Genomic DNA, 57,434 nt, shown 5'->3' on the forward strand with positions numbered 1-57,434 from the left:
CCGACCGAACGCTCAAAGCGCCCGCTGGTGGAGAGGCTCCCGAGCTCCTTCAGGAGGCCCGGGACGCGGTCGACGTCGCCGGTGCTGCCCCGCTGGTCGATAGTCATGACGTACATGACCCCAGCCTAGGGAGGTGATTCTAAATAATCAATCATTTTAAACTGATTATTCTAAATCAGCCGAAATAAGCTTATATATGAAAATCAGCTGAAGCCGGCTGGAGCGGCCTGCGTGACGGCCGCTACCCGAAGAGGTTGACCGGCTTGACGATGTCCGCGTAGATCAGCAGCGCCCCCATGCCCATCAAGAGCACCGCCACCACGTASGTCACCGGGAGCAGCTTGGCGATGTCGAAGGCGCCGGGATCCGGGCGGCCAAACAGCTTGGCGATCTGGCGGCGGGCCCCCTCGTACAGCGCGCCCGCCACGTGTCCGCCGTCGAGCGGCAGCAGCGGAATGAGGTTGAAGACGGCCAGGGCGAAGTTCAGTCCGGCCAGCAARCCGATCAGGGCGGCGAAGCGGGACTGCAGCGGGACCTGCTCCATGGCGGCGACCTCGCCGGCCACGCGGCCCACGCCCACCACGCTGATGGGGCCGTTGGGATCCCGGGGTTCCTCGCTGAAGGCCGCCTTGGCCACCCCGGCCACGCGGGCGGGCARGTTGACCACAACGCCGGCSACCTGCGCGATGTTCTCCCCCGCCATCGGCAGCACGGACGACGCCGGCTGCTGTACCAGCGCCGTCTGGGCRCCGATGCCCAGGAAGCCGACGTCCTGGTACTGGAGGCTTCCGTCGGCGGCCTTGGCCTGCCGGCCGTCGGCGCCGATCACCGGCCGGGACGAGAGYACGGGCGTGACCGTGGTGTTGACCGKGGCGCCGCCGCGCTCCACGGTGATGCTGACCTGCCTGCCCGCCGAGGCGCGGATCCAGCCGGTGAGTTCGTCCCAGCTGGTSACGGCCTTGCCGTCGAAGGAGGTGACGGTGTCATTCGGTTTCAGCCCCGCGGCCGCGGCGGGSGTGAGCTTGCAGTCCGCCGAGTCCGGGTCCACGGTCTCGCCGGCCTTGACCTGGCACTTGGAGACATCGGCGATGGTGGTGGTCTGGCTGGCGGTCCCGAACCCCATCAAGAGCACGGCGGTCAACACGACACCGATCAGCAGGTTCATCACGGGCCCGCCGAGCATGATGATGACCTTCTTCCAGACCGGCAGCCTGTAGAAGACMCGGTTTTCGTCGCCGGGGCCGATTTCCTCGTGGGCCAGGGARCGGGCATCGGTTGCCAGCGACTGGAACATGCCGGTGCTGGACGGGCGGACRGTGCCGTCYTCCTTGTTCGGCGGRTACATCCCGATCATGGACACGTAGCCRCCCAACGGGATGGCCTTGAGGCCGTATTCGGTCTCGCCSCGCTTCCTGGACCAGACAGTGGGTCCGAAACCGATCATGTACTTSGTGACGCGGACTTTGAACAGCTTGGCCGGCAACAGGTGGCCGACTTCGTGCARGGCAATGGACACGGCGATGCCGATCGCCACGAAGACGACACCGAGGATAAAGAGGAGGACGGGGCTCATGTGCGTGATCTGCTGCTTCCTAGACGCTTCTGACGGCTAAACGTTCGTGGGTGCGGGCACGTGCCCATCTTTCAGCATCCAATACGGACTCCACCGTCAGCCCGGAGGATCCTGTGTGTTCGCTGAGCACGGCGTCGATCGTGTCCACAATGTCGGTGAAGCGGATCTGACCCGCGTGGAAGGCCATCACCGCCTCCTCGTTGGCGGCGTTGAACACCGCCGGGAAGGTGCTGCCCTGCCGGGCGGCGGCCTTGGCGAGGGCGACGGCGGGGAAGGCGACACCGTCCAGCGGCTCGAATGTCCAGCTGGTGGCTTTGCTCCAGTCGCACGCGCTCGCGGACCCGGGGACCCGGTCCGGCCAGCCGAGGCCCAGGGCAATGGGCAGGCGCATGTCCGGCGGCGAGGCCTGGGCGATCGTGGAGCCGTCGACGAACTGGACCATGGAGTGCACCACGGACTGMGGGTGGACCACRACGTCGATCTTCTCCAGGGGGATGTCGAAGAGCAGGTGCGCCTCGATYACCTCCAGGCCTTTGTTGACCAGGCTGGCGGAGTTGGTGGTGACCATTAGGCCCATGTCCCAGGTGGGGTGCGCGAGGGCATCCTGCGGCGAGACGTCATGCAGCTCCTCGCGGGWCTTGCCGCGGAACGGGCCGCCGGATGCCGTCAGGACCAGCCGGTCCACTTCGGCGGCGGAGCCGGAGCGCAGGCATTGGGCAATGGCCGAATGCTCAGAATCCACGGGGACGATCTGCCCCTCGCGCGCCGCGGCCTTGACCAGGGCGCCACCGACGATCAGGGATTCCTTGTTCGCCAGCGCCAGGGTGGCTCCGGATTTGAGGGCAGCCAGCGTGGGGGCCAGGCCGATGGAGCCGGTGATTCCGTTGAGGACGACGTCGGCGCTGATTTCCGCGATCCGTGTGGAGGCGTCCGGGCCGGTGATGATCTCGGGACGGTAGCCCGTCACGGAAGCCGCGCGGGCGGCGTCGTCGATCATKTCCCGAAGGGCGGTGGCCTCCCCGGAGGCGGCGCCGACGGCCCAGGCGCGGGTGTGCACGGCCTGCCGGGCCAGGAGYTCGAGGTTGCCGCCGCCGGCGCTGAGCGCCACGACCTCAAACAGGTGCGGGGCGCCGTCGACGACGTCAATCGCCTGTGTGCCGATGGAACCGGTGGACCCGAGGAGGACGATTTTGCGCGGCTGCATGGTTCAAGTATCCCGCACGGCGACGGCGACTTAGTTGAGGCGTAACGTGGAAAACGTGGAGTGGACCGCGTGGTTCGACGCGCCAGAGTACGAGTTCGCCCGGCAGGTGCTGCAGCGCGGCACTGCCACCCTCTACTTCGTGGCCTTCCTCTCCTCGCTCAACCAGTTCCCTGCCCTCCTCGGCGAGCGCGGCCTGTTGCCCGTGCCGGACTACCTCGAGGGCTTCAACCGGCTGGGCCGGCCCAGCCTGTTCCGCTGGCGCTACTCGGACCGGCTGCTGCGGACGGTCTGCTGGGGTGGCATGGCGATTGCCGCCACGATCGTTGCCGGGCTCCCCCAGCTCGGCCCGCCGTGGGTTCCGCTGCTCGCGTTCCTGGCCCTGTGGCTGCTGTACATGTCGATTGTGAACGTGGGGCAGACTTTTTACAGCTTCGGCTGGGAGATCCTGCTCCTGGAGGCCGGGTTCACTGTGGGGTTCCTCGGCTCAGACCAGACTCCCCCGCCCCGGACCATCCTGATCCTGCTGGCCTGGCTGGTGTTCCGGCTGGAGTTCGGCGCGGGCCTGATCAAGATCCGGGGCGGTTCCGAGTGGCGGGACCTGACGGCCCTGTACTACCACCACGAAACCCAGCCGATGCCGGGGCCGCTGAGCCGTCAGGCCCATCTGCTGCCCAAGGCRTGGCACCGGCTGGAGGTYCTGGGCAACCACTTCGCCCAACTCGTGGTCCCGTTCTTCCTCTTTGCCCCGCAGCCGYTGGCCAGCGCCGCCGCCGGGATCATCATCTTTACGCAGTTGTGGCTGGTGGCGAGCGGCAATTTCGCCTGGCTGAACTGGATGGCGATCATCCTGGCCTTCGCGGCGGTCAGYGATCCCGTGGCGCACGCCGTGGTGCCGGCACTCCCGCTTGACTGGCACGCCGCGTCCGCAGGAGCGGGATCCGGTGCCGCGTCGGGTGTCGGAAGCCAGGCGCCGCTCCCGTGGCTCGTGGTGGTCACGGTCGCCACCGTGTTCCTGGTGGTGCTGAGCTACCGGCCGATCGAGAACCTCTTCTCCCACCATCARCTGATGAACGCCTCGTTCAACCGCTGGCAGCTGGTGAACACCTACGGCGCGTTCGGCACCGTCACGAAGCGGCGGATCGAGATYGTGGTGGCGGGGACCCTCGAGGAGGAACCAGGGGACGACGCCGASTGGCGGGAGTACGGCTTCAAGGGCAARCCGGGAGACMTCCGGCGSCTGCCGCGCCAGTTCGCCCCGTACCATCTGCGGCTGGACTGGCTGATGTGGTTCCTGCCGCTGCGGACCGTCCACGAAGAGTGGTTCTATGCGTTCCTGGCCAAGCTGCTGGAGGCGGACCGGCCCATGCTGCGCCTGCTGCGCTACGACCCGTTCGACGGCGAACGGCCCCGCTGGGTGCGTGCCAGCAGCTATCTCTACCGGTTCACCACCCGGGCCGACTTCCGTGCGACGGGCCAGCGCTGGAACCGGACCCTGCTGTACGTCGCCATCCCGCCGTCGAGGCTGCCGCCGGAGCGCTGAGGCGCGTTTGCCGCACATGGCCGGAATGGGGTTGCCATTCCGGCCATGTGCGGCGAACCAGTGACACACCCCGGCTTAGACGGACACCTCTTCCTTCGCCGGTGCGGCCTCCAGTGTTGCCTGGCGGCGGCGCAGCCACCACGAGGCGACGAAGATCAGCGCCATGGAGATGTACACCACAAGGGCGAACGGCGAGCCRAAAAGGGCCGTGGGGTCGTTCTGCGACAGCTGCAGCGAGCGCCGCAGCTGCACCTCGAACATCGGGCCCAGGATCATCGCCACCACCATAGGCGCCACGGGGTAGCCGTAGCGGCGCATGAAGTARCCCAGGATGCCCACCACCAGCAGGATGCCGACGTCGCTCGGGGAGAAGTTCACCGAGAACGCGCCCAGGGCGGCGAACACCAGGATGCCTGCGTAGAGGTAGGGCCGGGGGATCTGCAGGATTTTTACCCACAGGCCCACGAGCGGGAGGTTCAGCACCAGCAGCATGAGGTTGCCGACATACAGCGAGGCGATCAGGGTCCAGACCAGCGCCCCCTGGTTTTCGAACAGGAGCGGYCCSGGCTGGATCTGGTAGCGCTGGAACGCCGTGAGCATCATGGCCGCCGTCGCCGTCGTCGGGATGCCGAGGGTCAGCAGCGGCACCAGGACCCCGGCAGCCGCGGCGTTGTTCGCCGCCTCCGGTCCGGCGACGCCTTCGATCGCGCCCTTGCCGAACTGGGCCTTGTTGGCGCCCCTGGCCAGCTTCCGCTCGGCGGCGTAGGACAGGAACGTGGAGACGTCCGCGCCGCCTGCCGGGACGGTGCCGATCGGGAACCCGATGAAGGTTCCGCGCAGCCATGGCTTCCAGGACCGCTGCCAGTCCTCCTTGGACAGCCAGGCGTTCTTGCCCTTGCTGACCGGGATGAGCTCCACGGGCCCGTGCCGSAGCTTGGASGCSACGTACAGCGCCTCMCCSAGGGCGAASAGGCCCACGGCCACSAGSACCATGTCGATGCCGTCCACCAGGGTGGGGTTGTCGAACGTGAAGCGCTGCTGGGCGGTGCTGTCATCGATGCCGATCAGGCCGATGAACAGTCCGAGGGCAAGGGAGGCCAGGCCGCGCAGGACTGAGGCGCCCAACAGCGCACCGACGGTCAGGAAGGCCACCACCATGAGGGCGACGTAGTCCACCGGACCGAGGCCGACGGCGAAGTCGGCCACCACGGGCGCCAGGAAGGTCAGCAGGACCGTGGCGATGGTCCCGGCGATGAAGGAGCCGATCGCCGCCGTCGCCAGGGCCGCCGCTCCCCTGCCGGCCTTGGCCATCTTGTTTCCCTCCAGCGCCGTGACGATCGAGGAGGATTCGCCGGGCGTGTTCAGCAGGATGGAGGTGGTGGAACCGCCGTACATGCCGCCGTARTAGATTCCGGCGAACACGATCAGCGCGGCGGCAGGATCCAGGGCGTAGGTGATGGGCATGAGCAGCGCYACGGTCATGGCGGGACCAATGCCGGGGAGRACGCCGACGGCGGTGCCGACGAACACCCCRCCCAGGGCGTASAGCAGGTAGACCGGCTGCAGCGCSGTGGTGAATCCTTCGAGCAGGAGCATGAAGCTATCCATGRAGGAACGGCACCCCCTCGAGCAGCGGGCCCGGCGGCAGGGATACGCCCAGCAGCCCGCCGAAGACGTACTGCAGCACCAGCGCCAGGACCACGGAAATGATGATCGCCTTCCACAACGGTTTGGCGTCCAGGGACCAGGCGGCACCGCTGAAGAGCACGGCGGCGGCCACCGGCCAGCCGGCSGGTTCGATYAGGAARATGTGCAGCACCACGAAGCCCACGAGTTTGGCCAGGGCCACCCAGTCGGTCTTGGCTGTCACGTCGAGGTCTTCGCTATCCTCGGCCTGGCCGACTTTGCCGCGGAGGACCTGCAGGACCACCCCGGCGCCGCACAGCACCAGCATGCCGCACACGATGTAGGGGAAGGCGCGCGGGCCGATGCCGGTCTCCGACGGCGGGATCGGAATGGATCCCGCCGTCAGCAGCCCCGCGGCGCCCACGCTGACGAACACGAGGGCGAAGAGGATCTCGCCCGTCGGCCGTTTGGCGGGCGTTGTTGCTTGTACGGACATTGTTACTTGACCAGGCCGATCTGGGTCAGCGTGGTCTTGACCTTGGCGATGTCTTCGGTCAGGAAGGTCTTGAAGCCGTCGCCGGCCAGGAAGGCGTCGTCCCAGTTGTTCTTGGTCAGGGTGGACTTCCAGGCCTCGGACGCGTGCAGCTTGGTGACGACGTCGGTCAGCTTCGCGCGCTGSGCGTCGTCGATGGAGCCCGGGGCCACCACGCCGCGCCAGTTGGTCAGCACGACGTCGATCCCCTGGTCCTTGAGCGGCTTGACCCCGGGCAGCGCCGGCGCCTCCGCCTTGCCGGAGACGGCGAGCGCCCGGACCTTGCCGGCCTTGACCTGCTCGGCRTACTCGCCCACGCCGGAGATGCCGGCCTGGACCTTGTTGCCGAGCAGCGCCGCGATGGATTCGCCGCCGCCGGARTAGCCGATGTAGTTCAGCTTGTCCGCCTCCACGCCCTGGGACTTCAGGATCTGCCCGGCCAGRATGTGGTCCGCGCCGCCGGCCGAGCCGCCRGTGATGGCCACSCCCTTGCCGTTGGCTTTGATGTCCGCCACGAGGTCGGCGACGGACTGRTACTTCGACGACGCCGGCACTACGAGGACCAGCGGTTCTTCGGTGAGCCGCGCGATCGGGGTGGTGTCTTCGAGCCGGGTCTTGGCGCCATTGGTCTCGACTGCRCCGACCATGACRTAGCCCATCACCATGAGGGTGTTGACGTCCTTCTCGGTGGCAAGCTTGGCGAGCCCRTTGGTTCCGCCGCCGCCGCCRATGTTGGTGACCTGGGCGGARGAGACCAGCTTGTTGGTCTGCAGGTCCTGCTGGATGGCGCGTCCGGTCTGGTCCCARCCGCCGCCMGGGTTGGCCGGGACGATGATGCTGAGCTTCTTGATCGGGTCGGCGCCCGCGGCCGTGCCGGCAGCCGTGCCGGTTCCGCTTCCAGCGCAGGCGGACATGGCCAGGACGACTCCGGCGGCACCGGCGATGAGGGCGGCGCGGCGGGTGTAGGCGGACCGCGTGAAAGTGGGCCGCGTGAAAGTGGGCCGGGTGAAAGTGGACTGCGTGAGAGTGGACTGGCCAGACATGGTTTCTCCTTGGGCGAATGTGATGCACATCATTGGAATCACGTCACTGACCCTAGGAGCGCCCGGCGACGGGCAACAGAATTTGGCCTTAGAGGTAGTAGTGGTCATATTGGTCACRGCCGCGGCCGTCTTTTTGGCGGGCGGMCGCCGCTGCCGATGGGAAACTTGTGACATGTTTCACAGGATTCCCCTACGGTTCCAGCTGGTCGCATTGCAGCTGGGCATCGTGCTGGCTGTCCTCACGGTGGTGGGGGCTGTGACCATCCGGATGCAGGAGCAACAGCTCCGGGATGCGTACAAGGGCCGGCTGATCGGCGTCGCCGAAAGTGTCGCCCAGCTGCCCTCGGTCATCARCGCGTTCGGAACGCCCTCGCCGGCCCAGACCATCCAGCCSATCGCGGAAGTCATCCGGCAGGCCTCCAATGTCACGTACGTGGTGGTGACAGACCGGCACGGCGTCCGGCAGTCGCACCCCAACCCTGCGGAAATCGGCCGGCCGGTCTCCACCGATCCCTCCGTGCCCCTGTCCGGGGAGATCTACGTGGGCACCCAGACCGGAACCCTCGGCGAGTCCTGGCGGGTCAAGGTCCCCATCTTCGACSGGACCGGSACCGTGATCGGCTCSGCCTCCGTGGGGGTGCTGGAGAGCACGCTGGCCGCCGACCTCCATGACGACATGCCACAGCTGTTCGCCTGGCTGCTCGGGGCCGCGCTCTTGAGCTCACTGGGCGCGATGTACGTCTCGAAACTGGTMTGGCGGCGGATCTACAAGCTTGAGCCCGAGGACATCGCTGCCCTGCTGGAAACGCGCGACGCCATGCTCCAYGGCCTGGGCGAAGGGCTCGTGGCRGTGGACGCAGACGGCAGGATCGCGCTGGTCAATGACGARGCCCGGCGCCTCCTCGGACTGTCAGCGGATATCACCGGGACGCCCGCCGCGGCAAGCCTGGAGCCGGCGGTCCACCGCCTGCTCTCGGCCGGGTCCGCCACGGAGGAACTGGTGCTCTCGGGAGAGCGGATCCTGCTGGGCAAGGTCAATGCCGCCACTGTCGACGACCGCGAAGTCGGCAAGGTGCTGATCCTGCGGGACCGCACGGAACTGCACACCGTCCTGCGTGACCGCGACGGCGCCGTGGACGTAACCCAGGCCCTCCGCGCCCAGGCGCACGAGTTCGCCAACAAACTGCACGTTATTTCCGGACTGCTGGAGCTCGGGAAGCAGGACAAGGCCATYGAATACCTTGGCCGCAGCCACAACGACGCCGTCTTCGCGAACCGGCCGCTGGCGCCCGGAATCACSGACCACGGRGTCCAGGCCCTGCTGATAGCCAAGTCCACAGTCTGCGCCGAGCGCGGCATCGACATTGTGGTCAGCCCGGATTCGGTGTGCTCCGCCGATGACTCRGGCGACGTCATCACGGTCCTGGGCAACYTGRTCGACAACGCCGTGGACGCCGCGGGCTTCGACAGCACCGTGGCCATCCGGCTCGGCGAGAGCGCCGACGGCGAGCGGACCATCGTGGTGGAGGACGACGGGCCCGGCGTCCCCGTTGCGGAACGCGCTAAAGTGTTCGAGCCCGGTGTGACCAGCAAGGAGGCCGAGGGGATCAACAGCCGCGGGTTTGGGCTGGCCCTGGTCCAGCGGGTTGCCCTCCGGCGCGGAGGCCGGGCCGCGGTATCCTCATCGGCATTGGGCGGAGCCTGCTTCTTGGTGGTGCTCAGGACAAAAGAGGCGGAACTACAGAAGCAATGAGCGCCATACGCACCCTCATCATCGACGATGACGTAGCAGTGGCCGGGATCCATCACGGGTTCCTGCTGGCACGCGGCGGATTCGACGTCGTGGCCATGGCCCACACCGGGCAGCAGGGCATCGATCTGGCCGCMGAGCTGGCRCCGGAGCTGGTGCTGCTGGACATTCATTTGCCGGACATGTCCGGCCTGGAYGTCCTGCAGCGGCTGCGCGGGCACCGGCGGCCKGTGGATGTCCTGGTCATTACSGCGTCCCGGGAACTCGATACGGTCCGTGGCGCGATGGCCGGCGGGGTGCTGCACTACCTGGTCAAGCCCTTTTCCTCGCAGGCRTTGAACGAACGGCTGGACGAGTACGTCATGCTGCGGGACGARCTGGCCTCGGGCGCCGCCGGGCCGCTGGACCAGGCCAGCATCGACCGCCTGGTGGCTCCCTCCCGCCGGTCCGCGCCGGCAGAGCCGGCCCAGCCGCCGGGCCAGGCTGCGCTGCGGCTGCCCAAGGGRCTCTCCCGTCCCACCCTGGACGCGGTCATCGAGGCGCTGAAGGCCAGCCCCGAGGACGTATCCGCCGCCGGCCTGGCGCTGCAACTGGGCCTGTCCCGGGTCAGCGCCCGCCGCTACCTTGAGTACCTYGTGGTTCACGGCCATGCCCGGCTGACGCCCCGCTACGGAGCGGCGGGCCGGCCGGAGAACCGCTACCTCTGGCGCCGCTGAGATTGCGGAGCCAAGGATCCARGCGTTGGGCGCCGAGGGTCAGGAGCTGACGTGGCCCGCGCGGCGCAGCGTCGATGCGGCGTGCTTGAGGATGGGCCCGTCGATCATCTTGCCCTTGAACGCGAACACGCCCGTGCCTGCCGCGGAGGCGGCGTCAAGCAGCTCGGCGGCCGCCGAGACGTCGGCCTCGGTGGGCGCGTAGGCTTCGCGGACCACGGCCACCTGGTCCGGGTGGATGCAGGCTTTGGAMGAGAAYCCGGACGCCACGGCGTCACGGGATTCCAGGGCCAGCCCGGCMAGATCCGGGATGTTGACATAGACGGCGTCGATCGCGTCCTTGCCGAAGGCGCCGGCGGCCAGGAGCACAYTGGAACGGGCGTGCAGCGCGACTGCCCGGTAGCTGCCGTCCTCGAACCGGCTGGAGGTTCCGCCGAGCGAGGCGAGMAGGTCTTCCGCGCCCCACATCAGGGCCACCACGTTGGGTTCGGCGGCGATGGCTGCGGCGTTGAGGACKCCCGCGGCCGTCTCGCAGAGGGCAATCACGCTGTAGCCCTGGAGTTCCTTGAGTTGGGCGGCGCTCTCGGCCTTGGCCAGCATGATGTGCCGGTAGGGCGTGTGCTTGAGGCAGTGCAGGTCCTTCTCGAACTCGTCCGTGCCGGCGGGATTGACCCGGATGATGGTGCGGCTCGGGTCCAGTTCCGGGACGTCGCCGGTGGCGCCCAGCTGGGCGAGGATGGCGCCGCGGGCCCGCTGCTTGTCGGCGGGCGCGACGGCGTCCTCGAGGTCCACGATCACGGTATCGGAGCGCTCGGCGGCCTTCTGGTACCGCTCRGGGCGGTCGGCGGGGCAGAACAGCAGGGCAGGACCCATCAGGAAACTCATGTTTCTATTGTCCCCTTTTGCGCGGCTTCCAGCTCGGCAGCCGCGTGSGCCTCGCGTGTCCACATCAGGCAGCTGCGGGCAGCCAGCGCCACCACCTCGCCATGCTGGTTGCGTCCGGTGTGCTGCATGGTCACGATTCCCTGCCCGGGGCGGGACGCGGACAGCCTTTTCCCGGTGACCAGTGTCTCCGTGTACAGCGTGTCCCCGTGGTACAGCGGGCGCGGAAAGGACACGTCCGTCAGKCCCAGCTGGGCGATGATGGTSCCCTGGGTCAGCTGMGGCACCGACTGGCCCACCACGGTGGCGAGGGTGAACATCGAATTCATCAGCCGCTGGCCGAAYGGCTGCCCSGCGCTCCAGGCCGCGTCCAGGTGCAGGGCCTGGGTGTTCATGGTCATGGTGGTGAACAGGACRTTGTCCGTCTCCGTSACSGTCCGGCCSGGCCGGTGSGCGTARACCACGCCCTCCTGRAGCTCRTCGAARTAGAGGCCGCGCTGTTCAATCACCCGGGGGGTGCCGGCAKCGGGGCTTGGGGAGGGCCGGTCGGCGTCGCTCATACAGTCAGTTCCTGGTCTTCCTCRAARAGTTCGGCTCCGGTGGCGGCCACGACGTCCTCAACGGTGACGTCGGGAGCCAGTTCCCGCAGCACCAGCCGGGACTGCCCGGCCTCGGTCACGACGTCGATCACGGCGAGGTCGGTGATGATCCGGTCCACACAGCCCTTGCCGGTCAGCGGCAGCGTGCACGATTCAACGATTTTCGGCTTGCCGTTGCGGTCCACGTGGTCCATCATCACGATCACCTTCTTGGCCCCGAACACGAGGTCCATSGCGCCGCCCATGCCCTTGACCATCTTGCCCGGGATCATCCAGTTGGCGAGGTCSCCRTTKGCGGCCACTTCCATGGCGCCSAGCACSGCSACATCGACGTGCCCGCCCCGGATCATRCCGAAGGAGGCTGCGGAATCGAAGAACGCCGCACCCTTGTTGACCGTGACGGTTTCCTTGCCGGCATTGATCAGGTCCGGATCGATCTCATCCTCRGCCGGGTASGGCCCSACGCCCAGGATGCCGTTCTCCGAGTGCAGCACSACCTCGACGCCGGCCGGAATGTAGTTGGGGATCAGCGTCGGCATCCCGATGCCAAGRTTGACRTACTGGCCGTTGTGCAGCTCCTGCGCCACCCGCGCGGCGAGTTCGTTGCGGTTCCAGCCCTTCGTTTCAGTACCGGGGGCGTGTTCGACGGCGGAGCGCCGGTATTCGTGGCGCACGGCCTCGGGACGGGGCGGCGCRCCCTGGGCGTTGTTTGTTTCCACGGCTATGCTCCTGCCTGGTTTGGTGTGCCGGGGGCAGCCGAAACTGCGACCGTCCGCTTCTCGATGCGTTTCTCCCCCTGCGGGGCCAGRACCACGCGCTGGACGAAGATCCCCGGAACGTGSACGTGCTCCGGGTCCAGCTCCCCCGGCTGCACRAGTTCCTCGACCTCGGCGATYGTGATCTTCCCGGCCATGGCGCACAGCGGGTTGAAATTCATCGCGGTGGCGTGGAAGACGAGGTTGCCGTGGCGGTCCCCCTTCCAGGCGTGCACCAGGCCGAAGTCGGGCGTCAGCGACTCTTCCAGCACGTAGTCGGCGCCGTTAAAGCTGCGGACCTCCTTCGGGGCGGAGGCRATCGCGACGTTACCCTCGGCGTCGTACTTCTGCGGCAGCCCGCCGTCGGAGACCTGGGTSCCGACGCCGGCCGGCGTGTAGAAGGCGGGAATGCCGGCACCGCCGGCGCGCAGCTTTTCGGCCAGGGTGCCCTGCGGGGTGAGGACCACCTCGAGCTCACCGGCMAGGTACTGCCGGGCGAACTCCTTGTTCTCCCCGACGTAGGAGCTGATGGTGCGCCGGATCCGGCCGTCCTTGAGCAGGATCCCGAGTCCCCAGTCGTCCACGCCGCAGTTGTTGCTCACGGTTTCCAGATCCGTGGCGCCGCGCTGGTGCAGCGCCTCGATGAGGGTCACGGGGATGCCGCAGAGCCCGAACCCTCCCACGGCGAGGGAGGCGCCGTCGTGGATGTCCGCGACAGCCTCGGCTGCGCTGGCGACTACTTTGTTGATCATCAGGATCCTTCCGGCCGGCTACAGTCCCAGTTCGCGGGCGATCAGCATCAGCTGGACCTCCGTGGTGCCTTCGCCGATTTCGAGGATCTTGGAGTCGCGGTAGTGGCGTGCCACGGTGAATTCGTTGATGAAGCCATAGCCGCCGAACACCTGGGTGGCGTCCCGCGCGTTGTCCATGGCTGCCTCGCCTGCGACCATCTTAGCGATGGCCGCCTGCGTCTTGAACGGCTTGCCGGCAAGCATCCGGGCGGCCGCGTCGTAGTAGGCCAGGCGGGCCGTGTGGGCGCGGGCTTCCATCCGGGCAATCTTGAACGCGATGGCCTGGTACTTGCCGATGTTCTGCCCGAAYGCGCTGCGTTCCTTGGCGTACTTCACCGACTGGTCCACGCAGCCCTGGGCCGCGCCGACGGCCAGCGCCGCGATMGCGATCCGGCCCTCGTCCAGGATGGACAGGAAGTTGGCGTAGCCGCGGCCCTGGGTGCCGAGCAGGTTGGCTTCGGGGACGTGGACGTTGTCCAGCGTGAGCGGGTGGGTGTCCGAGGCGTTCCAGCCGACCTTGTTGTAGGCCTTCTCCGCCGTGAACCCCGGGGTGTTGGTGGGCACCAGGATGGTGGAGATCTCCTTCTTGATGCTGCCGTCCGGACGTTCTTCCTGGCCGGTGACGGCSGTGACGGTGACGAGCTTGGTGATGTCCGTGCCGGAGTTGGTGATGAACGCCTTGTTGCCGTTGATGACCCATTCACCGCCGCCSAGTTTGGCCGTGGTCTTGGTGCCGCCGGCGTCCGAGCCGGCCTCGGGCTCGGTCAGGCCGAAGCCGGCGAGGGCCTTGCCGGAGGCGAGCAGGGGCAGCCATTCCTCTTTTTGGGCGTCGTTGCCGAAGCGGTGGATCGGCATGGCGCCGAGGGAGACGCCGGCCTCCAGGGTGATGGCGACGGACTGGTCCACGCGGCCGAGCTGTTCCAGCGCGAGGGCCAGGGCGAAGTAGTCCCCGCCCATGCCGCCGAACTCTTCCGGGAAGGGCAGGCCGAAGAGGCCCATGTCCGCCATCTGGGAGACGACCTCGTAGGGGAAGCTGTGTTCCTCGTCGTGCTTGGCGGAAACGGGGGCCACTACTTCGTCGGCGAATTCGCGGACGGTGTTGCTGAGGTCCTGGTAGTCCTCGCTGAGCTCAAAATCCGGCATGGGGGGTGACTCCTTTGTCTGATGTAAATCCGCGGTCTGGTGATGGTGTCTGGTGATGGTKTGTGCTGCTGTTTTTCTGCAAAAGCTGCTCCGTGGCCGCCCGGTCAGAAAGTTTGTTAGTCGGCCGCGCCCATTGCGATCACGGCTTCCTCGATCGTGTCCTCGGCGGCGTTCTCCGCCGGGGACGGAGCATGGACCGCGGGGTGGACGGTGGCGAGCACCTGGTCTGCCTTCACGAGGTCCCCGGGACCGACGCTGATGTGGACTGTTCCCTCGAGCGGCGCCACGAGCTGGTGCTCCATCTTCATCGCCTCCACGGAGAGCAGYACCTGGCCGGCTTCCACCGTGTCGCCGTCGCTGACGGAGACGGACACCACCGTCCCTGGCATCGGCGAGCGCACGGCCGGGTCGGCGGCGCCTTCCTCGCGTTCGATCGCGGCCAGYACCCGGGCGAGCCGGGACTCGCGGGTGAGCACCTCCAGGCGGCAGGACCAGCCCTCGTTGCCGAGGAAGAGCTCGTGTGGGTCGCCGGAGGCCGGGCCGCTCTGGTCCGGTGTTCCCGGGCCCTCAGGCGTCGACACCAGCGCGTATTCCCGTGCTTCGCCATCGAGGGTCAGCTCGGCGTGGTTGCGCTTGGGGAAACGAAGCGATGCCGTGCGTTCCGGCCCGCCGTCGACACTCACCKCCGCGGTGCCCTGCCCGACGGCGCCGGACACCGTCACCGTGGCGACGCCGCCGCCKGGCGTGCCCAGGCTGATCCGCCGCGGGGCAGGCACACCGATCCGCCAGCCGTCGCGCCGGCTCCACGGGCCTCCCCCGGGGTTCCGTGCATCGYGTTCCTCCATCGCAGCGGCGAATACSGCGGCGGCAGCTGCCTCGAAGTCGCCCACGCGGCGGAAAGAGAACTCCGGCATCTTGCGCTCGATCAGGCCGGTGTCGAGCCGGCCGGCGCGGACGTCGGCGTCGYTGATCAGCAGCCGCAGGTACTCGATGTTGGTGTCGATGCCCAGCGCCGTGTACCCGGCGAGCGCCCGGTCCAGGGTGTCCAGGGCTTCGGTGCGGTYCCGGCCCCACGCGATGACCTTGGAAATCATGGGGTCGTAGCTGGAGGAGATTTGGAGGCCCTCGACAAGGGACGAGTCGACCCGGACCTGGCCATCGGCGTGATCGGGCATTTCGTCCAGCAGGACCACCCGCCCCGTGGAGGGCAGGAAATTCTTCTCCGGYACCTCGGCGTAGACGCGGGCCTCCACCGAGTGTCCGGTGAGCACGACGTCGTCCTGGGCCACCGTGAGTTCCTCGCCTGCGGCGATCCGGACCTGCCATTCGACGAGGTCGACGCCGGTGACCATCTCGGTGACGGGGTGTTCSACCTGSAGSCGGGTGTTCATTTCCATGAAGAAGAATTCGTCYGGGGCGTTGTCCGAGACCAGGAACTCSACSGTGCCGGCGCCGGAGTACTTGACGCTGCGGGCCGCGTTGCAGGCGGCCTCGCCGATCCGGGCCCGGATGTCCGCCCCGTCGGGCAGGGATTCCAGCAGCGGGGAGGGAGCTTCCTCGATGACCTTCTGGTGSCGGCGCTGCAGSGAGCACTCGCGCTCCCCCAGGTGGATGACGTTGCCGTGRTTGTCGGCGAGGACCTGGACCTCGATGTGSCGCGGGGTGAGCACGAGCCGTTCCAGGAACAGGGTGTCGTCGCCGAAGGCACTCGCSGCGACCCGGCGGGCCGTGGCCAGGGTGGCTGCCAGGTCCTCGGGGCGTTCCACGATGTGCATACCCTTGCCGCCGCCGCCGGCTGAGGGCTTGATCAGCAGCGGGAAGCCGACGCCGGCCGCGGCCTCGATCAGCTGCGCGTCCGTCATCCCCGGTTCGGCGATGCCCGGGACCACCGGCACTCCGTAGCCGGTGACGTGGTTCTTCGAGCGGATCTTGTCGCCCATGACATTCAGTGATTCCACGCCCGGGCCGATGAAGGTGATTCCGGCTTCGGCCAGGGCACGGGCGAAGTCGACGTTCTCGCTCAGGAAGCCGTAGCCCGGGTGCACGGCCTCGGCCCCAGTATCGCGGCAGGCCTGGATGATGGCCTCGATCTTCAGGTAGCTCTCGGTGGCCGCGGCCGGRCCGATCCGCACCGCCACGTCGGCTTCRCGCACGTGCCGGGCGCCGGCGTCGGCGTCGGAATAGACCGCCACCGAACGGATGCCCAGGGCCCGCAGGGACCGGATGACGCGGCAGGCGATCTCGCCGCGGTTGGCGACCAGCACGGCGCCGAACAGGGGCTTGCGGGGGGTCGAGGGTGCACTCGAGGAAGAGGAAGTAATTGTCATTGCTGGCTCACATCCGGAACAGGCCGAAGGAGGTCTCCGGCAGCGGGGTGCGGGAAACGACGTCGAGCGCCAGTCCCAGGACGGTGCGGGTGTCCGCGGGGTCGATCACGCCGTCGTCCCAGAGGCGGGCGGTGGAGTARTAGGGGCTGCCCTGGTCCTCGTACTGGGCCTTGATSGGGGCCTTGAAGGCTTCCTCGTCCGCSGCGGACCATTCCTCGCCGCGGGCCTCGTACTGGTCCCGCTTCACGGTGGCCAGCACGCTGGAGGCCTGGTTTCCGCCCATCACGGAGATCCGCGACGCCGGCCACATCCACARGAAGCGCGGCGAGTAGGCCCGCCCGCACATGGAGTAGTTGCCCGCGCCGAAGGASCCGCCGATCACCACCGTGAGCTTGGGGACGCGGGCGGTGGCGACGGCGGTGACCATCTTGGCGCCGTTCTTGGCGATGCCGCCCTGCTCGTAGTCCTTGCCSACCATGAAGCCGGAGAGGTTCTGCAGGAAGATCAGCGGGATGCCGCGCTGGTCGCACAGTTCGATGAAGTGCGCGCCCTTGAGCGAGGATTCGCTGAACAGCACCCCGTTGTTCGCCACGATGCCCACCGGGTGGCCGTGCAGCTTCGCGAAGCCSGTGACCAGGGTGGTGCCGTAGTTCTTCTTGAATTCATGGAATTTGCTGCCGTCGACCAGCCGGGCGATGACCTCGCGCACGTCGTACTGGGCGTTGACGTCCGTGGGAACGGCGCCGTAGAGCTCRGCCGGATCCGCGACGGGTTCGACGGCGGTGTCCACGTCCCAGACGGGCGCGGCCGGCCGCGGCAGGGTGGCYACGATGTCCCGGACGATCTGGAGGGCATGCTCATCGTTCTCGGCCAGGTGGTCCGTGACSCCGGAAATCTTCGAGTGCACGTCTCCGCCGCCSAGTTCCTCGGCCGTGACGATCTCGCCGATCGCGGCCTTCACCAGCGGCGGGCCGCCCAGGAARATGGTGCCCTGGTTGCGGACGATGACCGTCTCATCGCTCATGGCAGGGACATAGGCGCCGCCGGCGGTGCAGGAACCCATCACGGAGGCGATCTGCGGGATCTTCGCCGCGGACATCCTGGCCTGGTTGAAGAAGATCCGGCCAAAGTGCTCCTTGTCCGGGAAGACCTCGTCCTGCTTGGGCAGGAAGGCCCCGCCCGAGTCCACGAGGTAGATGCAGGGCAGCCGGTTCTCCAGRGCGATYTCCTGGGCSCGSAGGTGCTTCTTCACCGTCATCGGRWARTASGYGCCGCCCTTSACCGTGGCGTCGTTGGAAATGACCAGGACCTGGCGGCCRTGCACCARGCCGATCCCGGCGATCACCCCGGCGCCCGGGGAGTCATCGTTGTACATGCCGTTGGCCGCGAGCGGCGCGATYTCCAGGAAGGGGCTGCCGTCATCCAGCAGCCGGTCGATGCGTTCGCGCGGGAGGAGCTTGCCGCGGGCCACATGGCGTTCGCGGGACTTTGCCGGCCCGCCCAGCGCCGTAGCGGCGAGCCGTTCCCTCAGTTCGCCGGCCAGGCCCAGCTGGGCCTGGCAGTTCGCGGCAAAGGCGSCGCTTGTCGCATCCACCCGGCTGGCGATTGTCTCCATTGACTGCTTCCGTTCCCTGACCTGAGTGCCGGTTCGGCGGCTACAGCCGCCCGGATATTTCGGCTGATTCCGCAAATATTTCGGTTAGTACCGCATAACTGAGATTTAGGTTAGTCTCTATTAACTGTGATGTCCAACACAGGGATCATTTGCAACGAGGGGATGCGCCGGTGACCGAGCCCAGCCTGACCACCCAGCTTCCKACAGTCCCGGTGGCCTCCGCCCCGACCCTCTCCGGTCCGGTCCCCTCCACCCCGGCCCTCTCCAGTCCGGGCCCCTCCACACCGACCCCCTCCACACAGCGCAGCCAGGCCAAGGCGAACAGGCGGCAGGCCCTCCTGTCCGCGGCCGCCGCGCTCTTCGCCCTGGAGGGCTTCAACCGCGTTTCACTGGAGGATCTGGGGGCCGCGGCCGGCGTCAGCGGGCCGGCGGTCTACCGCCACTTCGCCGGCAAGCAGGCAGTCCTCGGTGCTCTGCTCCTCAGCGTCAGCCAGGACCTGCTCGACGGCGGCCGCAAGGTGGTGGCCGATTCCGACGGCGATCTGGCGGCGCTGGGCGGCCTCGTGGCCTTCCACGTCGACTTTGCCCTGAGCAATCCCGACGTCATCCGGGTCCAGGACCAGGACTTCAGCAACCTTGCCGGCGAGGACCAGGCCGAGGTCCGCACACTCCAGCGCAACTACGTTGAACTCTGGGTGGAAGTGCTGGCTGGGCTGCATGAAGGCACGGAGGCGGCCGAGCTGCGGATGCGGGCACATGCCACCTTTGGATTGATCAACTCGACCCCGCACTCGGTACGCAGCCACGGCCGCCGGGTCGGCGTCCGCCGCGCCCGGCCGCTGCTCGAAAGCATGGCACTGGCCGCGCTCCTGGCACCGGCCGCGCCGCCGGCAGACTGACGCTCCCGCCCGACTGACCAGTCCCCGTCCGGGCACACTCCGCTCCCGGCGTTTTCCCGCTGCGGCACACTCCSGGGGCAGTTTGGCGYGGACACGCCGTCAAYTGGGCCGCCGCCGTCGGGCATGGCGCCCAAAGTGCCCCCGGAGGGAGGCACCGGCKGAGACACCCCGCACACAACAAAGCTGCCGGCCGCTCGTTCCTTTCGGAAGGAGCAGCCGGCAGCCGYGGTGGGCMGGAGCCTAGACCATCGCGAGGACCATGCCCGGATCGGCCAGCATGGCGCCGAGGTCCTGGAGGAACCGTGAGCCCTGCTCGCCGTCCACCAGGCGGTGGTCGAAGGAGAGGCTGAGCGTCATGACCTGGCGCAGGGCGACCTCGTCCTGGTACTCCCACGGCATCTTCCGGACCGCGCCGAGGGCCAGGATGGCGGCCTCGCCCGGGTTCAGGATGGGCGTTCCGGCGTCAATGCCGAAGACGCCGATGTTCGTGATGGAGATGGTGCCGCCGGAGAGCGCCTCRGGGCTTGTCTTCCCGGCCCGGGCCGTGTCCGTCAGTTCCGTCAGGGCGGAGGAGATTTCCAKGAGGGACATCCGGTCCGCGTCCTTGATGTTCGGRACCGTCAGCCCGCGCGGGGTCGCGGCGGCGATGCCCAGGTTCACGTAGTTGAACTGGACGATCTCCTGGTTGGCCTCRTCCCACCGTGCGTTGAGCGTCGGGTGGTTGCGCAGSGCGATSAGCACCGCCTTGGAGACGAGCGTCAGCGGCGTGAGCTTGTACCCGGCGAACGCGCGGCTCGCCTTCAGCCGTGCCAGCAGCTCCATCGTGGGCGTGACGTCGACGGTCAGGAACTCGGTGACGTGCGGTGCGGTGAAGGCACTGGCCACCATGGCGGCGGCCGTGAAYTTCCGCACGCCCTTGATCGGCGTGCGGGTCTCCCGCTCGCCCSRGRCCTGGGGCGCAASGGCCTGCGCCGGCGCACCGGCGAGTTCGTGAGCGGCCGCGGGCTGGTCGCCGCYGGCGAAGTTCTGGACGTCCTCGCGGGTAATGAGGCCATGTTCGCCCGTGCCGGTCACCGCTTCGAGGTCGACGCCGAGATCCTTGGCCAGCTTGCGCACCGGCGGCGTGGACCGAGGACGCTCCCCCGGCGCCGAGGCGGCAGGCTTGGCCTCAACCGGCTCGGCCGCGCGGACGGGTGCAACCTGTTCGGCCGCGCGGACCGGTGCAACTGGAGCAGCCGCCGCCGGAGCTGCCGGGGCTGCGAACGTGCGGGCACGTCGGGCCGGCCGGCCGGAGGCTTCGAGCACGGCGCCGTAACCCACAAGGTTCGGCTCACGCTTGGCCGCGGCCGCGTCGGGTGCGGAGCCTGCGGAGCCGTCGTCCTCAATCTCGAAGGAGACGATYGGCTTCCCGACCTCAACCACGGTGCCGGGCTGTTCGTGCAGGGCCGCGACCACACCGGCGAACGGCGAGGGCAGCTCGACGACGGCCTTGGCCGTCTCCACCTCGGCGATGATCTGGTTGAGGGTGACCGTATCCCCCACCGCGACCTTCCAGGCGACGATTTCCGATTCCGTCAGTCCTTCACCGAGGTCCGGGAGCCTGAATTCCTTGATCATGGTGGCGCTCATCCTTCCAGCCCGCTGAGGGAGTTGGGGCGGCCCATGGCGCGGTCRACGCCGTCGAGAATCCTGTCSAGGCCCGGCAGGTGGTGCATTTCCAGCTTGGAGTACGGGTACGGAACGTCGAAGCCGGTYACGCGGACCGGGGCGGCTTCGAGGTGGTAGAAGCAGCGTTCGGTGATGCTCGCGGCAACTTCGGCGCCGAGGCCGCCGGACTGGCCGGCCTCGTGGGTGATGACCAGCCGGCCGGTCTTGCGGACCGACGCCTCAAGGGTGACGAAGTCCAGCGGAGCCAGGGAGCGGAGGTCGATGACCTCGACCGAAACGCCTTCGTCCGCGGCCGCCAGTGCGGCATCGCGGGCAGTCTTGACCAGCGGACCGTAGGCCACRAGGGTGACGTCGTTGCCCTCGGTGATTACGCGGGCCTTTTCCATGGACAGCGCAGTGCTCAGGTCGACGGTCTCGTCCACCTCGCCCTTGTCGTGGTAGCGCCGCTTGGGCTCGAAGTACAGGACAGGATCGTCGGAGGCGATGGCCTGCTGGATCATGGTGTAGGCGTCCTGGGGGTTGGACACGCTGATCACGCGCAACCCCGAGGTGTGGGTGAAGTAGGCCTCGGGCGATTCCGAGTGGTGCTCCGGAGATCCGATGCCGCCGCCGAACGGGACGCGAATGGTGATGGGCATCTTGACGGCGCCCTGCGTGCGGTAGTGCATCTTGGCGACCTGGCTGACGATCTGGTCGAACGCCGGGTAGATGAACCCGTCGAACTGGATCTCCACSACCGGGCGGTAGCCGCGGTAGGCCAGGCCGACCGCGGTGCCCATGATCCCCGACTCTGCCAGCGGGGTGTCCACGACGCGGTGCTTGCCAAAGTCTTTCTGCAGGCCGTCGGTGACACGGAAGACACCGCCRAGTGCGCCGATGTCCTCCCCCATCAGGACCACCTTGGGATCGTTTTCGAGGGACTTGCGCAGGCCCGAATTGATGGCTCGGGCAAAGGTCATCTGCGTCATCAGCGTGCACCTTCTTCAGAAGAGGCTTCTGCGGGATCGCCGAAGGAAGCCAGGTAACGGGAGTAGTGCTCCTGCTGGCGGTCCAGCCAGGAGTTGGGCGTGCTGTACACGTGCTTGAAGATATCCAGCGGCTGCGGCTCGGGCATGTTGATGGTGCCGGCCCGGAGTTCCTTGGCCACGGCGTCGGCCTTCGCGGCGACGGCGGCCTCAAGGTCCGCGGTCAGCAGCCCCTTGCGGTCCAGCAGCGACTTCATCCTGCTGATCGGGTCCTTGGCGGCCCAGTCCTCGAGCTCGTTGGCGTCCCGGTAGCGGGTGGGGTCATCCGCCGTCGTGTGCGGGCCCATCCGGTAGGTCACGGCCTCGATGAAGGTGGGGCCGCCGCCGTGCCGGGCGCGGTCCAGGGCAATGCGGGTSGCCGCCATGACGGCGAGGACATCGTTGCCATCGACCCTCATGCTGGGGATGCCGAAGCCTGAGGCGCGGTCCGCCAGCTGGATGTGGGACTGCAGCCGGACGGGCTCCGAGATGGCCCAGTGGTTGTTCTGGCAGATGAAGACCACCGGCGCCTGGAAGCTCGCAGCGAAAACCATGGCTTCGTTGACGTCGCCTTCGCTCGTGGCGCCGTCACCGAAGTAGGCCACGGCGACACAGTCGGCGCCGTCGTTCTGGATGCCCATGGCATAGCCGGTGGCGTGCAGGCTCTGCGCACCGATGATGATCTGCTGGGTGGCGACGTTGACCGTGAACGGGTCCCAGCCGGCGGACGCGTTGCCCCGCCAGGCCCGGACAAGGTCTTCCGGCTTCACTCCCCGGCAATAGGCGACACCGTTGTCGCGGTAGCTGGGGAAAACAAAGTCGTCTTCGCGCAGAGCGCGGGCCGAGCCGATCTGGGATGCTTCCTGGCCGAGCAGCGGCGGCCAGAGGGCCAGCTCGCCCTGCCGCTGAAGGGCAGTGGCTTCGGCATCGATCCGGCGGATGGCCACCATGTCCTCGTAGAGCCCGCACAGCTGCTCGTCGCTGACGTCCTGGAGCCAGGAATCGAACTCCGGATGGCTGATGCGCTCGCCCGCCGGTGTGATGAGCTGGACGAGATCGCCGCCCGTCCGCCGCGCTGAATTCTCACTGTTTCCGGGGCCCCCGGCGGAAATGCCGCCCTTGCCCGCGTCGTCGGTAAACACTGTTTGTCCACACCTTCTGACGTCGTCTGACCGGAACTCGCAGGACTCGTGATCCCGCGGCGCGCCAGCCGTCCGGGCGCCGTTGCCCCGGATAATTGTGACCCTACTCACAATGCTCATCAGGCACAACCACCGGYAAAAATACTGAGCATTATGCACTATTTGCTGCCACCAGACCGTGCTAATCTTGCGCATTATGCAACCCTTGGATGGCACTGACACCCGCCTGCTTTCGGCCATGGCGCGGGACCCGCGGCGGACCGTGGTTGCCCTCGCCCAAAAGCTCGGGCTCTCCCGCAATACGGTCCAGGCCAGGATGGCCCAGCTGGAGAAGAAGCACGTCTTCCTCTCCTTCGAGCGGCGCATCAACCCGGCGTCYCTGGGGTACCCGCTGATGGCCTTCATCTCCGTCCACGTCCAGCAACAGAAACTCGGCGCCCTTGCCSTGGAACTTGCCGGGATTCCGGAAATCCTTGAGGGCTTCGGCCTCACCGGCTCCGCCGATCTTCTCCTGCGGGTGGTGGCCCTCGACGCCGAGGACCTGTTCCGGATCAACGGYAAGATCCTGGCCTGCGACGGCGTGGACCGGACCGATACCGCCCTGGCMATGAGCGAGCTGATCCCGTTCCGAATGCAACCGCTGCTGGAACGYGGATCCGCCGACACCTGAGCCAAGTCTCAGGGMCCGGAGCCGCGCMCCGGATCTGTGCTGTACATCTGTGCTCGGGRCATCTGTGCTGTACATCTGTGCTCGGGACATCTGTGCTGGGGGCGGCCGCGGCGCTAGGCTGTGTCCGTTGGGTCCCCCTGAGTCCTTTGGGGCCGCGCAMGCGGCCCTGYGCAACAGGCAGTGGCTGTCTGGACTGCCGGAAAGGCTTGAACCGTGAGCAGCCCCGAGGAACCACACCGCCCGGTACCGCCGCAGCCCGGGCACGAGCCTGCGGCCGGCCACCCGGCGCCCGGACAGCCGCCCGTTCCGTACTACGCGGCCCCGCCCGGACCGCCCGCCAACGGCGCGCCATCCAATTACCCGCAGCCCGCCAACGGCGCCCCTCCCGCCAACGGCGCGCCATCCAATTACCCGCAGCCCACCAACGGCGGCCCTCCCGCCAACGGCGCACCCTCCAATTACCCGCAGCCGAACTACGGGCCACCCGCCAACTACGGCCCGCCGCCCTACTACGGGGGCCCGGGCCAGCCGCCGCCGAAAAAGAGCCGCAAGGCCCTGTGGATCGTGTTGGGGATCGTCGGAGGCGTCCTCCTGCTGGTGACAGTCGGCGTCGTCGTCCTCCTCAACGTGGTGGGCGGAGCCACCAACCACGCCCGGGGTATCGCAGACGACTTCACCAAGCTCATCATCGCCGGCAACTTAAACAGMGCKTATGACAAGTACCTGGATCCGGCCCTGATGGAGAAGATTTCCCGCGAGGAATTCGCCACSGGGGTGCAAAGCCTGGAACTGGACGGCAGCTGCAARCCAAACTTTTCAAGCCTCAACGTCAGCTCGAACAACGGCGCCAACGCGGCCGACGTCGCGGGATCCATTGACTGCGACACCAAGCATGTGGAGCTGGCCTACCGCTTCGAGGGCCGCGACGAGCTGAAAATGGTGAACATCCGGCTGCGGCCGCAGCGCTGACCTCGGAAAACTCTCTCGCAGCCGGCGCCCATCCACAGGCGCAAGTGGTCCGAATCGCCTTCAGAGAGTCCCGCCCGGGACCCCGCTCCCCGGCCGATGTTCCAGTCGGCCCGACAGAAAAGGATTCGGACCATGCGCACTTCACCGAACCGTCTGATCGCCACCGTTTTCGGTGCCGTCTACCTGCTGGTTGGCCTCCTTGGCTTTGTGGTCACCTCCGGCGTGGGYTTCGCCGCGACCGAGGGCGCCAACCTGATCATCTTCGAGGTCAATCCGCTGCACAACGTCATCCACCTCGCCATCGGCGCCGCCCTGCTCTACGCCGGGCTGCAAGGTGTGGCCCTGTCCAAGTCGATCAACACCGCTGTGGGTGCCGTCTACCTGCTGGTGGGCATCGTCGGGCTCTTCCTGCTCAGCTCGCCGCTGAACATCATCGCCCTCAACGGCCCGGATAACGTCCTGCACCTTGCCAGCGCCGTGCTGCTGCTGGGCGTCGGGCTGTCCATGGACAARGCMGTYGCCCCTGCCCGCGCCCGCGTCTAAGGCAAGCGTTCTGYACYGCAACTGATCCACATCCATGCTGGACACCGAYYCCGGGTCCCACCCAGCATCCCGGCCCGGCGTCCCAGTGACGTCGCTCCCCACAACGCGAAAGGACGGGCGAGATGAGTTCTGTTCCGCTGAACACCAATGCACTCCCGGAACAGTTCCCCCAGCCGCGGYTGCAGCGGRRGAACGRYGACAGCGWGCACCCWGGGGCCACGACYGKCCCGGCCGGCGGCRCCACGAAGGCCGCAGCCGTTGGTCTGYTCGCGGGCTTCGCCGGCTTCGGCGCCGGAGCGGTGAACCTGGCAATCGCAGCGAGCCTGCTGCTGGCGCCCGCCTCCGGCGCGGGCGCGCCGCCGGTCAACGGCCTGTCCRTYGCRGCGGGAGCAGCCGCCGGAMTCTGGGGGTGCGCCCTTCTTGCCTGGACAGTCCTGATACTCCGCAAGGGGCAGATACCGTGGGCCGCCGGAACGATACGAGTGCTCGTGGCGGCAGCCTTCATGCACGCGGCCGCTGCGGCCGGGCAAGGGCTGAACGGCGGGTCGCCGGACGGGCAATCGCAGAACGGCAGCTCACTGGTGGTCAGCCAACTTGCCGCGCTGCTGTTGACCCTGATGATCGTGGCGTCCGCAGGCTGGCTGCGCCGGCAGGGCAACGGCACGGACACGTCGGCSGGCARTGGCGCGGCGGCGGGCTCGGACACGGCCGGGCTCCGGCCCGGGCGGCTCCTGCTCGCGGCCTTTGGCTTCGCGGTCCTGGTSGCGGCAGTGGCCACGCCGGGCCTGGCCGCCTCCACGGCGGGCCARTTCGCGGTGCCTCACGGCAGCCACGGGATCCCCGCCCYCGGCGGCCAGCACCACGGYCACTAGGCACGGGGCTCGAGACCGAACCCAAACGCAAGGAGCTCCCGTGCTGATGCACGGGAGCTCCTTGCGTTGCGGCGCCTGCCCTAGTGGTTGGTGGSCTTTTCGGCACCCACACCGGTCAGGGAACGGACCTCCATCTCGGCCTGCTTCGTCGCATCTTCCTTCCGTTTGTCCAGGACCGTGCCGAGCCAGCCGAGGAAGAACGCCAGCGGGATGGACACGATGCCCGGGTTGCTCAGCGGGAAGACGGCGAAGTTGGCGCCGGGGATCATGGACGTCTTCGCCCCCGATACCACCGGGGAGAGCGCAATCAGGATGATGGCYGCGGACAATCCGCCGTACATGCTCCAGACGGCCCCCTGGGTKGTGAACCGGCGCCAGAACAGCGAGTAGAGGATGGTCGGAAGATTGGCGGARGCTGCCACGGCGAAGGCGAGCGCCACGAGGAACGCCACRTTCTGTCCGTTGGCGAAGATTCCCCCGGCGATGGCCAGCAGGCCGATCACCACCACGGTGCGGCGGGCAACCTTGACCTCRGTGCCGGCGTCGGYCTTCCCCTTGGCCAGCACGTTGGCGTAAATGTCGTGCGCGAAGGACGCCGCGGCGGTGATCGTCAGKCCCGCCACCACGGCCAGGATCGTGGCGAACGCCACCGCGGAGATGAAGCCCAGCAACAACGGTCCGCCGAGGTGGAACGCGAGCAGCGGCGCGGCCGAGTTGACCCCGCCCGGTGCGGACTTGATGGTGTCGGCTCCCACGAGCGCTGCRGCGCCGTAGCCGAGCACCAGGGTGAAGAGGTAGAAGATGCCGATCAGCCAGATGGACCACACCACTGATTTGCGGGCTTCCTTGGCCGTGGGCACCGTGTAGAAGCGCATCARCACGTGCGGCAGGGCGGCGGTGCCGAGCACCAGCGCCAGGCCCAGKGACATGAAGTCGAGCTTGGAGGTATCGGACTTGCCGTACTGCAGGCCCGGGTTCAGGACGGCCGGGTTCTTCGCGGTTTCGGCGGCACCGCCCAGCAGGTCAGAGAGGTTGAAGCCGTAAATCGCCAGGACCCAGAAGGTCATGACGGCGGCGCCGGCAATCAGGAGCATGGCCTTGATGATCTGGACCCAGGTGGTGCCCTTCATGCCGCCGATCAGCACGTACATGATCATCAGGACSCCGACGACGATGATYACCAGGGCCTGTCCGCCCCAGTCGCTGATGCCCAGCAGCAGCGAGATGAGGCTGCCGGCGCCGGCCATCTGCGCCAGCAGGTAGAAGAAGCAGACGGCCAGGGTGGAGATGGCGGCCGCKATGCGCACGGGGCGCTGCCTGAGCCGGAAGGACAAGACATCGGCCATGGTGAAYTTGCCTGTGTTGCGGAGCAGCTCGGCSACGAGCAGCARGGCCACAAGCCAGGCCACCAGGAAGCCGATGGAGTACATGAAGCCGTCGTAGCCGTTGATGGCGATCGCCCCGGTGATGCCCAGGAAGGACGCCGCGGAGAGGTAGTCGCCCGCGATCGCCGTGCCGTTTTGGGATCCTGTGAAGGATCGTCCGGCCGCGTAGTAGTCGGCCGCGGTCTTGTTGTTGCGGCTGGCGCGGAACACGATCACCATGGTGACCGCCACGAACAGGGCGAAGATGCCCATGTTCAGCAGGGTGGTGTCTTTGAGGGCGGCGACATTGACCGCGGGAACCATAAGCGTCACTTTGCYGCCCCTCCTACCGGGTTRCCGTGCTTGTCGAATTCGTGCCCTTCGATGCCGTGGCGGATTTCRGCGGCGATGGGGTCGAGCCTGCGGTTGCAGTAGCTGACATACCAGCCGGTGATGGCGAAMGTGGTCACRAACTGGAGCAGGCCCATGATCAGGCCAACGTTGATGTTGCCCCAGACTTTGGTGGACATGAAGTCCACGGCGTAGTCGGCCAGCAGCACRTAGGCGAAGTACCAGAGCAGGAATGCAATGGCCATTGGAAAGACAAAGCTGCGGTGACGTGTGCGCAGTTCCTGGAACCGCTCCGTCGACTGGACTTCCTTGAAGTCCACGGCCGCCTTAGCGGCCGTTTCTTGGGCTTCGTGACCCATCGTTCCTCCTCATTGAGACTGGTGAGCCCACACCGGCTGCTTTGCTTATCGCGGGAAACCGCAGACAATCCCACCCGCCAATGTGACTGTGATCACTCTGTACCCTCGCGCGCGCTGCGTTCCAGAACCCGCGCGGCCTGCGTCGCTCAACGGTCCCGATGCTGCGCCAAACGGTGCCCCGTGACGCCCAAAAGAGCCCGCCGGGCCGCGACGGTAGGCTGGCACCATGCCGGACTCTCCCTTGTTCACCGCCGCCGCAGTCGCGGTGATCGCCCTGGCAATCGCGGTCGTCGTGGCCGTGGGGCTGAAGGTCCTCCGTTCCTTCCGTGACCTCGGCACTGATGCGGAGCGGGCCACCTACAAGACGCTGCATGCGGCGTCCCGCGCCGGCCAGTACCTGCGGACGGGCCTGAACCCTGCCGGCGCGGCCAAGGCCAGCARGCAGCTGCGCACCCTCCTGGGCTGCGACGCCCTGGCCATCACCGACACAACCGGSGTGCTCGCGTGGGACGGCGCCGGCGAGGAACTCAAGCCTGCCCTGATGGGGCTCGCGTCAAAAGTGCTCGACGGCGGCCACCTCGCCGTGATTCCGGCGGGCGAMCTCCAGTTGCGCGCCGYCGGCGAMGGCGGCCSGRCGCTGGCGCCGGAGGTGGAGCGCGCCGTCGTGATCGCCCCGATCAAAGCCGGCACGCGCGTGGTGGGCGTGGTCGCCGCCTTCGCGCCGGCCGCSGGCGCCGGACTGGTCCGCGCCACCGGCGAGGTGGCCGACTGGGTGGCCACCCAGGTGGAACTCGCCGAACTCGACGCCTCCCGCACGCTCCTGATGGAGGCGGAGGTCCGGGCCCTGCGCGCCCAGATCAGCCCGCACTTCATCTACAACTCGCTCAACGCGATCGCCTCCTTCATCAACACCGATCCGGTACGCGCGCGCGAGCTCGTGGTGGAGTTCGCCGAYTTCACCCGCTACTCCTTCCGCCGCCATGGCGACTTCACCACCCTGGCCGAGGAGCTGCGCTGCATCGACCGCTACCTGCTCCTGGAACGGGCCCGGTTCGGGGACCGCGTGCAGGTCAGCCTGCGGATCGCGCCGGAGGTCCTCAGCACCGTGATCCCCTTCCTGAGCCTGCARCCCCTGGTGGAAAACGCCGTCCGGCATGGCCTGGAGGCCAAGGAGGGRCCGGGCCACATTTCCATCACGGCGAACGACTCCGGCGCATTCGCGGAAGTGRCGATCGAGGACGACGGCGTGGGCATGGACCCGGAGCAGCTGCGCTCCGTCCTCGCCGGGCACAGCGACGGCGATCATGTCGGGCTGCGCAACGTCGACGCCCGCCTGCGGCAGGTCTACGGTGACGAGAACGGCCTGGTGATTGAGACCGCACCGGGGGAAGGCACCCTGATCACGATGCGCGTCCCCAAGTCCCAGCCCCGGCACGACGCCTGAGCCGGTCAAAATGACCGCCGCAGTAGGCTAGAGCCATGATTAACGTCCTCGTCGCCGACGACGAGCTCCCCGCCGTCGAGGAACTGGCCTTCCTGCTCGGCAAGGATGACCGGATCGGCGCCATCCACCGCGCCTCCTCCGGCGCCGAGGCCCTCCGGGCGCTCGAAGCCGAGACGGTCGACGCCGTCTTCCTCGACATCCACATGCCGGCCCTGTCAGGGCTGGACATTGCCCGGGTCATTGCCCGCAGCGCACGCCCTCCTGCCGTGGTCTTCGTAACCGCGGACGAGGACTGCGCCCTGGAGGCCTTCGAGCTCGCGGCCGTGGACTACCTCCTGAAGCCCGTGCGCGCAGAACGGCTGGCGAAATCGATCGGTCGCATCAGCGAACTGCTCAAGGACGGCGCCCCGGCCCCCGAAATGATCACCGTGGACCTGGGCGGGACCACCAAGATGATCCGCCGCGAAGACGTCACGTACGTCCAGGCGCAGGGCGACTATGCACGGCTGCACACGGCGGAGGCGAGCTACCTGGTCAGGGTTCCGCTGGCCGACCTGGAACAGCAGTGGGCCGACGCCGGATTCCTGCGCATCCACCGCTCCTACCTGATCGCGCTGAGCCACGTCAGCCAGATGAAGCTGGCTGCGGCGCGGCCCAGCGTCACCGTGGCCGGGGCCGAACTGCCCATCAGCCGCCGGCACCTGCCGGCGGTCCGGGAAAAGCTCGAAGCAAGCCGGATCCGGCCGCAGGCATGACGCGGGTCCGGGTCACGGCGCCCCGAAGCGTCAAGGCAGGAACCGTCACGGCGGGCAGCCCCTCGCCGGGCAGTGCCACACCGAACGGTTCCGCCCTGGCCGGCGGGCACTCCGCGGCGGCCGCACGCGAGGCGGCGGAGGAATCCGACGCCGGCCAGTTGTTCGTCCGCTCCCTCATCCGGTCCCAACTCCGGCTGGCCCTGGTGGTGGGCCTGGGGTTCCTGCTGATCCTGCTGGCCTTCCCGCTCATGCTGGGGCTGGTTCCGGGCCTGGCCGGCTCCACTATTGCCGGCCTTCCCTTCGACTGGGTCCTTCTCGGTGCCGGAATCTATCCCGTGATCGGCCTGAGCGCGTGGCTGTACGTGCGCACCGCCGCCAGGAACGAGGCCCGCTACCGGGACCTCGCCGGCGAAAAGTGAGGGGCACGGGCAGGGTGAGCGGAACGTGAACCCCGCCGTCGGGGTGGCGGCGTTCGCTGCCGTCTCACTCGCCACGGCCGTCATCGGTTTCTACGGGTTGCGGGTCTCGCGCACCACCGGGGACTTCTATGTCGCGTCCCGGACGGTCAAGCCATGGTGGAATGCCTCGGCAATAGGTGGCGAGTATCTCTCCGCCGCGAGCTTCCTCGGCGTCGCAGGGCTCATCCTGCTCTCCGGCACGGATGCACTGTGGTATCCGGTGGGGTACACGGCCGGCTACCTGATGCTGCTCCTGTTCGTCGCGGCTCCCCTGCGCCGCTCGGGCGCCTACACGATTCCGGATTTCACCGAGGCGCGCCTCGATTCGCGGGCCGTCCGGCGCGTCACGAGCCTGGTGGTGGTCCTGGTCGGCTGGCTCTACATCGTCCCGCAGCTCCATGGGGCCGCCCTGGCCATCCGGATCACCACGGGCCTGCCGGCCTGGGTGGGCCCGGTGGCGGTGGTCGGCGTCGTGTGCATCACCGTGGTGGCCGGCGGGATGCGCTCCATTACCTTTGTCCAGGCGTTCCAGTACTGGCTCAAGCTCACCGCACTGGCGGTGCCGTTCGTGTTCCTGCTGTTTGTGCTGGGCGGCAGCAACGCCGCGGCGGCGTCCCCGGCAGCCAACCCGACGGCGCTGGCCCCCGCGGGCCCGTACCAGATCATTTCGCTGCTGGTGGCCCTGCTCTTTGGGACGCTGGGGCTCCCCCACGTCCTGGTGCGTTTCTACACCAATCCGGACGGGCAGTCCGCCCGGCGGACCACCCTGATTGTCCTGGGCCTGCTGTCGGTCTTCTACTTGTTCCCGACCGCGTACGGGATGCTGGGCCGGTTGTTCGCCGCGGACATTGCCCAGAGCGGCCAGGCCGATGCCCTGGTCCTCCTGCTGCCGGGCCGGATGGTCGGCGGGCTCGCAGGAGACCTGCTGACCGCGCTCGTGGTGGCCGGGGCGTTCGCGGCGTTCCTGTCGACGACGTCCGGCCTGGTGGTCTCTCTGGCGGGTGTGATCAGCCAGGACGTGTTCGGCGGCAGTGTCCGGGGTTTCCGGCTGGCCGCACTGATCTCGGCCCTCGTCCCGCTGGGGATCGCGTCGATGACCGAATCCCTGGCGCTGGCCGGCAGCGTGGGGCTCGTGTTTGCCTTTACCGCGTCCACGATCTGCCCGGTGCTGCTGCTGGGCATCTGGTGGCGCGGGCTGACGGACGTCGGGGCCATCACCGGCATGGCGACCGGCGGTGTGCTCTGCGGCAGCGCAATGGTGGCCGGCTCGGTGCTGGGCGCTGCGCAGACGCCGTCGTGGCTGGCGATGCCCGCGGCGTGGACGGTCCCGGCGGCGTTCGCCGTCACGGTCTTGGTCTCCCGGGCCACGCAGGGCCGCGTTCCGCGGACCTTGACGCGCATCATGACCCGGCTGCACACCCCGGAGCGGCCGCTCGCGACGGAGCGGTGACCCGGCGTCAGGCAGGATCCGCCGGCATTCCGGCGTCGGGCAGGATCAGTCGAGGAACCTAGTCGATGGCGGCCATGAGCTCGACGGCGCGCTCGAGGAACGCGTCCACCTGGCTTTCCTCGTAGCCTTCCCGGCCAACGGCGGGGCGGAACACGGCGCGCCGGACGTTGTCCACGCTCAGCGGCTGGTCCTCCTCGAGGTAGCCGATCAGGTCGTGGCACAAGTCGTCGACGTCAGTGGTGTTGTAGCTGCGGGCCTTGGCCTTCGACGGGCGGCGGAAGCGCTCGCCGTCCGGGCGGTGCAGACGCCCGCGCAGGACGCCCGCGAGCCGGCCGATTTCACGCAGCCAGGCTTCCTCGCCGCGTTCGGCAACCAGCTCATCGCGCTCCTGCCGGGCGAGGGCGTCTTCGAGCCGGTCCAGCGCGGCATCCACGCCAGCTGCGGCGTAGCCGCCCTTCACCGGGTCGAAGGACACTGCGCGGACGTCGGAGCTCTTGATGGCGCGGGCGGCCGGGGACGGAGTTTCGAATGACACCCTGGCGCGCTGCAGGAAATCGTCGACCTGCCTGGCGTTGTAGCCATACTGGTTCCGCTGCACGCGGTCAAAAGACGCAGGAATCTGCCGTTGAATGTCCACTGTTACTTTGTTCCTTTGATGCCGTTCGGCTGGTTTGCTCGGCACCATTCTAGGCGCCGGAGGGGCTGGTCCGGGTGCTTCTAGCTGCCAGCGACGGCCGAGAACAGGATGAACGCCGCCGGCGAGGCGAACACAATCGAGTCCAGGCGGTCCATGACGCCTCCGTGGCCGGGGAGGATGCTGCTCATGTCCTTGATGCCGAGCTCGCGCTTGACCATGGATTCGGCGAGGTCGCCGGCGGTGGCCGCCGCCACCATGCCCACGGCGAGCACGACGCCGAACCACCACGGCTTGCCGAGCACGAAGATCATGGCGAGCACGCCTACGATCACGGCCCCGGCAATCGAGCCGGCAAAGCCTTCCCAGGTCTTCTTCGGGCTGATCTTGGGGGCCATCGGGTGCTTGCCCAGGGATGCGCCTACGAGGTAGCCGAAGGTGTCGTTGGCGACCACCAGGAGCAGCAGCGTCGCGATCTGCCACGCGCCGGGCGGGATCACCCCGTCAGGCCAGAGGCCAATGGGGGTCTCGCCGTCGGCGGTGTGCAGGAGCAGTGTTGCGAAGCTGATCAGGAACGGCACCCAGGACAGCGTGAAGACACCTGCGAAGATGCTCCGCGCCGATCCGGCGGCGCCTTCCAGAGTCCGCCACAACAACACCGCCACGCTGCTGACGAGCATGGCAAAGAGCAGGCTCTCGAGGCCGCCGAAGTAGGCAGCGACCGGCATGCCGACCGTGCCGACCATCACCGGGACGATCGGCAGGCGGGTGCCGGCGGCTTCAAGCGCGCGGTAGATTTCCCAGACGCCGAAGATCGCGAAGGTGGTGGTCACCAGGACGAAACCGAGCGGCAGGAACAGCAGGCCGCCGAGGACACACACGAGCATGCCAACGCCAGAGCCGATGGCGGCGGGCAGGTTCCGGCCAGCTTTGGGCGTAGGGTTTTCGCGCCGTGTCCCCCGCCTCCGGGCGCGTGGCCCGGGGGCCTCCTTTGCCTGATCCATCAGACCTCGAGCAGCTCAGCTTCCTTGCGCTTGAGCAGCTCGTCAATGCCGTCCACATGCGCCTTGGTGAGGGCGTCGAGTTCCTTCTCGCCGCGTGCGCCTTCGTCTTCGCCGGCTTCGCCGTCCTTGACGAGCTTGTCCAGGGTTTCCTTGGCCTTGCGGCGGATGTTGCGGATGGACACCTTCGCGTCCTCGCCCTTGGACTTGACGATCTTGACGTATTCCTTGCGCCGCTCGCTGGTCAGCTCGGGAATCGTGATCCGGATGACGTTGCCGTCGTTGGAGGGGTTGGCGCCCACCTCCGAGTCGCTCAGGGCGCGTTCGATGTCGCGCAGCGCCGTCTTGTCGTACGGGGTGATGAGGATCGTCCGGGCATCCGGGACCGCGAAAGAAGCCAGCTGCTGCAGCGGCGTCGGCGTGCCGTAGTACTCAACGATGACCTTGTTGTACAGGCCAGGCGTCGCGCGGCCCGTCCGGATCGAGGCGAAGTCGTCCTTGGCTACCTCAACTGCCTTGTCCATCTTGTCCCCGGCTTCGAGCAAGGTTTCTTCGATCACGGTCTCTCCTCAGAAATTGGTGCGTCCCGGGGGCCGGGGCGCGGCACGTCTTCTTGTGCGCCTGCGGCTTCCGCCCGGCGCGTGTGTCTTCCGCCTAGCGGCGGAAAGGTCCTGAAAACATCCTAGCCGTTGCTACGGGGTGACGACGGTGCCCAGGTCTTCGCCGAGGATGGCGCGGGTGACGTTGCCCTCCCCTTCCATGCCAAAGACCACCATGGTGAGGTTGTTGTCCTTGCACATGGTCATGGCGGTCTGGTCCATCACGCGGATGTCCCGGCGCAGGGCGTCGTCGTAGCTGAGGTGGTGCAGCTTCTCCGCCGTCGGGTCCTTTTTCGGGTCGGCGGTGTAAACGCCGTCGACGCCGCTCTTGGCCATCAGGACGACGTCGGCGTGGACCTCCAGGGCGCGCTGGGCAGCGACGGTATCGGTGGAGAAGTACGGCAGGCCGGCGCCGGCGCCGAAGATGACAACCCGGCCCTTTTCCATGTGGCGGATGGCGCGGCGGGGAATGTAGGCCTCGGCGACCTGGCCCATGGTGATGGCGCTCTGCACGCGCGTTTCCACCCCGGCCTGCTCCAGGAAGTCCTGGAGGGCGAGGCAGTTCATGACGGTTCCGAGCATGCCCATGTAGTCGGCGCGGGAACGGTCCATGCCGCTCTGGGACAGTTCGGCGCCGCGGAAGAAGTTGCCTCCGCCGACGACGATTGCTACCTCGACGTCGGGAACTGCTGCGGCGATCTGCTTGGCCACGCCGCGGACGGTATCCGGGTCAACGCCAAGTTTCCCGCCGCCGAAGACCTCGCCGGAGAGCTTCAAGAGGACGCGGCGCCTGTTCTTCTTTGGCTGGGCTGAAGTGGTGACGGTTTCCATGGTGCCTTCCCGTTGGTGAACTCTGAGTTAGGTTATCGTGCTGGACGCCGAAGGCGGCATTCGGGCCGTGACCGGAACGGGTGCCTCGCGCGTGCATGCAAAAGGGGTGGCCACCATGGTGACCACCCCCTTAGCGTGTCTGACTAATGCCTGACTGGTGTCTGGCCAGCCGCTGACTAGGAACCGACGCGGAAGCGCGTGAACGCGGTGCCCTTGACGCCGGCCTCTTCGAGGACCTGCGCGACGGACTTCTTGGCGTCCTTGGCGAAGGCCTGGTCGAGGAGAACCTCGCCCTTGTAGAAGCCGGTAACGCGGCCTTCTACGATCTTGGTCATCGCAGCTTCGGGCTTGCCCTCGGCCTTGGCGGTTTCCTCGGCGATGCGTCGCTCGGACTCGACGAGCTCGGCCGGAACGTCCTCACGGGAGAGGTAGTTCGGGGACATCGCGGCGACGTGCACGGCGACGTCGTGAGCTGCGGTGGCAGCCGCTTCGCCTTCGCCGTCGACAGCGAACAGAACGCCGACCTGGGCCGGGAGGTCCTTGGAGGTCTTGTGCAGGTAAGCGTCGACCGTTGCACCCTCGATGCGGGAGATGCGGCGGACAACAACCTTCTCGCCCAGGATGGCGCCTTCTTCGACGACAACCTCGGAGAGCGGCTTGCCGTCAACCTCGGTGGCCAGCAGGGTCTCGAGATCGGCAGCGCCGGACTCGACGGCCACGGCCAGGACCTTGTCGGCCAGCTGGATGAACTTGTCAGCCTTGGCGACGAAGTCGGTTTCGCAGTTGACTTCGATCATCACGCCGACGCCGTTGGCGACCTTGGCAGCAACCAGGCCTTCAGCGGTGGAGCGGCCTTCGCGCTTGGTGGCGCCCTTCAGGCCCTTGATGCGGATGATTTCGATGGCCTTCTCGGCGTCACCGTTGGCTTCGTCAAGAGCCTTCTTGACATCCATCATGCCGGCGCCGGTGCGCTCGCGCAGAGCCTTGATATCAGCGGCAGTGTAGTTCGCCATGTGAACCCCTCTGTCTAGAAATTTTATGTGGTGTACGGACCGACAGGACGGCTGCTCACCAGGTGAGCGGCCATCCTGTCGGTACCCCTATGCACCGGAGCGCATGCGGGGAGATCCAGATTTATTTGTCTGACTACTTGGCTTCGTCGGCGGCCGGTGCTTCTTCAGCAGCCGGTGCGGCTTCAGCGGCCGGAGCAGCCTCGGCAGCGGGAGCCTCTTCGGCTGCCGGTGCGGCTTCAGCGGCGGGCGCTGCAGCAGCTTCAGCCTTGTTGCCTTCGAGGAGCTCGCGCTCCCACTCGGCCAGCGGCTCTTCCGGAGCTTCCGTGGTGCCGGTGGCGCGCTGGTTGCGGGCGATGAGGCCCTCAGCAACGGCGTCGGCGACAACGCGGGTCAGCAGGTTGACGGAGCGGATGGCGTCGTCGTTGCCCGGGATCGGGAAGTCGACTTCGTCAGGATCGCAGTTGGTGTCCAGGATGGCCACAACCGGGATGTTCAGCTTCTTGGCTTCGTCGACAGCAAGGTGTTCCTTCTTGGTGTCAACGATCCACAGAGCGGAGGGCGCCTTGGTCAGGTTGCGGATACCACCGAGGTTGGTTTCCAGCTTGGTGAGTTCGCGGCGAAGGAGCAGCAGTTCCTTCTTGGTGTACGCGGAACCGGCGACGTCGTCGAAGTCGATCTCTTCGAGTTCCTTCATGCGCTGGATGCGCTTGGAGACCGTCTGGAAGTTGGTCAGCATACCGCCGAGCCAACGCTGGTTGACGTACGGCTGGCCAACGCGGGTGGCCTGCTCGGCGATGGATTCCTGCGCCTGCTTCTTGGTGCCGACGAAGAGGACGGTGCCGCCGTGTGCAACGGTGGCCTTCACGAACTCGTAGGCACGGTCGATGTAGGACAGCGACTGCTGCAGGTCAATGATGTAGATACCGTTGCGCTCCGTGAAGATGAACCGCTTCATCTTCGGGTTCCAACGGCGGGTCTGGTGTCCAAAGTGGACGCCGCTGTCAAGCAGCTGGCGCATAGTTACGACGGGCATGCCGACGCTCCTTCCGGCAGGTCATTCATGAGAGAGCCCATGGCTCTCTTACCCTGCCAATAGTTGACGGTTGTTTAGCTTTCGCCCGGGGCGGGCGTTGCTCCTGGCATCCACCGCGCTTCCCATCCGTGCCATATGGAACGGACCGCAGGAGGCGCAGTCCTCCGCAGCGGAAGTTTTAGGCTTCTTTTGAGGAGGGCTGGATACGCGTTAGTCAGCCACTGCTCCCCCGCACCCCTGAATGAGGCGTGCCGGCTCGGACAATCTCGATTAACGCGATGAACTAGCGTGAGGGCACAGCAAACTGCTCCACCAAGTGTACTACAGCGGCCCCGCCCCGGAGGACGGTTTTCGCAGGGCAGCGGGCCGGCGAAACAGGGCTTGCGCAGGGGCCTGCGGTCCCGGGCCGGCGGGGCCTCCGGAGGCGCAGGCGGGCCTGCTGAAGGGCGGGCCGGTGGCTGGATTGACTGTCGGGCCGGTGGCCGGATTGACTGCCGGGCAGGTGGCCGGATTGACTGCCGGGCAGGCGGCTGGATTGGCTGCCGGGCTGGCGGGCTGATTGTCTGCCGGGCCGGCGGGCTGATTGTCTGCCGGACTGGCCGCCGGATCCACCCCTGGCTTCCCCCCACTTTCCGCCCGTACCGCTATCCACATAGCCACCCGTGGCAGTTCCACCCGACTCCCCGCCCGGGCAGGCTGGTGCCATGAAGATTCTCCCCGGCCTGGCGGCTGTGCTCCTGTTACTCTCGCCCCTCGCCGCCGATTCCCCCGCAGAGGTTCCTGGGCTTGCGACGTCCACGGTCCGCGGCTCCCACGAGGCAGGGTCTGTCCCGGCACCTGACTGGAGTTGGCCGCTCAGCCCGCGGCCGGCGGTTCTGCGGGCCTTCGATCCCCCGGCCAGGCCATGGCTCAGCGGCCACCGCGGCGTGGACCTTGCGGCGGCCCAGGTTGGCACCCCGGTTATCTCGCCGGCCGCCGGGACGGTGAGCTTCGTCGGGGTCGTGGTGGACCGGCCGGTCATCACGATCGATCACGGCAACGGGCTGCGCAGCAGCTTCGAACCGGTGGCGAGCGCCCTGGCAGTAGGGGCCGCCGTGGCGGCGGGTGACATCCTGGGGCAGCTGCGGGCCGGCCACTGCGGCCCGGCGCCGCCCTGTCTCCATTGGGGCGTCCGCCGCGGCGAGGAATACATCAATCCGCTGGCCTTCGTGATGGATCTCAGACCCTCGGTCCTGCTCCCGCCCCTTAGCTCCGGGCCCGGGTGACGCCGGCCCGAACGGCCGGCCGCAGCTGATTCCGCACGACTGCGCGCACTGTTCCTCCGCGCACTGTTCACCGTGCACAGTTCACCGCGCACGGCCCCTACGGCGGCGAGGCGGTGGCCGCCGCGCACCAGCGGACCGCATCAGCGGACCGCGTCAGCGGACCGCATCAAAGGACCGCGTCAAAGGACCGTGTCAAAGGACCCGCTCAGCGGACCGCCTCACCAAACCGTGTCAGACGATCGCGGAAATGCCTGTGATCGCCCGGCCGGTGACGAGGGTATTGATTTCGTGCGTGCCCTCGTAGGAATAGATGGCCTCGGCATCCGCGAAGATCTTGGCCATCTCGAAGTCGGTCACGATCCCATTGCCGCCGAGGATGCTCCGGCCCAGTGCCACGCTTTCACGCATGCGGGCCGTGGTGAACGCCTTGGCCAGGGCCGACTGCTCATCCTTGGCCTCGCCCGCGTCCTCGAGCTGGGACAGCCTGACCATCATGCCCATGGAGCTGACAGCGTTGCCGAGGATCTGCACCAGCTGGTTCTGGACCAGCTGGAAGGAGGCAATCGGGCGGCCGAACTGGCTGCGTTCCACGGCGTAGCGCCGGGCGACGTCGAAGGCTGCGAGCTGCTGTCCCACTGCCTGCCAGGCCACGGCGAGGCGGGTGACCTTCAGGACCTTGTTGGTGTCGCGGAAGCTGTTGGCGTTGGCAAGCTTGAAGAAGTCCGGCACCACTACGTTCTCCAGCGTGATGTCGGCGTTTTGAACCGTGCGCAGCGAGATCTTGTTCTCGATCTTCGTGGCACTATAGCCCTCGGTCTTGGTGTCGACGAGGAAGCCCTTGACCTGGTTGTCCTCGACGTCCCGGGCGTAGATGACCACCCAGTCGGAGAAGGTGGCGTTGCCGATCCAGCGCTTGGCCCCGTTCAGGATCCAGTTCCCGCCCTCGCGCCGCGCCGTGGTCCGCGTTCCGCCGGCGACATCGGAGCCACCGAGGGGTTCAGTGAGGCCGAATGCGCCGATCTTCTTGAGCGAGTAGATGTCCGGGAGCCAGGCGTCCTGCTGCTCCTGGGAGGCAAGGGCTTCGATAGAGCCGGTGAACAGCCCGTCGTGGACACCCATGAAGGTGGCGATCGACGTGTCCGCACGGGTGGCTTCGGCGTGCAGGATTCCGGCGAACAGGTTCGAATAGCCCTGCCTCCTGACCGGGCTGACCAGGTCGATTTCGGCAAGCTTCGGGATCAGCTCCATCGGGAACTCAGCGCGATTCCAGCAATCCACGGCGATCGGCTTGACCTCGCGGGCCAGGAACTCGCGGACCTCGGCCAGCCTGTCCTGCTCCTTGGCACTGAGGAGCTGCTCGAAAGCGAAGAAGTCGCCATCGGCGTAGGGCAAGTTGTGGATGTCGATTGCAGCTTTGGACATGATGTTCCTTCACTCGTGGTCAGCGTCGACCTAAAGGACGCGGGGCTTCGCGCCGGCGATATGTTACTGGTCAGTAACATATCGCAGTTTGGAGGCGCCTGCAAGCGCCCGCTCGCCCACGAAAAAGGAGCCGTGGCCGACATCGTACGTCAGCCACGGCTCCGCTTTTTCGTGGGGGTTGCGGGCTCCGGATGAGGAGAATTCCGCAGAATGGTAGGGCTACTCGGACTTGAACCGAGGACCTTAGGATTATGAGTCCCGCGCTCTAACCAGCTGAGCTATAGCCCCTTGCGCCCGGAACCAGGCCTGGCCCGCGGGGGCCGGATTGATTCCGGGCAAAAATACTCTAGCAATAGTAGACGCATCACACGTGCAGGCGGCCACCGGAGAGCGCCCAGCCCGCAGGCGAAGCGTCCACCTACGGCCTGCCGAGCCCTCAGCCGGACCGCCGCAGACCGCCGCAGACCGCCGGAGGCAGCCTGCCTAGACCACCAGGTCGTCGTAGCTGGCGCCCCGGTAGATGTCCTCAAAGGTCTGCAGCGTGCGCGCGATGCCATGGTTCTCCACCATTTCGCGGCTGGTCTTGCCCATCGCCTCGCGCTCGTGCGCGGGCAGCGAGAAAACGCGCTCCAGCTTTGCGGCGAGGTCATTGCTGTCGTTGGGCGTGAAGAGGAAACCGTTTTCCCCTTCGCGCACCAGGTGCGGCAGCGCCATGGCGTTGGCCAGCAGGACCGGCGTCGAGGCCGACATCGCTTCGAGGGTCACGAGGGACTGGAGTTCTGCCGTGCCGGGCATGCAGAACACATCGGCCGTGATGTAGGCCCTGCGGAGGTCCGCGTCGCTGGCCAGTCCGAGGAATTTGACCCTGTCCGTCAGTCCGAGGCGGGCCACCTGGGCCTCGAGGGCCGGACGGACTTCCCCGCCGCCAACGATTTCCAGGTGGATGTCCAGGTCCTTGGGCGTTTTAGCCAGGGCGTCGATCAGCACGTCCACATGCTTCTCCTCGGCCAGGCGGCCGGCAAAGAGTGCGGTTGGGCTGGCATGGCGCTCCACGGTTTCGCCGGGACCCAGCTCGTAGGCGGAGGCATCGATGCCGTTGGAGAGCGGCAGGACCTTGCGGAGGAAGGCATGCTGGTGCATGGCCTTGGCGGCGAGCGGAGTGGGCGTGGTCACCACATCGGCCTGGCCCATCACCTTGCCCATGTCCTTCCAGGAGATGCGCCCGATAATGTCCTTGAACCATTGCGGGAACGGCAGGAAGGGGTTCAGGTTTTCCGGCATGAAGTGGTTCGTCGCCACTACCCGGATCCCGCGCTTCACGGCCTCGTAGAGGACGTGCTCGCCAATCATGTAGTGGCTCTGGATGTGCACCACGTCCGGCTGGATCCGGTCGAACAGGAGTCCGATTTCCTTCTTGATCTCCCAGGGGAAGGTGACCCGGAAGTACTCGTGCGTGGGCACGGAGTGGGAGCGCAGGCGGTGGACGGTGGCTTCCTCGCTGAACTCGCTGTAGCTCGCGCCCTTGCCCGGGCGGCAGGCCAGGACGTGCACTTTGTGTCCGCGTGCCGTCATACCCTTGGCGAGGCGGTAGCCGAACTGGGCCGCGCCGTTGACGTGGGGCGGATAGGTGTCAGCGGCAATCAGGATGGTCAGCGAGGGCTGGTTGTCGGACTTGGTCACGTGAAGAGCTCCTGGTGGTCGCTGTGCGGACAGCTGGATCAATGGCGGCCGGCTGGCGGTCGGCGCAGGCGCGCCGGGCCTGCAGCCGAAGTCTGGACTGATGCCCTAGGACCTGCCCGCCGCCTTCCGCGCGTCCTTCTTGCGCTTGGTGACTTCCGGGTGGTGCCTGGAAAGGGCTATGACTCCCACGATAGCAAGCAATGCGGCCGTCCCCATGGCAATAGCCGTCACAGGCTGGACATCCGGGCGCAGTTCGCCCAGGATCACGATGCCGATCGCGATGCCTACAATCGGGTCGATCACAGTCAATCCGGCGATCACAAGGTCCGGCGGTCCGCTGGAGTAGGCGTTTTGGACAAACCACGATCCCAGGGCGCCGGCAGCAATAATCGCAACCACGCTGTACCACGGCACATTCAGCAGGAACTGTCCGTTGGGATCGAGCAGATGCCTGCCAATGATGCGGGTCAGGACAGCCACGAAGCCGAACAGGACGCCGGCGCCGAGGATATAGACGAATGCGCTCAGGCGGTGCCTGAACAGGATGGCGAGTGTGCCGAAAAGCCCCACAGCCAGGGCAAGAAGCAGCACGATGGTCAGCTCGTCCGAGGCACTGACGTTGTGGTTCTCCTGGGTCGCGTTGACGGCCAGCAGCACGAAAAGCGCTGAGCCGGTCACGCAGCAAGAGATCGCCACAACCGTTGCCCGGTTCATACTCAGGCCCTGGTCCTTGGTGTTGACCACGGTGGTGATGACCAGCGCAATCGCGCCGATCGGCTGCACCACCGTCAAGGGGGCCATGACGAGGGCGACGGCGTTCATCGCCATCCCGGCGCAGAGCAGCAAGAGCCCGAAAACCCAGCGCGGATTGCGGGCGAGCCGCAAGAGGCCGTGGCTGCTCAGCGCCAGGCCGCCGGTATCGGCCTTGACCGCGCTGCCTTGACGCTGGGCGCCAAACGCCAGGCAGAAGGCGCCGAGGACCGCAAGCAAAACCGCAAGCCAGACCATCAGCGGGTGCCGCCGTCGTGCTCGCGGAGTTGCCGGCCCTTGCCAATGATGGCCCAGACGTAGTTATAGGCCGCGATCCAGTGCCCTACCAGGCCCAGGCCCAGGAAGATCCACGCGAGGGTGGCGTAGACCTCGGCGGCGGGCACCGGGAGTTTGGACAGCACCAGCAGCGGTGTGCCCACGAGCAGCAGGCCCGTGCGGATCTTTCCGATGCGGCTCACCGGCAGGTCCGGGTGGCCATGGAAGTAGAACAGGGACAGGGCCAGCAGGACCGCGTCGGGGACCAGCAGCGCGGCGAGATACCACCACTGGACGACGCCGGCGATCACGAGGGTGACCGCTACGGCGATCAGCGACAGCCTGTCGGCGATGGGGTCCATGACCCGTCCGAGGTTGGACATCTGGTTGAAGCGGCGGGCGATGTAGCCGTCCACCCAGTCGGTGCTGGCCATGATGGCGAGCACGAGGGCACCGTAGCCGTACGCGTGCTCGGCGAGGACCAGCCAGATGAACAGGGGAACGCCAAGGAAGCGCACCACCGTCAGGACATTGGGAACCGTGAAGACCGCATCGCGGTGGACGAGGGGCTGCCCGGGGCGGGCGCCAGCGCCGATGAACTTCATCGATTCCCCCTTTCCGTGGACGGCAACGGTTTGGCGTTCGGCTTCAGGGGCCCGCCTATCCCTTCATCAGCCTGCGCACCAGGACCGCAAGGGCGGCCCCGGATGCGGCGAGCACAGCAAGAGGCTTCCAGCGCTGCATGATCTTGGCCGCAAGGCCCTGCCCGTCAGCGGATGTGGGCGACCACGACGAGGAGCGGGCTGAGGAGCGGAGGCCTGCGATCTTGTCGCCGAGCTGCTCCTTGCCGTCCTGCAGCCGGGCCTGGGTGACGGCCAGCAGGCTCTGGGCCTGGGTCTTGACATCGAGTTCCCGGCCGAGGTTGTCCCGGACTTCGGTGAGATGCGTGCGCCGCTGATCCAGCCGGCGCAGGAGTTCGGCCTCTGTGAGGACGGGCCCGAGGTCGGGCTTCGCGGCAGCCTGGGCTTCCTTTTCCGCCTTTGCCTTGGCAGCAGCGGCTTCCTTGGCGGCCTTCGCGGCTTTGTACTTTTCGGAGTTCGGGTCCAGGACCGAGGCGTCGAAGGCGGAGCCTTCCTTGGCGATGCCGAGATCATGCTTGAGTCCCCGGATGGTCTCCTCGGGGACCAGCGGCATGAGCGCCTTGAACTTCCTGAGCCCGATCAGCGCCCCGATCACGGCGATGACCAGGCAGACCGCACAGACCAACAGGGCTGCGAGCCATGCCGGCATGATCGTGGCCAGACCCATGATCGCGGCCACGACGAGTCCGATCACCAGGAGCGCTACGAAGACCAGGGCGACGGCGAAGAAGGCGCCGGCGACGCCGAGCTTGACTCCCTTGCGCTTAAGTTCGGCCTTGGCCAGAGCAATCTCGTCATTGAGCTGTCGGGGCGCCAGCGTGAAGATTGTCTTTACGGTTTGCGGGAGCTCGGAGATGCGCAACCCGCTGTTTGTCCCGCCGCTGTGACGTCCGCTCATCGGTCCCGCCTAACTGGTGCCATCCGTCGATCCGCTACCGCGGGCTTGCCGGGTCTGGACAGCTTCGCACAGACCCCGGTGTCAAAACTATCATTTCGGCTCGTGGGAGGCCTTTTCGGGCAAGGCGTGGCGCGCCCGCCCAACCACCCGTCGGGCAGGTGTGCGGGCCCTAGGATGGACCTCTGTGAGCACACCCCCCAATCCCGGTGATTCCCTGACCCGCCGTCGTAAATTCCTGTACATCCTGACGCTCGGCGCGTTGACGGCCCTCGGGCCGTTCACTGTGGATCTCTACCTGCCTGCGTTCCCGGCCCTGGAAGACAGCCTTGGCGTCTCCGAGGCCGCTGTGCAGCTGACGCTCACGGGGACGACCATCGGGTTCGCGCTGGGGCAGCTCGTAGTGGGCCCGCTGAGCGACAAGTTCGGCCGGCGGCTGCCCCTGATCCTGGCGACGGCGGTACACATCACGGCATCGCTGGGCGCCGCCCAGTCCACGGACATTGCCACGCTGGGCTTCTTCCGTATCCTGATGGGCATCGGGGCTGCCGGCGGCGGCGTGGTGGCCATGGCCATGGTCCGGGACCTGTTCAGCGGCTACGCCATGGTGCGGATGTTCTCTCGGATGGCCCTGGTCAACGGCCTGGCCCCGATCCTCGCCCCGGTGATCGGCTCCCAACTGCTGTTGCTGATGCCTTGGCCGGGCATCTTCCTGTTCCTGGCCGCCTACGGGACCTGCGTCATCATCGCGGCCCTGTTCGTGATCCGGGAGACCCTGCCACCAGAGATGCGCGGCAAGACCGGGATGACCGCGCGCCAACGCTACAAGGTGCTGTTCTCCGACCGGATCTTCGTGGGCCTGCTGCTGGTGGGCGGCATGAACTTCGCGGGCCTCTTCGCCTATCTCTCCGCCTCGCCGTTCCTGTTTCAGAACGTCTACGGTTTCACGCCCCAGCAGTACGGCCTGCTCTTCGGCATCAACTCCCTCGGCATCGTGGCGGGTGTTCAGACCAGTGCCCGGCTCATCAGGCGCGTCCCGCCGCAATGGATCCTGGCTTGCTCCACCGCCTGGATGTTCGTCATGGCCGTCCTGATCGTCATCTTCGACCAGCTCGGCTTCGGGCTGTGGGGCGTCCTGGTGCCCCTGTGGTTCTACATCCTCGGCGCCGGCTTCACGTTCCCCACCGTGCAGGTGCTCGCCCTGGCCAAGCACGGCGCCCAGGCCGGAACCGCGGCGTCGCTTCTCGGCGCGGCGACCTTCATGATGGCGGGTCTTGTCTCCCCGGTGGTCGGCTGGCTCGGCGTCGGGTCCGCGACCCCCATGGGCGCCGTCCAGGCCGTCTGCATCCTGCTGGCAGCCGCGGCGCTGTGGCTGGTCGTCCGCCCAAGTACGGTCCCCCCGATCCAGTAACGGACTCCCGGCGGCCGCCCCGGGGGGGACATGCCCATTCTTCGAGGCCTCCCTGCGGGACATGCCCGTTTCTTCGCAGCTCGCCGCGAGGGACATGACACCCGCGGGGACATCGATTAGAACATGCCCATTCTTCGAGGCCTCCCCCGCGGGACATGCCCATTCTTAGCGCCGAGGACTGGGCACGGGGGCATTATGTCCACTCGCCAGGGCCGGGACTGGGCATGTCCCCCCGGGCCCTTTTCGGAACTGAGCACCCACCGGGCATGGACAGGACATGCCCGTTCTTAGGGCTCCCCAGAGGGACATGCCCATTCTTGGAGGCCTCCCCCGCGGGACATGCCCATTCTTGGCGCCGAGGACTGGGCACGGGGGCATTATGTCCACTCGCCAGGGCCAGCACTGGGCATGTCCCGCGGGCACCCCTGACATAGCGAGCCGTCGCCCCCTGCCCCCGACACACCCGCACCCTGTTCGACGTCCGCGGCGGGCGATAAAGTTATTTCATGCCCGACAGGCAGGACCACCAGCCCCTTCCGGCCACATGGCAGCGGTGCGACTCCGGAATCCTGCCCCTGTGGTGGGATCGGTTGTGCAGCCAGACCAGTCCGCAGTCGGCGGCCCTGTACGCCTCCGGGCTGTTCACCGAAGACCGCCGGCGCCCGATTGCCCAGTGGTACAACCCCGCGTATGACTCCGCCCTCCTGGTGGCACCGGAAAGCTCCCCGGAATGGCCGGTGCAAAGGTTCGGCATCTTCTACGCGCCCCCGGGCGGCGGATTCACCCAGGTCCATTCGGCGCCGCACGAATGGCACCCGCGCGAGCCGCGGAAGTCCCCCACGGAGCGGGAGGCCTTCGAGGCCGCCGTCGCCGAGGCCCAGCGTTTTCTCCAGGTGGAAATGTACTTCGTCTGAGCCGGCAAAGGCCAGCACAAGCCCCGGCAGCCGCCAACGGCCACAACGAAAACAAAGCAGCGCGACAAGAACCAGGGAAATAAAAAAGGTCCCGCGGCGGGTTTTCACCTGCCGCGGGACCTGTCCGCTCCTCCTGCTGGACTTGAACCAGCAACCCTTCGATTAACAGTCGAATGCTCTGCCAATTGAGCTAAGGAGGAATGAAGCAGGTATGACATTAGCAAAGGTTTCGCCGGTAGGGAAATCGGCGGCGGGGCCAGTGCCGGCAGGACGCGAAATACCCCCTCCGGGTATAAAAAAGTCCCCGTTCCGGAACCCGGAACGGGGACTGCGCGCTCCTCCTGCTGGACTTGAACCAGCAACCCTTCGATTAACAGTCGAATGCTCTGCCAATTGAGCTAAGGAGGAATGAAGCGGGTATAAGCCTAGCAAACACCAGCCCGGGAAACGAAATCGGCGGCTCAGGCGTCCGCGCGCAGGGACCGCCGCTGCATCTCCAGCTGCATGAGCTCGCGATTGAGCCGCTGGAATTCCTCGGGATCGGCCGAGGCGTCCAGACGCTGCAGCTGGCCCATTTTCTCGGCCTTCACCCTGGTGATCTGGAGTTCGAACAGGCGCGCGAGAATGTCCTTGCAGTAGCGCTGGACGCCCTCGGGCGTGCTGGCCGGCAGGGGCACGACAGCGAGTTCGGACACGAGCGGCCGCAGCGGCTCGGGGACCTCGTGGAGCAGCTGCTCCACCCAGCGCACCGGGTCTCCGGCGAACGCCAGTCCGGCGGCACGGATGGCCTCGTGGATGGCGAGGTAGGCGGGCGTGGAGAACCGCGCTTCCGAGAAACGCTGCCACGTTTCGCCCACCAGAATGCCGGGCTCCTGCAGTGCGACTTCGAGCGCCTGGCGCTCCATCGCTGCCACGGGATCCCGCGGATCCGGCCGGTTGAAGGACGGAAGCACGTCCGACGGCGGCAAGGGGGCGACACCCGGTCCCGGCCCCGCAAAGCCGCGGCCGGACCCGGCATAGCCCTGCCCGCCGCCTTGTCCCGGCGCGTTCCCGTGGCCGTGGCCGGTGCCCGGCGGGGCCGAGGCAGCCTGAGCGGCACGCTTTGTCGCCGCTCCGACGGCCCTGCTGACCTCCTCGACCGGCATTCCCAGCCAGCCGGCCAGCTCCCGGGCGTAGGCTGGCCGGATACCGGCGTCGCGGATTTGGGCCACCACGGGCGCGGATTCGCGCAGGGCAGCGATCCTGCCCTCCACGGTGTCCAGGTTGTGCCGTTTCAGGGTGGCCCGGATGGCGAACTCGAACAGCGGGCGGCGGCTCGCGATCAGGTCCCGGACGGCGGAATCGCCCTTGGACTGTCGGAGTTCGCAGGGGTCTGCGCCGCTGGGCTCCACAGCCACGAAGGTTTGCGCGACGAACCGCTGGTCCTCTTCAAAGGCGCGCAGGGCGGCCTTCTGCCCGGCGGCGTCGCCGTCGAAGGTGAAGATGACCTCTCCCCCGCTGCCGTCGTCGGAGAGGAGCCTGCGGGCGACCTTGATGTGCTCGGTGCCGAAGGCAGTGCCGCACGTGGCCACGGCCGTCGGGATGCCGGCCAGGTGGCAGGCCATGACGTCGGTGTAGCCTTCCACGACCACGAGCTGCCGGTCCTTGGCGATGTTTCGCTTGGCGAGGTCGATCCCGTAGAGGACCTGGGATTTCTTGTACAGCGCGGTTTCGGGTGTGTTGAGGTACTTCGGGCCCTGATCGTCCTCGTAGAGCTTGCGGGCGCCGAAGCCGATGGTGTCGCCGGCGATGTCCCGGATGGGCCAGATCAGCCGGCCACGGAAACGGTCGTAGATTCCCCGGCCGCCTTCAGAAAACATGCCGGTGAGTTTGAGCTCGGGGTCGGTGTAGCCGCGGCCGCGGAGGTGCTTGAGCAGCGAGTCCCAGCCCTGCGGCGCATAGCCCACGCCGAACTGCTCCGACGCGGCACGGTCAAAGCCCCGCTCGTACAGGAAGTTTCGGCCCTCCGCCGCGCCCGGGGTGAGCAGTTGGGCGCGGAAGTATTCGTCGGCGATCTTGTGCGCGTCCAGCAGCCGCTGGCGCCGGCCGATGTCCTCCCGGTTGGGTCCGGAGCCGCCGTCCTCGTAGTGGAGTTCGAAGCCGATCCGGTGGGCCAGCTTTTCCACGGCCTCGTGGAAGGAGGTGTGGTCCAGCTTTTGGACGAAGGAGATGACATCGCCGTCCTCGCCGCAGCCAAAGCAATGGTACCGGCCAACCTGGGGCCGGACGGTGAAGGAGGGTGAACGCTCGTCGTGGAAGGGGCACAGGCCTTTGTAGGACCCCAGCCCGGCCCCCTTGAGCGTCACGTAGCCATCGATGACTTCCTTGATGTCCGTGCGCTGGCGTACTTCGTCGATGTCTTCGCGTTTGATCAGGCCGGCCACAGTGCCATCCTAGTCCCCGGGTACGACACCGGTCCGCCGGCCACGGTCCCCGTCACCACAGCGACGGCAGGCTGCCCACGAGGCGCTCGTACATGGCCAGGGCCGAGCCGTCGGTCAGCGATGCGACCTGGTCGATCACGACGCGCAGCCGCGCGCCGTCGTCCGCGGCGTCGCGCCAGTCGGCGGCGAACATCGGCTCCAGGTGGCGGTCGCCCGTGGCGCTGAGGGCGGTGACGAGGGCGTGCAGGACCTCGCGCTGGCGCTCGTAGATGGGCTGCCGGTGTTCGGTGGTCATCACGAAGGTGGTGGCCAGGCCCTTCATCACCGCGATTTCCATGACGGTGTCATCCGGGACGATCAGCTCGGCGTTGTAGCGGGTCAGGTTTTCCGGGCCGTAGACGGCGCGGGTGGCTTCCAGGGCGCTCTGGCAGAAGCGGCCGATGAGCTGGCTGGTCATGTCCTTGAGCGCCGCCATGGCTTTGCGGCTGCCGTCGGCCTCGCGCACCCAGACGTTCGTGGCTTCCAGCCGGGCCAGGGCCGCGTCGATCGCGGCGGGTTCGTTGTGCGGCAGGTACCACTGCTTGGCGTAGCCGACGACGCGGGCGCGGTGGTCCGGGTTGTCCATCCAGCGCAGCTGGAAGTGGCCCGCGACGATCGCGTCCTCGACGTCGTGCACCGAGTAGGAGATATCGTCCGCCAGGTCCATGACCTGGGCTTCGAGGCAGGACCGGCGTTCCGGGGCGCCGTCGCGGATCCAGCCGAAGATGGGGAGGTCGTCCTCGTAGGCGCCGAACTTGCTGGTCCGCTCGCCGTGGATGACGGGCGCGTTCACGGCGGACCACGGGTACTTGGCGGCGGCGTCGAGGCTCGCCCGGGTCAGGTTCAGGCCGGCAGGCCGGCCGTCCGCGGCCAGGACCTTCGGCTCCAGCCGGGTCAGCAGCCGCAGCGTCTGGGCGTTGCCCTCGAAGCCGCCAATTCCATGGGCGACCTCGTTGAGGGCCGATTCGCCGTTGTGGCCGAAGGGCGGGTGGCCGAGGTCGTGGCTGAGGCACGCAGTGTCCACGACGTCGGGGTCGCAGCCGAGCGCGCGGCCCAGCTCACGGCCCACCTGGGCCACCTCGAGGCTGTGGGTGAGCCGGGTCCGGACGAAGTCGTCAGTATCGGGGGCCACCACCTGGGTCTTCGCGCCGAGCCGGCGCAGCGCCGAGGAGTGCAGGACCCGGGCACGGTCGCGCTCGAAGTCGGACCGGTAGGTGCTCTTGGGCGGCTCTTCGACCCAGCGGGCGGAGTCGCGGGAGGTGTAGCCGTCCAGGACGGGGGCGGTGGTCCGGGTCTCAGCCACCGGAGACGTCCAGTTCGGCGAAGGAAATGTCGCGGGTCTGCTCGTCATCCAGCGTCCGGTTGAGCAACCAGTCCTTGGGCAGCGCGGGCTTTTTGGGAGAGCCGGCGCGGCCGCGCGGGCCCTCGGCGTCGTTTCCCGGATACGGTGAGTCGAGGTCCAGCTGGTCCAGGGTTCCGCGCAGCACCTCAAGGCTGGTGACGAGCGCAAGTTTGGTCCGCAGTTCGCTGCCGACCACATAACCCTTGAAGTACCAGGCAATGTGCTTGCGGATTTCGCGCAGGGCCTTGCCCTCATCCCCGAACGTCTCGACCATGAGTTCGGCGTGCCGGTACACGCTCTCGGCCACCTGGCGCAGATCCGGCCGGTAGCGCTGCTCGCTGCCTTCGAACGCGGCCATGAGATCGCCGAACAGCCACGGCCGGCCCTGGCAGCCGCGGCCGACGACGACGCCGTCCACTCCCGTTTCGCGGACCATCCGGACCGCGTCCTCGGCGGACCAGATGTCACCGTTGCCCAGGACGGGAATGTCCGGCAGGGCCTCGCGCAGCCGGGCGATGGCGGACCAGTCGGCCTGGCCGGAATAGAACTGTGCGGCCGTGCGGCCGTGAAGGGCGACGGCGGCGACCCCGGAATCGCGGGCAATCCGGCCGGCGTCTAGGTATGTCAGGTGGTCATCGTCGATGCCTTTGCGCATCTTGATGGTCAGCGGAATGTTGCCCTTGGAGGCTTCCTTGACGGCGGTCTGGACGATCGAGGTGAAGAGGTCGATCTTCCACGGAAGGGCGGAGCCGCCGCCACGCCGGGTGACTTTGGGGACGGGGCAGCCGAAGTTGAGGTCGATGTGGTCCGCCCGGTCTTCCTCGACCAGCATCCGGACCGCCTGGCCGACGGTCACGGGGTCTACGCCATAGAGCTGGACGGAGCGGACTTTTTCGTCGTCGTCGTGCGAGATGATGCGCAGCGACTCCGGTGTGCGCTCGACGAGGGCACGCGAGGTGACCATCTCCGCCACATACAGGCCGCCGCCGTATTCACGGCACAGCCTTCGGAAGGCGGAGTTGGTGATGCCCGCCATGGGAGCCAGGATCACGGGGGTGTCCACGGTGATCGGGCCCAGCTTCAGGGGCGGGAGTTCCAGCTTGGGGGCGGGAGGCGTTGCTACAACAGTCACCCGACCATTGTCTCAAAGCCGGGCAAATCGGCCCGGYCCCCGCTTCGGCTATGTGGAAATCTTCCGCTGCGCGGGAAACGCCGGGTGCCGCCGCGGCCCGGAACGGAGACCGCTTTCGTCCGGGTTAGGGCCCGGATCAACTCCAGATCGAGGCCGGATCAGCTGCGCAGGGCGGCGCGCCGTCCGCGCCGGGTGGCAGGGCCGGCGTCGTCGGGCCCGCCGCCTGCGGACCCGGCGTCGTCAGCGGCCTCAACATCGCCGTACCCAACACTGCCGGACTCGACACTGTAGGGCCCGCCGCCGCCGGCCGCCGAGCCTGCGAGCGCGGCGACGGGGACCGCATCAGTGGCCCCAGCCCCAGTCCCCTTGGCTGCATGGCCATTGATTCCGGTGGCCTTGACCACCAGCACCGCGATGAGCGTGGTGACCGGAACGGCCAGGACGAGCCCCACGGAACCGACGAGCGTGCGGATGACTTCCTCGGAGAGTTCGGCGCTGGTGAGGGCGTCCCCGAGCGGACGTTCGTAGAGCATGACCAGGATCAGGACGGGCAGGGCCGCGCCGGCATAGGCGAACGCGATGGTGTAGACCGTGGAGGCGATGTGGTCCCGGCCAATCCGCATCGCGGACGCGAACAGCTGCCGGGCACTGGTCTCGGGGGCGAGTTCCCACAGTTCCCACACAGCAGAGGACTGCGTAATGGTGACGTCGTTCAGCACGCCGAGGCCGGAAATGATCAGCCCGCACAAAATGATGCCGGAGATCGAGATGTTGTCCGACATGTTGGTGAGCGTGGCGGCGTCGTGGCTGCCCACACCGGCGAGGTTGGCGGCGTCGGTGGACCAGGCCGCCAGCAGCGCTGTAATGGCGAGGCCGAACATCGTCCCCAGCAGCGCCGTCGACGTGCGGGCGGAGAAGCCATGGGCGAAATACAGCACCCCGATCATGATCACYGTGGAACCCACGAGAGCCAGCAGCAGCGGCGGCTTTCCTTCGACCAGCCCGGGCAGCATGAAGGAGACGAGCACGACGTAGGCGCCGACAAGTCCGATCAGGGCCCGCAGGCCGCGCCAGCGCGCCACCGCGATTACGACGACGGCGTAGAGCACCGCCAGGAAGATGATGGGCAGCGTCCGCACGAAATCGACGAAGACGTAGGCCGGTGCACCCTGGCCGGTGGCGCCCTGGGCTTTGGAGAGGTTGAGGTAGCGGATGTTGTCCCCGGGCTTCACGCCGTGGGATTTCGCGATGTCAGGGTTGATGACCACCTTCACCGGGTTGCCGCCCTTGTCCGGCTCGGTGTAGGCGAAGGTGCACTGCGATCCCTCCTGCGGTGCCTGCACGGCAGGGTCGCCGCCCGCCTGGGCGTCCGAGCAGCTGCCGACGACGACGCGCTGGATCTTGCCGGTGTCAAACGTCACGCCCGGAGCCGCCGCGTAGGGGCTGGCCAGCGTGATGCCTTCCTTGCTTCCCGAGGGCCACATGAGCACCATGGCCGCCAGGGTCAGCAGCGTCAGCGGGATCAGGATGGCAGCCAGGATCCAGTTGGCCTTCTTCCGCGCCGCGCGCGTCTGGGGCGTCGGCTCCGAATGTTCAGTATGGGAATGGGTGTGTCCGGCGCCCATCAGCAGTTCAACCTCATGCCGAAAACTTTACGGCGTGGGCGGGCGTGGTCCGGACGGATGACGCGGCACGCCGGGCAGTGCCGGCGTTCCGGCGGGAGGTCCAGCTAGGCCGGAGCGATGTTTTGGTTGACGTGGAAGAAATTCTGGGGATCGTACTTGGCTTTGACGTCGCGCAGGCGGCTGTAGTTCGGACCGTAATTCTCCGCAATCCTGGGCAGGTCATCGCCGTCCATGAAGTTGATGTAGCCGCCGGGAGCCGAATAGGGCCGCAGCGCGGCCGCGTAGTCCCGCACCCAGGCGATGTTGGCCTCGTTGTCCGCGGGGTCCATCCACTGCGCCGCGATCACGGGCGAAAACTTCACGTTCCGGTTGGCGAACGCCGTGTCCGTGGCGCCCACCCGCTGGACAGCACCATCGATGGGGTAGATATGTACCGCTGTCTGCACGCTGGGGACCTTGGCGCCGTGTTCGATGTGGGCAGCGATGGCACCGTCATTGAGCTCCGCCAGGAAATCGGCTTTCCAGTAGGCCTGCATGCCCGGAGGCTGCAGCGGGTCGAAAGCCGAGTTCAACGCGGGGTACGGCATCGGCCCCACCATGAATCCGGCCGGTTGCGCGACGTCCAGGAACGGCTGCCAGCGTGCCGGTCCTTCCGCCGGGTCGCCGGTCCACATGCCGACGACGACGCACACCGGTTTCCCGTGCCACTCCTCGGGCAGGAACGGCACCGGCGGGCCCTGGTGGAAGCCCATGAAAGCCCCAAACTCTTCCGGGGCGGAAGCCATGTGGTCCCGGTAGAACCTTGCCACCGACTCCGCATGCTCGATGGGGTAAATGATGATGCCGGCGTGGACCATGTCCACGGGGTGCATCCGGTACTCGAACGAGGTCACGACGCCGAAGTTCCCGCCGCCGCCGCGCAGCGCCCAGAACAGGTCCTGGTTCTCGCTTTCGCTGGCGGTAAGGAATTTTCCCTCCGCCGTGACGACGTCGGCTGAGAGGAGGTTGTCGCAGCTGAGCCCATACTTGCGGCTCAGGTAGCCGATGCCCCCGCCGAGGGTCAGCCCGGCGATGCCGGTTGAGCCGACAATGCCGCCGGGAGTTGCCAGCCCGAAGGCATGGGTCGCGTGGTTGAAGTCGGCCCACGTCGCACCGGCCTCCGCGCGCGCCGTCGCGGCCGCGGGATCGACCCGGACCCCTCTGGTGTTGGAGAAGTCGATGACCAGGGCGTCATCCCACGTGCCAAAGCCGGGGGCGCTGTGCCCTCCCCCGCGGACCGCCAAATCCAGGGAGTTGTCCCGGGCGAAGTTGACGCAGGAGATGACGTCGGCCACTTGGGCCACCTGGGCCACCGCTGCCGGCCTCTTATCGATCATGCCGTTGAAGACCGCACGCGCCGCGTCGTAGCCGGCGTCGCCGGGCGTGATGATCTGCCCGCGGACTTGCTCGCGAAGGCCATCGAACTTTGTTCCGTTCATTTTCTATACCGTCGATTTCGTGGGATTCGACCCGGACGGTTTTTTGCGCTCCCAGCCGGCGTGGCGCCCGGAGGTTTACCTGCACATGCCTACTCTCCCCGCAATCCCCCGTCAAGGGCACTTTGGCGGGCCGCACCCATCGCCGGTGGCACCGGCTCCGAATCCACACTAGGCACCCCTCTGCCTTGACGGGCGGGGGCGGAGACCTAGGGTTGGTTATTGACGGACGAAGGACCGGAAGGACACACGTGGCGATGCGCAAACTAGACGACCGCGAACCGGAGGCGGGCCGATCCGGGCCCGCCGCCAAGGCCGTGCTGAGAATCGCCGAGGCCGCCGGGGAGACCCGCGGAGTCGCGCTGGTCCTGCACGGCGGGAGGGCCGACAGCTACGATCCGGTCCGCGGCCGGCACCTGAGCCCGGCCCGGATGCAGCCTTTCGCCCGTGCGCTGAACCGGCAGGGCGGCCCGCACGGGCTGGCCGTGTGGACCCTGYGGAACCGGTACCGCGGCTGGAACGGCAAGGACATGTCACCCGTGCAGGATGCCCGCTGGGCGCTGTCCCGGATCAGCAAGGAACATCCCGGCGTACCGGTGTACCTGCTGGGCCACTCCATGGGAGGGCTCACGGCACTGTGCGTAGCCGACGACCCCCAAGTCGAGGCCGTCGTCGCGCTCGCCCCGTGGCTCAATCACGAAACTCCCATCGGACCGGTCACCGGCCGCAGGGTCCTGATCGTCCACGGCACCGAGGACCGCTGGACCAGTCCGGCGAACTCGTTGGACTACGCCCGGCGGTCTGAGGGCGTCGCGGCTTCCGTCGACTATGTCTCCCTCCGGGGTGCCGGCCATTTCATGTTCCGCCGGGTTGGACTGTGGAACACGCTGGCGAACGGCTTCGTCCTGGCCGCCTTTGGCGAGGCCACGGGAGCCGACGTCTCCACCGCCACGGCGGCGCTCCGCGGCGCTCTCGGCAGCGCCGTGCCGGCGGCCGGTGCCCGCATGCCGGTGGTGTTGTGATGCCGCCGTTCCCGCTTGATGCCTTCCTTGCCAGCCTCCCGTGGGTCATCGCCGGATTGGTGGTGCTGCTGGCGCTGACCTTCGCGGTTGCCGTCCGGCAGAACCGGCACTCCGTCATTGACACCGTCTGGGGCCTTGGTTTCGTGGTGGTGGCCGGCATCTCCTGGGCGCTCTCCGCCGGGTACGGCGACGCCGGCCGGCGGCTGCTGCTCCTTGTCATGGTCGCGGTGTGGGGCATCCGCCTTGCCGTCCACATCGGGCTTCGTGCCCGCGGCGGCCACGAGGATCCGCGCTATGTGGCCATGCTCGCCGGAGCTCCGGGATCACGCAATGTCTATGCCCTGCGCCGGGTCTACCTGCCCCAGGGCGTGGTGATGTTCTTCGTCTCGCTCACCATCCAGGTCGGCATGTTCGCCACCGGAAGCGTGGGCTGGCTGGCCTTCGCCGGCGTCCTGCTCTGGATCCTTGGCTTCGTGTTCGAGACGGTCGGCGACTGGCAGCTGACCCGGTTCAAGGCCGATCCCGCCAGGCGCGGCACCGTCCTCAACACCGGCCTGTGGCGCTACACCCGGCATCCGAACTACTTCGGCGACGCCGCCGTCTGGGCCGGGCTTTTCCTCGTGGCGGCCGATTCGTGGCCCGGCGTCCTGACAATCCTCTCCCCCGCCCTGATGATCTGGACACTCGCCGGCAAGACCGGGAAGCCGCTGACGGAAAAGGCAATGTCGGCTCGGCCCGGCTACAAGGAGTACATCGACTCCACGTCCGGTTTCCTGCCCCTGCCGCCCCGGCGGACAGGCGGCCCAAAGGCCGGCGGGCAACAGGCCGGCGGGCACTGACGTGCGGGGGCAGGCCAGGTCCGGCGCCGGCTCCGTCCTGGGCTGGCGGCCGAAGCGCTGGCGGCCGAAGCGGTGGAGGCCACAGCCCAGCGACCGCTTCTACCGTTTCATTGTCCGCACCGGGCTGGCGCTGCGATGGCTGTTCCGGATCCGCGTCCTTATCACCGGCCAGGAGCACCTGCCGCACCACGGACCGGCAGGGGCCTCCCGGCAGTATGCTTCCCCACTGAAGGTCTCCGCCCGCGGCCCGTCGCGCACGGTGGTGCCCGGCCAGGGGGCCGTCATCGCGATCACGCACTTCGGTTACCTGGACTTTGCCTTTGCCGAAATGCTGCTGTGGTGGAACAACCGGGCCCAGTTGCGCTTCCTCATCACCCAAGGAGCCGCCGACCACTGGTTTGCCGGGCCTGCGGTCAGCGCGGCCGGGCACGTCGTGGTCGGCTACGGCTCGGGGACCCACGCCTACGACGCCGCGGTCGCCCGGCTGAAGGAGGGCGAGTACATCGGCATCCTGCCCGAGGCCGGCGTGAGCCGCAGCTTCACGGTCCGCGACTGCAAGACCGGCGCCGTTCGGATGGCCGCCGAGGCCGGCGTGCCGATCATCCCGGTCTCCGTCTGGGGCGCCCACCGGCTGATGACCCGCCACCACGCCTTCTCGCCGTGGCGTGCCTGGCGTGCCCCGGTCCGCATCCACGTGGGCGAACCCCTGCTTCCGGGCTCACTCCCGGACCCGGCAGACGACGCCCAGCCCGCCACGGCGCGCCTGGCCAGGACCCTCCAGGACGGGATCGACGTCGGGATTGCAGACTTCCCGCTGAACCCGGCGCCGGGAGCCTGGTGGATGCCGGCCGGACGCGGCGGCGGCGCCCCGACGGAAGAGGAACGACGCCGGCTCGACGAGGCCGACGGCCCGCGGCGCGCAGGGGCCAGGCGCCGATAAGCCCCACTGCCGCTGCTGGCGGTCATGCCCAAGTAGCCGGGCCGCGCCATTAAACGACAACTGACCCGCAGCTGCGGCCGTTATCACGCTTCATAACGGCCGCCAGCGGCGTGTCAATCGGGTTATATGGTCTTTTCGTGTGCCTACACCGGGTCGGAGACAACCAGTGTTTCCGAGCCCTGGACCTGGTC

General features: G+C 67.6%; 51 protein-coding genes and 3 tRNA genes. 18 read left to right on the forward strand and 36 right to left on the reverse strand.

The features are described 5' to 3' along the window. Positions 1-241: 241 nt before the first annotated feature. Both AC1DEY_RS17030 and dxr read right to left on the reverse strand, forming a co-directional pair. A complete protein-coding gene (locus AC1DEY_RS17030) occupies positions 242-1,573 on the reverse strand; it encodes a M50 family metallopeptidase (protein WP_476868996.1) in 1,332 nt (443 codons plus the stop codon). Positions 1,574-1,592: 19 nt separating this feature from the next. Next, positions 1,593-2,777, reverse strand: coding sequence for a 1-deoxy-D-xylulose-5-phosphate reductoisomerase (dxr, locus tag AC1DEY_RS17035; RefSeq protein ID WP_476868997.1), 1,185 nt, complete (start codon positions 2,775-2,777; stop codon positions 1,593-1,595). A 55-nt stretch (positions 2,778-2,832) separates the two neighbouring features. Here dxr and AC1DEY_RS17040 point away from each other — a divergent pair, with 55 nt between their 5' ends. Further along, the gene (locus AC1DEY_RS17040) at positions 2,833-4,317 is read left to right on the forward strand and encodes a lipase maturation factor family protein (protein ID WP_476868998.1); all 1,485 of its coding nucleotides are present in this window, start codon (positions 2,833-2,835) and stop codon (positions 4,315-4,317) included. A gap of 75 nt (positions 4,318-4,392) precedes the next feature. Here AC1DEY_RS17040 and AC1DEY_RS17045 read toward each other — a convergent pair whose 3' ends face one another. Genes AC1DEY_RS17045 through AC1DEY_RS17055 form a run of 3 tightly spaced genes read right to left on the reverse strand, consistent with a single transcriptional unit; the run spans position 4,393 to position 7,518 of the window. Then, on the reverse strand, positions 4,393-5,925 hold the full coding sequence (locus AC1DEY_RS17045) for a tripartite tricarboxylate transporter permease (RefSeq protein ID WP_476868999.1): 1,533 nt from the start codon (positions 5,923-5,925) through the stop codon (positions 4,393-4,395). Next, positions 5,918-6,439: a tripartite tricarboxylate transporter TctB family protein gene (locus tag AC1DEY_RS17050; RefSeq protein WP_476869000.1), complete on the reverse strand. Its 522-nt coding sequence runs from the start codon at positions 6,437-6,439 to the stop codon at positions 5,918-5,920. The genes AC1DEY_RS17045 and AC1DEY_RS17050 overlap by 8 nt, the downstream gene beginning before the upstream one ends. A gap of 2 nt (positions 6,440-6,441) precedes the next feature. Beyond that, a complete protein-coding gene (locus tag AC1DEY_RS17055) occupies positions 6,442-7,518 on the reverse strand; it encodes a Bug family tripartite tricarboxylate transporter substrate binding protein (protein WP_476869001.1) in 1,077 nt (358 codons plus the stop codon). 172 nt (positions 7,519-7,690) lie between these two features. Between AC1DEY_RS17055 and AC1DEY_RS17060 the strand changes: the two genes are divergently transcribed. Further along, positions 7,691-9,271 (forward strand): ATP-binding protein, encoded by a 1,581-nt coding sequence (locus AC1DEY_RS17060; RefSeq protein ID WP_476869002.1) that lies wholly within the window; start codon positions 7,691-7,693, stop codon positions 9,269-9,271. Further along, a complete protein-coding gene (locus AC1DEY_RS17065) occupies positions 9,268-9,984 on the forward strand; it encodes a response regulator (protein WP_476869003.1) in 717 nt (238 codons plus the stop codon). The genes AC1DEY_RS17060 and AC1DEY_RS17065 overlap by 4 nt, the downstream gene beginning before the upstream one ends. A gap of 39 nt (positions 9,985-10,023) precedes the next feature. On the opposite strand, the gene AC1DEY_RS17070 is transcribed toward AC1DEY_RS17065, so the two are convergent. The 7 genes from AC1DEY_RS17070 to AC1DEY_RS17100 all read right to left on the reverse strand — a co-directional run bounded on the left by AC1DEY_RS17070 (position 10,024) and on the right by AC1DEY_RS17100 (position 18,093). Continuing rightward, positions 10,024-10,866 (reverse strand): HpcH/HpaI aldolase/citrate lyase family protein, encoded by an 843-nt coding sequence (locus AC1DEY_RS17070; RefSeq protein ID WP_476869004.1) that lies wholly within the window; start codon positions 10,864-10,866, stop codon positions 10,024-10,026. Then, the gene (locus tag AC1DEY_RS17075; protein WP_476869005.1) at positions 10,863-11,423 is read right to left on the reverse strand and encodes a MaoC family dehydratase; all 561 of its coding nucleotides are present in this window, start codon (positions 11,421-11,423) and stop codon (positions 10,863-10,865) included. Before AC1DEY_RS17075 ends, AC1DEY_RS17070 begins: the two co-directional genes overlap by 4 nt. Continuing rightward, on the reverse strand, positions 11,420-12,181 hold the full coding sequence (locus AC1DEY_RS17080; protein ID WP_441409380.1) for a CoA transferase subunit B: 762 nt from the start codon (positions 12,179-12,181) through the stop codon (positions 11,420-11,422). Before AC1DEY_RS17080 ends, AC1DEY_RS17075 begins: the two co-directional genes overlap by 4 nt. Positions 12,182-12,183: 2 nt before the next feature. Then, on the reverse strand, positions 12,184-12,969 hold the full coding sequence (locus AC1DEY_RS17085) for a CoA transferase subunit A (RefSeq protein WP_441409379.1): 786 nt from the start codon (positions 12,967-12,969) through the stop codon (positions 12,184-12,186). An 18-nt stretch (positions 12,970-12,987) separates the two neighbouring features. After that, entirely contained in the window at positions 12,988-14,151 is a 1,164-nt protein-coding gene (locus tag AC1DEY_RS17090) for an acyl-CoA dehydrogenase family protein (protein WP_441409378.1), read from the reverse strand. A gap of 116 nt (positions 14,152-14,267) precedes the next feature. Further along, positions 14,268-16,478: an acetyl/propionyl/methylcrotonyl-CoA carboxylase subunit alpha gene (locus tag AC1DEY_RS17095; RefSeq protein WP_476869006.1), complete on the reverse strand. Its 2,211-nt coding sequence runs from the start codon at positions 16,476-16,478 to the stop codon at positions 14,268-14,270. Between the two features lie 7 nt (positions 16,479-16,485). Further along, on the reverse strand, positions 16,486-18,093 hold the full coding sequence (locus tag AC1DEY_RS17100) for a carboxyl transferase domain-containing protein (RefSeq protein ID WP_476869007.1): 1,608 nt from the start codon (positions 18,091-18,093) through the stop codon (positions 16,486-16,488). A 170-nt stretch (positions 18,094-18,263) separates the two neighbouring features. On the opposite strand from AC1DEY_RS17100, the gene AC1DEY_RS17105 reads away from it, so the two are divergent. Beyond that, positions 18,264-18,992: an SACE_7040 family transcriptional regulator gene (locus AC1DEY_RS17105; protein ID WP_476869008.1), complete on the forward strand. Its 729-nt coding sequence runs from the start codon at positions 18,264-18,266 to the stop codon at positions 18,990-18,992. A 240-nt stretch (positions 18,993-19,232) separates the two neighbouring features. On the opposite strand, the gene AC1DEY_RS17110 is transcribed toward AC1DEY_RS17105, so the two are convergent. Genes AC1DEY_RS17110 through pdhA form a run of 3 tightly spaced genes read right to left on the reverse strand, consistent with a single transcriptional unit; the run spans position 19,233 to position 22,806 of the window. Continuing rightward, the gene (locus tag AC1DEY_RS17110) at positions 19,233-20,621 is read right to left on the reverse strand and encodes a dihydrolipoamide acetyltransferase family protein (RefSeq protein ID WP_476869009.1); all 1,389 of its coding nucleotides are present in this window, start codon (positions 20,619-20,621) and stop codon (positions 19,233-19,235) included. Continuing rightward, positions 20,618-21,628 carry an alpha-ketoacid dehydrogenase subunit beta gene (locus AC1DEY_RS17115; protein ID WP_476869010.1) on the reverse strand — a complete coding sequence of 337 codons (1,011 nt, stop codon included), beginning with the start codon at positions 21,626-21,628 and terminating at the stop codon, positions 20,618-20,620. Before AC1DEY_RS17115 ends, AC1DEY_RS17110 begins: the two co-directional genes overlap by 4 nt. Next, on the reverse strand, positions 21,628-22,806 hold the full coding sequence (pdhA, locus tag AC1DEY_RS17120) for a pyruvate dehydrogenase (acetyl-transferring) E1 component subunit alpha (RefSeq protein ID WP_476869011.1): 1,179 nt from the start codon (positions 22,804-22,806) through the stop codon (positions 21,628-21,630). Before pdhA ends, AC1DEY_RS17115 begins: the two co-directional genes overlap by 1 nt. A gap of 196 nt (positions 22,807-23,002) precedes the next feature. Between pdhA and AC1DEY_RS17125 the strand changes: the two genes are divergently transcribed. The 4 genes from AC1DEY_RS17125 (at position 23,003) to AC1DEY_RS17140 (ending at position 25,860) form a co-directional block, all read left to right on the forward strand. Next, positions 23,003-23,476 carry an Lrp/AsnC family transcriptional regulator gene (locus AC1DEY_RS17125; RefSeq protein ID WP_476869012.1) on the forward strand — a complete coding sequence of 158 codons (474 nt, stop codon included), beginning with the start codon at positions 23,003-23,005 and terminating at the stop codon, positions 23,474-23,476. Between the two features lie 213 nt (positions 23,477-23,689). Beyond that, a complete protein-coding gene (locus AC1DEY_RS17130) occupies positions 23,690-24,445 on the forward strand; it encodes a hypothetical protein (protein ID WP_476869013.1) in 756 nt (251 codons plus the stop codon). Between the two features lie 132 nt (positions 24,446-24,577). Next, positions 24,578-24,988, forward strand: coding sequence for a DUF4383 domain-containing protein (locus AC1DEY_RS17135; protein WP_441409369.1), 411 nt, complete (start codon positions 24,578-24,580; stop codon positions 24,986-24,988). A 299-nt stretch (positions 24,989-25,287) separates the two neighbouring features. Beyond that, complete coding sequence (locus tag AC1DEY_RS17140; RefSeq protein ID WP_476869014.1) at positions 25,288-25,860, forward strand: hypothetical protein; 573 nt, start codon at positions 25,288-25,290, stop codon at positions 25,858-25,860. Between the two features lie 80 nt (positions 25,861-25,940). Here AC1DEY_RS17140 and AC1DEY_RS17145 read toward each other — a convergent pair whose 3' ends face one another. Both AC1DEY_RS17145 and AC1DEY_RS17150 read right to left on the reverse strand, forming a co-directional pair. After that, positions 25,941-27,548, reverse strand: a complete 1,608-nt coding sequence (locus AC1DEY_RS17145) for a solute symporter family protein (RefSeq protein WP_476869035.1) — start codon at positions 27,546-27,548, stop codon at positions 25,941-25,943. A 5-nt stretch (positions 27,549-27,553) separates the two neighbouring features. Next, positions 27,554-27,934, reverse strand: coding sequence for a DUF485 domain-containing protein (locus AC1DEY_RS17150; protein ID WP_476869015.1), 381 nt, complete (start codon positions 27,932-27,934; stop codon positions 27,554-27,556). 226 nt (positions 27,935-28,160) lie between these two features. On the opposite strand from AC1DEY_RS17150, the gene AC1DEY_RS17155 reads away from it, so the two are divergent. From AC1DEY_RS17155 to AC1DEY_RS17170, 4 genes are read left to right on the forward strand one after another with little or no spacing between them, the layout of a single operon-like run. Continuing rightward, complete coding sequence (locus AC1DEY_RS17155; RefSeq protein ID WP_476869016.1) at positions 28,161-29,378, forward strand: sensor histidine kinase; 1,218 nt, start codon at positions 28,161-28,163, stop codon at positions 29,376-29,378. A gap of 35 nt (positions 29,379-29,413) precedes the next feature. Next, positions 29,414-30,133: a LytR/AlgR family response regulator transcription factor gene (locus AC1DEY_RS17160; protein WP_476869017.1), complete on the forward strand. Its 720-nt coding sequence runs from the start codon at positions 29,414-29,416 to the stop codon at positions 30,131-30,133. Beyond that, positions 30,130-30,552: a DUF485 domain-containing protein gene (locus AC1DEY_RS17165; RefSeq protein ID WP_476869018.1), complete on the forward strand. Its 423-nt coding sequence runs from the start codon at positions 30,130-30,132 to the stop codon at positions 30,550-30,552. The genes AC1DEY_RS17160 and AC1DEY_RS17165 overlap by 4 nt, the downstream gene beginning before the upstream one ends. Positions 30,553-30,577: 25 nt before the next feature. Beyond that, positions 30,578-32,041 (forward strand): sodium/solute symporter, encoded by a 1,464-nt coding sequence (locus tag AC1DEY_RS17170; RefSeq protein WP_476869019.1) that lies wholly within the window; start codon positions 30,578-30,580, stop codon positions 32,039-32,041. A gap of 58 nt (positions 32,042-32,099) precedes the next feature. Here the strand turns inward: AC1DEY_RS17170 and AC1DEY_RS17175 are convergent, their stop codons facing one another. The 6 genes from AC1DEY_RS17175 to rpsB form a co-directional block, all read right to left on the reverse strand. Continuing rightward, a complete protein-coding gene (locus AC1DEY_RS17175) occupies positions 32,100-32,726 on the reverse strand; it encodes a DivIVA domain-containing protein (protein ID WP_476869020.1) in 627 nt (208 codons plus the stop codon). A gap of 32 nt (positions 32,727-32,758) precedes the next feature. Continuing rightward, positions 32,759-33,679, reverse strand: coding sequence for a phosphatidate cytidylyltransferase (locus tag AC1DEY_RS17180; RefSeq protein WP_441409360.1), 921 nt, complete (start codon positions 33,677-33,679; stop codon positions 32,759-32,761). Next, positions 33,679-34,236, reverse strand: coding sequence for a ribosome recycling factor (frr, locus tag AC1DEY_RS17185; protein ID WP_441409359.1), 558 nt, complete (start codon positions 34,234-34,236; stop codon positions 33,679-33,681). Before frr ends, AC1DEY_RS17180 begins: the two co-directional genes overlap by 1 nt. A 132-nt stretch (positions 34,237-34,368) precedes the next feature. Then, positions 34,369-35,106, reverse strand: a complete 738-nt coding sequence (gene pyrH / locus AC1DEY_RS17190; protein WP_441409358.1) for a UMP kinase — start codon at positions 35,104-35,106, stop codon at positions 34,369-34,371. A 176-nt stretch (positions 35,107-35,282) separates the two neighbouring features. After that, a complete protein-coding gene (tsf, locus tag AC1DEY_RS17195) occupies positions 35,283-36,119 on the reverse strand; it encodes a translation elongation factor Ts (RefSeq protein ID WP_441409357.1) in 837 nt (278 codons plus the stop codon). Positions 36,120-36,252: 133 nt separating this feature from the next. After that, positions 36,253-37,152, reverse strand: coding sequence for a 30S ribosomal protein S2 (rpsB, locus tag AC1DEY_RS17200; RefSeq protein WP_476869021.1), 900 nt, complete (start codon positions 37,150-37,152; stop codon positions 36,253-36,255). A gap of 704 nt (positions 37,153-37,856) precedes the next feature. On the opposite strand from rpsB, the gene AC1DEY_RS17205 reads away from it, so the two are divergent. After that, positions 37,857-38,417, forward strand: a complete 561-nt coding sequence (locus AC1DEY_RS17205; protein ID WP_476869022.1) for a M23 family metallopeptidase — start codon at positions 37,857-37,859, stop codon at positions 38,415-38,417. 231 nt (positions 38,418-38,648) lie between these two features. Here AC1DEY_RS17205 and AC1DEY_RS17210 read toward each other — a convergent pair whose 3' ends face one another. From AC1DEY_RS17210 to AC1DEY_RS17235, 6 genes are all read right to left on the reverse strand, one after another. Beyond that, complete coding sequence (locus AC1DEY_RS17210) at positions 38,649-39,839, reverse strand: acyl-CoA dehydrogenase family protein (RefSeq protein WP_441409354.1); 1,191 nt, start codon at positions 39,837-39,839, stop codon at positions 38,649-38,651. Between the two features lie 211 nt (positions 39,840-40,050). Continuing rightward, a tRNA-Ile gene (locus AC1DEY_RS17215) sits at positions 40,051-40,127 on the reverse strand. Between the two features lie 195 nt (positions 40,128-40,322). Then, positions 40,323-41,519 (reverse strand): glycosyltransferase, encoded by a 1,197-nt coding sequence (locus AC1DEY_RS17220; RefSeq protein ID WP_476869023.1) that lies wholly within the window; start codon positions 41,517-41,519, stop codon positions 40,323-40,325. Between the two features lie 105 nt (positions 41,520-41,624). Beyond that, positions 41,625-42,527: a DMT family transporter gene (locus AC1DEY_RS17225; RefSeq protein ID WP_476869024.1), complete on the reverse strand. Its 903-nt coding sequence runs from the start codon at positions 42,525-42,527 to the stop codon at positions 41,625-41,627. Continuing rightward, positions 42,527-43,150, reverse strand: a complete 624-nt coding sequence (locus AC1DEY_RS17230) for a CDP-alcohol phosphatidyltransferase family protein (protein ID WP_441409351.1) — start codon at positions 43,148-43,150, stop codon at positions 42,527-42,529. Before AC1DEY_RS17230 ends, AC1DEY_RS17225 begins: the two co-directional genes overlap by 1 nt. A 55-nt stretch (positions 43,151-43,205) precedes the next feature. Further along, complete coding sequence (locus AC1DEY_RS17235) at positions 43,206-44,084, reverse strand: phage holin family protein (RefSeq protein WP_476869025.1); 879 nt, start codon at positions 44,082-44,084, stop codon at positions 43,206-43,208. Positions 44,085-44,268: 184 nt separating this feature from the next. On the opposite strand from AC1DEY_RS17235, the gene AC1DEY_RS17240 reads away from it, so the two are divergent. Continuing rightward, a complete protein-coding gene (locus AC1DEY_RS17240) occupies positions 44,269-45,492 on the forward strand; it encodes a multidrug effflux MFS transporter (protein WP_476869026.1) in 1,224 nt (407 codons plus the stop codon). A 506-nt stretch (positions 45,493-45,998) separates the two neighbouring features. Then, on the forward strand, positions 45,999-46,406 hold the full coding sequence (locus AC1DEY_RS17245) for a hypothetical protein (RefSeq protein WP_476869027.1): 408 nt from the start codon (positions 45,999-46,001) through the stop codon (positions 46,404-46,406). Between the two features lie 127 nt (positions 46,407-46,533). On the opposite strand, the gene AC1DEY_RS17250 is transcribed toward AC1DEY_RS17245, so the two are convergent. The 7 genes from AC1DEY_RS17250 to AC1DEY_RS17280 form a co-directional block, all read right to left on the reverse strand. After that, positions 46,534-46,606: transfer RNA gene (locus AC1DEY_RS17250), tRNA-Asn, on the reverse strand. 135 nt (positions 46,607-46,741) lie between these two features. After that, positions 46,742-46,814 (reverse strand) — tRNA-Asn (locus tag AC1DEY_RS17255). Positions 46,815-46,867: 53 nt separating this feature from the next. After that, on the reverse strand, positions 46,868-48,829 hold the full coding sequence (gene dnaG / locus AC1DEY_RS17260; protein WP_476869028.1) for a DNA primase: 1,962 nt from the start codon (positions 48,827-48,829) through the stop codon (positions 46,868-46,870). Positions 48,830-48,881: 52 nt separating this feature from the next. Continuing rightward, entirely contained in the window at positions 48,882-50,171 is a 1,290-nt protein-coding gene (locus AC1DEY_RS17265) for a deoxyguanosinetriphosphate triphosphohydrolase (RefSeq protein WP_476869029.1), read from the reverse strand. Then, the gene (dusB, locus tag AC1DEY_RS17270; RefSeq protein WP_476869030.1) at positions 50,164-51,342 is read right to left on the reverse strand and encodes a tRNA dihydrouridine synthase DusB; all 1,179 of its coding nucleotides are present in this window, start codon (positions 51,340-51,342) and stop codon (positions 50,164-50,166) included. Before dusB ends, AC1DEY_RS17265 begins: the two co-directional genes overlap by 8 nt. A gap of 158 nt (positions 51,343-51,500) precedes the next feature. Then, a complete protein-coding gene (locus AC1DEY_RS17275; protein WP_476869031.1) occupies positions 51,501-52,967 on the reverse strand; it encodes a YibE/F family protein in 1,467 nt (488 codons plus the stop codon). A gap of 104 nt (positions 52,968-53,071) precedes the next feature. Further along, positions 53,072-54,445: an FAD-binding oxidoreductase gene (locus AC1DEY_RS17280; protein WP_476869032.1), complete on the reverse strand. Its 1,374-nt coding sequence runs from the start codon at positions 54,443-54,445 to the stop codon at positions 53,072-53,074. Positions 54,446-54,699: 254 nt separating this feature from the next. Here AC1DEY_RS17280 and AC1DEY_RS17285 point away from each other — a divergent pair, with 254 nt between their 5' ends. The 3 genes from AC1DEY_RS17285 to AC1DEY_RS17295 are packed head-to-tail and all read left to right on the forward strand — an operon-like array spanning position 54,700 to position 57,243. Beyond that, positions 54,700-55,464 carry an alpha/beta hydrolase gene (locus AC1DEY_RS17285; RefSeq protein WP_476869033.1) on the forward strand — a complete coding sequence of 255 codons (765 nt, stop codon included), beginning with the start codon at positions 54,700-54,702 and terminating at the stop codon, positions 55,462-55,464. Next, positions 55,464-56,303: a DUF1295 domain-containing protein gene (locus AC1DEY_RS17290; protein ID WP_476869034.1), complete on the forward strand. Its 840-nt coding sequence runs from the start codon at positions 55,464-55,466 to the stop codon at positions 56,301-56,303. The genes AC1DEY_RS17285 and AC1DEY_RS17290 overlap by 1 nt, the downstream gene beginning before the upstream one ends. A 37-nt stretch (positions 56,304-56,340) precedes the next feature. Further along, a complete protein-coding gene (locus tag AC1DEY_RS17295) occupies positions 56,341-57,243 on the forward strand; it encodes a lysophospholipid acyltransferase family protein (protein ID WP_476869036.1) in 903 nt (300 codons plus the stop codon). The last annotated feature ends 191 nt before the right edge of the window (positions 57,244-57,434 follow it).

Source organism: Arthrobacter sp. 05T47 (genome assembly GCF_056395825.1).

What these genes read in the sequence shown, in the direction of transcription:
- tsf (WP_441409357.1), bottom strand. Translation starts at nt 36,119, where the DNA reads ATGGCGAACTACACTGCCGCTGATATCAAGGCTCTGCGCGAGCGCACC.
- AC1DEY_RS17175 (WP_476869020.1), bottom strand. Translation starts at nt 32,726, where the DNA reads ATGGTGCCGAGCAAACCAGCCGAACGGCATCAAAGGAACAAAGTAACA.
- AC1DEY_RS17225 (WP_476869024.1), bottom strand. Translation starts at nt 42,527, where the DNA reads ATGGTCTGGCTTGCGGTTTTGCTTGCGGTCCTCGGCGCCTTCTGCCTG.
- AC1DEY_RS17245 (WP_476869027.1), top strand. Translation starts at nt 45,999, where the DNA reads ATGCCCGACAGGCAGGACCACCAGCCCCTTCCGGCCACATGGCAGCGG.
- AC1DEY_RS17235 (WP_476869025.1), bottom strand. Translation starts at nt 44,084, where the DNA reads ATGAGCGGACGTCACAGCGGCGGGACAAACAGCGGGTTGCGCATCTCC.
- rpsB (WP_476869021.1), bottom strand. Translation starts at nt 37,152, where the DNA reads ATGCCCGTCGTAACTATGCGCCAGCTGCTTGACAGCGGCGTCCACTTT.
- AC1DEY_RS17210 (WP_441409354.1), bottom strand. Translation starts at nt 39,839, where the DNA reads ATGTCCAAAGCTGCAATCGACATCCACAACTTGCCCTACGCCGATGGC.
- AC1DEY_RS17230 (WP_441409351.1), bottom strand. Translation starts at nt 43,150, where the DNA reads ATGAAGTTCATCGGCGCTGGCGCCCGCCCCGGGCAGCCCCTCGTCCAC.
- AC1DEY_RS17165 (WP_476869018.1), top strand. Translation starts at nt 30,130, where the DNA reads ATGACGCGGGTCCGGGTCACGGCGCCCCGAAGCGTCAAGGCAGGAACC.
- AC1DEY_RS17280 (WP_476869032.1), bottom strand. Translation starts at nt 54,445, where the DNA reads ATGAACGGAACAAAGTTCGATGGCCTTCGCGAGCAAGTCCGCGGGCAG.
- AC1DEY_RS17205 (WP_476869022.1), top strand. Translation starts at nt 37,857, where the DNA reads ATGAAGATTCTCCCCGGCCTGGCGGCTGTGCTCCTGTTACTCTCGCCC.
- AC1DEY_RS17290 (WP_476869034.1), top strand. Translation starts at nt 55,464, where the DNA reads ATGCCGCCGTTCCCGCTTGATGCCTTCCTTGCCAGCCTCCCGTGGGTC.
- pyrH (WP_441409358.1), bottom strand. Translation starts at nt 35,106, where the DNA reads ATGGAAACCGTCACCACTTCAGCCCAGCCAAAGAAGAACAGGCGCCGC.
- AC1DEY_RS17160 (WP_476869017.1), top strand. Translation starts at nt 29,414, where the DNA reads ATGATTAACGTCCTCGTCGCCGACGACGAGCTCCCCGCCGTCGAGGAA.
- AC1DEY_RS17180 (WP_441409360.1), bottom strand. Translation starts at nt 33,679, where the DNA reads ATGGATCAGGCAAAGGAGGCCCCCGGGCCACGCGCCCGGAGGCGGGGG.